49 protein-coding genes (1 of these 49 cut by a window edge) are annotated in these 49,077 nt (G+C 50.2%); 19 read left to right on the top strand and 30 right to left on the bottom strand.

Annotated elements, in window-relative coordinates; all coding sequences use genetic code 11:
- The 13 genes from TK45_RS07270 to rpsJ all read right to left on the bottom strand — a co-directional run.
- The coding region (locus tag TK45_RS07270) for an Ig-like domain-containing protein (protein WP_131257973.1) at window positions 1-2,892 on the bottom strand (2,892 nt) is incomplete at its 3' end.
- 175 nt (window positions 2,893-3,067) lie between these two features.
- The gene (locus tag TK45_RS07265; RefSeq protein WP_131257972.1) at window positions 3,068-5,248 is read right to left on the bottom strand and encodes a S9 family peptidase; all 2,181 of its coding nucleotides are present in this window, start codon (window positions 5,246-5,248) and stop codon (window positions 3,068-3,070) included.
- Between the two features lie 125 nt (window positions 5,249-5,373).
- On the bottom strand, window positions 5,374-5,631 hold the full coding sequence (gene rpsQ / locus TK45_RS07260; protein ID WP_131257971.1) for a 30S ribosomal protein S17: 258 nt from the start codon (window positions 5,629-5,631) through the stop codon (window positions 5,374-5,376).
- Window positions 5,631-5,822 carry a 50S ribosomal protein L29 gene (gene rpmC, locus TK45_RS07255; RefSeq protein ID WP_131257970.1) on the bottom strand — a complete coding sequence of 64 codons (192 nt, stop codon included), beginning with the start codon at window positions 5,820-5,822 and terminating at the stop codon, window positions 5,631-5,633. The genes rpsQ and rpmC overlap by 1 nt, the downstream gene beginning before the upstream one ends.
- Complete coding sequence (gene rplP / locus TK45_RS07250) at window positions 5,822-6,235, bottom strand: 50S ribosomal protein L16 (protein WP_131257969.1); 414 nt, start codon at window positions 6,233-6,235, stop codon at window positions 5,822-5,824. Before rplP ends, rpmC begins: the two co-directional genes overlap by 1 nt.
- Window positions 6,236-6,238: 3 nt before the next feature.
- Window positions 6,239-6,940 (bottom strand): 30S ribosomal protein S3, encoded by a 702-nt coding sequence (rpsC, locus tag TK45_RS07245; RefSeq protein WP_131257968.1) that lies wholly within the window; start codon window positions 6,938-6,940, stop codon window positions 6,239-6,241.
- Window positions 6,941-6,949: 9 nt separating this feature from the next.
- Window positions 6,950-7,282, bottom strand: a complete 333-nt coding sequence (gene rplV, locus TK45_RS07240) for a 50S ribosomal protein L22 (protein WP_131257967.1) — start codon at window positions 7,280-7,282, stop codon at window positions 6,950-6,952.
- Between the two features lie 10 nt (window positions 7,283-7,292).
- On the bottom strand, window positions 7,293-7,571 hold the full coding sequence (gene rpsS / locus TK45_RS07235) for a 30S ribosomal protein S19 (RefSeq protein WP_131257966.1): 279 nt from the start codon (window positions 7,569-7,571) through the stop codon (window positions 7,293-7,295).
- A gap of 15 nt (window positions 7,572-7,586) precedes the next feature.
- Entirely contained in the window at window positions 7,587-8,411 is an 825-nt protein-coding gene (gene rplB / locus TK45_RS07230; protein WP_131257965.1) for a 50S ribosomal protein L2, read from the bottom strand.
- A gap of 14 nt (window positions 8,412-8,425) precedes the next feature.
- Window positions 8,426-8,728, bottom strand: coding sequence for a 50S ribosomal protein L23 (gene rplW / locus TK45_RS07225; RefSeq protein WP_131257964.1), 303 nt, complete (start codon window positions 8,726-8,728; stop codon window positions 8,426-8,428).
- Complete coding sequence (gene rplD / locus TK45_RS07220) at window positions 8,725-9,330, bottom strand: 50S ribosomal protein L4 (protein ID WP_131257963.1); 606 nt, start codon at window positions 9,328-9,330, stop codon at window positions 8,725-8,727. The genes rplW and rplD overlap by 4 nt, the downstream gene beginning before the upstream one ends.
- Before the next feature lie 17 nt (window positions 9,331-9,347).
- Window positions 9,348-9,986: a 50S ribosomal protein L3 gene (gene rplC / locus TK45_RS07215; protein WP_131257962.1), complete on the bottom strand. Its 639-nt coding sequence runs from the start codon at window positions 9,984-9,986 to the stop codon at window positions 9,348-9,350.
- Window positions 9,987-10,003: 17 nt separating this feature from the next.
- Entirely contained in the window at window positions 10,004-10,315 is a 312-nt protein-coding gene (gene rpsJ / locus TK45_RS07210; protein WP_010179497.1) for a 30S ribosomal protein S10, read from the bottom strand.
- Between the two features lie 427 nt (window positions 10,316-10,742).
- Here rpsJ and TK45_RS07205 point away from each other — a divergent pair, with 427 nt between their 5' ends.
- Genes TK45_RS07205 through ppiC form a run of 3 tightly spaced genes read left to right on the top strand, consistent with a single transcriptional unit; the run spans window position 10,743 to window position 13,985 of the window.
- Entirely contained in the window at window positions 10,743-12,896 is a 2,154-nt protein-coding gene (locus TK45_RS07205; protein ID WP_131257986.1) for a GspE/PulE family protein, read from the top strand.
- A 31-nt stretch (window positions 12,897-12,927) separates the two neighbouring features.
- Entirely contained in the window at window positions 12,928-13,686 is a 759-nt protein-coding gene (locus tag TK45_RS07200; protein ID WP_131257961.1) for a DUF3667 domain-containing protein, read from the top strand.
- A gap of 23 nt (window positions 13,687-13,709) precedes the next feature.
- A complete protein-coding gene (ppiC, locus tag TK45_RS07195; RefSeq protein WP_131257960.1) occupies window positions 13,710-13,985 on the top strand; it encodes a peptidylprolyl isomerase PpiC in 276 nt (91 codons plus the stop codon).
- A 41-nt stretch (window positions 13,986-14,026) separates the two neighbouring features.
- Here the strand turns inward: ppiC and katG are convergent, their stop codons facing one another.
- The 8 genes from katG to TK45_RS07155 form a co-directional block, all read right to left on the bottom strand.
- Complete coding sequence (katG, locus tag TK45_RS07190; protein ID WP_371414266.1) at window positions 14,027-16,237, bottom strand: catalase/peroxidase HPI; 2,211 nt, start codon at window positions 16,235-16,237, stop codon at window positions 14,027-14,029.
- Between the two features lie 226 nt (window positions 16,238-16,463).
- Complete coding sequence (locus tag TK45_RS07185) at window positions 16,464-16,997, bottom strand: PH domain-containing protein (RefSeq protein ID WP_131257958.1); 534 nt, start codon at window positions 16,995-16,997, stop codon at window positions 16,464-16,466.
- Entirely contained in the window at window positions 16,994-17,263 is a 270-nt protein-coding gene (locus tag TK45_RS07180) for a hypothetical protein (protein ID WP_131257957.1), read from the bottom strand. The genes TK45_RS07185 and TK45_RS07180 overlap by 4 nt, the downstream gene beginning before the upstream one ends.
- Window positions 17,264-17,334: 71 nt before the next feature.
- A complete protein-coding gene (locus TK45_RS07175; RefSeq protein ID WP_131257956.1) occupies window positions 17,335-18,012 on the bottom strand; it encodes a 3'-5' exonuclease in 678 nt (225 codons plus the stop codon).
- Window positions 18,012-19,877, bottom strand: a complete 1,866-nt coding sequence (locus tag TK45_RS07170; RefSeq protein WP_131257955.1) for a putative nucleotidyltransferase substrate binding domain-containing protein — start codon at window positions 19,875-19,877, stop codon at window positions 18,012-18,014. The genes TK45_RS07175 and TK45_RS07170 overlap by 1 nt, the downstream gene beginning before the upstream one ends.
- Window positions 19,877-20,365: a hypothetical protein gene (locus TK45_RS07165; protein WP_131257954.1), complete on the bottom strand. Its 489-nt coding sequence runs from the start codon at window positions 20,363-20,365 to the stop codon at window positions 19,877-19,879. Before TK45_RS07165 ends, TK45_RS07170 begins: the two co-directional genes overlap by 1 nt.
- A 141-nt stretch (window positions 20,366-20,506) precedes the next feature.
- Window positions 20,507-22,240 carry a sodium:solute symporter family protein gene (locus TK45_RS07160; protein ID WP_131257953.1) on the bottom strand — a complete coding sequence of 578 codons (1,734 nt, stop codon included), beginning with the start codon at window positions 22,238-22,240 and terminating at the stop codon, window positions 20,507-20,509.
- Window positions 22,241-22,251: 11 nt separating this feature from the next.
- Window positions 22,252-22,518: a DUF4212 domain-containing protein gene (locus TK45_RS07155; RefSeq protein WP_131257952.1), complete on the bottom strand. Its 267-nt coding sequence runs from the start codon at window positions 22,516-22,518 to the stop codon at window positions 22,252-22,254.
- Between the two features lie 191 nt (window positions 22,519-22,709).
- Between TK45_RS07155 and TK45_RS07150 the strand changes: the two genes are divergently transcribed.
- The gene (locus TK45_RS07150) at window positions 22,710-26,117 is read left to right on the top strand and encodes a sensor histidine kinase (protein WP_131257951.1); all 3,408 of its coding nucleotides are present in this window, start codon (window positions 22,710-22,712) and stop codon (window positions 26,115-26,117) included.
- 83 nt (window positions 26,118-26,200) lie between these two features.
- On the opposite strand, the gene TK45_RS07145 is transcribed toward TK45_RS07150, so the two are convergent.
- The gene (locus TK45_RS07145) at window positions 26,201-27,223 is read right to left on the bottom strand and encodes a zinc-binding dehydrogenase (RefSeq protein ID WP_131257950.1); all 1,023 of its coding nucleotides are present in this window, start codon (window positions 27,221-27,223) and stop codon (window positions 26,201-26,203) included.
- Window positions 27,223-28,467, bottom strand: a complete 1,245-nt coding sequence (locus TK45_RS07140) for a malic enzyme-like NAD(P)-binding protein (RefSeq protein WP_131257949.1) — start codon at window positions 28,465-28,467, stop codon at window positions 27,223-27,225. The genes TK45_RS07145 and TK45_RS07140 overlap by 1 nt, the downstream gene beginning before the upstream one ends.
- Before the next feature lie 211 nt (window positions 28,468-28,678).
- Between TK45_RS07140 and TK45_RS07135 the strand changes: the two genes are divergently transcribed.
- Window positions 28,679-29,554, top strand: coding sequence for a patatin-like phospholipase family protein (locus TK45_RS07135; RefSeq protein ID WP_131257948.1), 876 nt, complete (start codon window positions 28,679-28,681; stop codon window positions 29,552-29,554).
- A 42-nt stretch (window positions 29,555-29,596) separates the two neighbouring features.
- Here the strand turns inward: TK45_RS07135 and rpmE are convergent, their stop codons facing one another.
- Window positions 29,597-29,809, bottom strand: coding sequence for a 50S ribosomal protein L31 (rpmE, locus tag TK45_RS07130; protein ID WP_131257947.1), 213 nt, complete (start codon window positions 29,807-29,809; stop codon window positions 29,597-29,599).
- Window positions 29,810-30,030: 221 nt separating this feature from the next.
- Between rpmE and priA the strand changes: the two genes are divergently transcribed.
- From priA to TK45_RS07115, 3 genes are all read left to right on the top strand, one after another.
- Window positions 30,031-32,211 (top strand): primosomal protein N', encoded by a 2,181-nt coding sequence (gene priA, locus TK45_RS07125; protein WP_131257946.1) that lies wholly within the window; start codon window positions 30,031-30,033, stop codon window positions 32,209-32,211.
- Window positions 32,212-32,328: 117 nt separating this feature from the next.
- Complete coding sequence (locus TK45_RS07120) at window positions 32,329-34,452, top strand: methyl-accepting chemotaxis protein (protein ID WP_131257945.1); 2,124 nt, start codon at window positions 32,329-32,331, stop codon at window positions 34,450-34,452.
- On the top strand, window positions 34,449-34,868 hold the full coding sequence (locus TK45_RS07115) for a GFA family protein (RefSeq protein ID WP_131257944.1): 420 nt from the start codon (window positions 34,449-34,451) through the stop codon (window positions 34,866-34,868). The genes TK45_RS07120 and TK45_RS07115 overlap by 4 nt, the downstream gene beginning before the upstream one ends.
- Before the next feature lie 28 nt (window positions 34,869-34,896).
- Here TK45_RS07115 and TK45_RS07110 read toward each other — a convergent pair whose 3' ends face one another.
- Window positions 34,897-35,604: a PEP-CTERM sorting domain-containing protein gene (locus tag TK45_RS07110; protein WP_165490727.1), complete on the bottom strand. Its 708-nt coding sequence runs from the start codon at window positions 35,602-35,604 to the stop codon at window positions 34,897-34,899.
- A 426-nt stretch (window positions 35,605-36,030) separates the two neighbouring features.
- Here TK45_RS07110 and TK45_RS07105 point away from each other — a divergent pair, with 426 nt between their 5' ends.
- Window positions 36,031-36,480: an SPOR domain-containing protein gene (locus TK45_RS07105; RefSeq protein WP_254426558.1), complete on the top strand. Its 450-nt coding sequence runs from the start codon at window positions 36,031-36,033 to the stop codon at window positions 36,478-36,480.
- A 30-nt stretch (window positions 36,481-36,510) separates the two neighbouring features.
- Here the strand turns inward: TK45_RS07105 and TK45_RS07100 are convergent, their stop codons facing one another.
- On the bottom strand, window positions 36,511-37,086 hold the full coding sequence (locus TK45_RS07100) for a hypothetical protein (RefSeq protein WP_131257941.1): 576 nt from the start codon (window positions 37,084-37,086) through the stop codon (window positions 36,511-36,513).
- A 33-nt stretch (window positions 37,087-37,119) separates the two neighbouring features.
- Window positions 37,120-37,440, bottom strand: coding sequence for a hypothetical protein (locus TK45_RS07095; protein ID WP_131257940.1), 321 nt, complete (start codon window positions 37,438-37,440; stop codon window positions 37,120-37,122).
- A 208-nt stretch (window positions 37,441-37,648) separates the two neighbouring features.
- Between TK45_RS07095 and hslV the strand changes: the two genes are divergently transcribed.
- From hslV to TK45_RS07070, 5 genes are all read left to right on the top strand, one after another.
- Window positions 37,649-38,173 carry an ATP-dependent protease subunit HslV gene (gene hslV / locus TK45_RS07090; protein WP_131257939.1) on the top strand — a complete coding sequence of 175 codons (525 nt, stop codon included), beginning with the start codon at window positions 37,649-37,651 and terminating at the stop codon, window positions 38,171-38,173.
- Between the two features lie 9 nt (window positions 38,174-38,182).
- On the top strand, window positions 38,183-39,514 hold the full coding sequence (gene hslU, locus TK45_RS07085) for an HslU--HslV peptidase ATPase subunit (protein WP_131257938.1): 1,332 nt from the start codon (window positions 38,183-38,185) through the stop codon (window positions 39,512-39,514).
- 102 nt (window positions 39,515-39,616) lie between these two features.
- The gene (locus tag TK45_RS07080) at window positions 39,617-41,062 is read left to right on the top strand and encodes a diguanylate cyclase (RefSeq protein WP_165490726.1); all 1,446 of its coding nucleotides are present in this window, start codon (window positions 39,617-39,619) and stop codon (window positions 41,060-41,062) included.
- A gap of 60 nt (window positions 41,063-41,122) precedes the next feature.
- Window positions 41,123-41,545, top strand: a complete 423-nt coding sequence (gene zntR / locus TK45_RS07075) for a Zn(2+)-responsive transcriptional regulator (RefSeq protein ID WP_131257936.1) — start codon at window positions 41,123-41,125, stop codon at window positions 41,543-41,545.
- Window positions 41,538-42,773, top strand: a complete 1,236-nt coding sequence (locus TK45_RS07070; protein ID WP_131257935.1) for an SO_0444 family Cu/Zn efflux transporter — start codon at window positions 41,538-41,540, stop codon at window positions 42,771-42,773. The genes zntR and TK45_RS07070 overlap by 8 nt, the downstream gene beginning before the upstream one ends.
- Here TK45_RS07070 and nhaD read toward each other — a convergent pair.
- On the bottom strand, window positions 42,770-44,008 hold the full coding sequence (nhaD, locus tag TK45_RS07065) for a sodium:proton antiporter NhaD (RefSeq protein ID WP_131257934.1): 1,239 nt from the start codon (window positions 44,006-44,008) through the stop codon (window positions 42,770-42,772). The two genes, TK45_RS07070 and nhaD, sit on opposite strands and share 4 nt — an antisense overlap.
- A gap of 261 nt (window positions 44,009-44,269) precedes the next feature.
- On the opposite strand from nhaD, the gene TK45_RS07060 reads away from it, so the two are divergent.
- The 5 genes from TK45_RS07060 to TK45_RS07040 all read left to right on the top strand — a co-directional run bounded on the left by TK45_RS07060 (window position 44,270) and on the right by TK45_RS07040 (window position 48,221).
- Complete coding sequence (locus TK45_RS07060) at window positions 44,270-44,698, top strand: ATP-dependent zinc protease (RefSeq protein WP_131257933.1); 429 nt, start codon at window positions 44,270-44,272, stop codon at window positions 44,696-44,698.
- Window positions 44,695-45,600, top strand: coding sequence for a 30S ribosomal protein S6--L-glutamate ligase (gene rimK, locus TK45_RS07055; protein ID WP_131257932.1), 906 nt, complete (start codon window positions 44,695-44,697; stop codon window positions 45,598-45,600). Before TK45_RS07060 ends, rimK begins: the two co-directional genes overlap by 4 nt.
- Before the next feature lie 3 nt (window positions 45,601-45,603).
- Entirely contained in the window at window positions 45,604-46,629 is a 1,026-nt protein-coding gene (locus tag TK45_RS07050) for a succinylglutamate desuccinylase/aspartoacylase family protein (protein WP_254426557.1), read from the top strand.
- Window positions 46,630-46,720: 91 nt separating this feature from the next.
- A complete protein-coding gene (gene rraA / locus TK45_RS07045; RefSeq protein ID WP_131257931.1) occupies window positions 46,721-47,206 on the top strand; it encodes a ribonuclease E activity regulator RraA in 486 nt (161 codons plus the stop codon).
- A complete protein-coding gene (locus TK45_RS07040; protein WP_254426556.1) occupies window positions 47,199-48,221 on the top strand; it encodes a formimidoylglutamase in 1,023 nt (340 codons plus the stop codon). Before rraA ends, TK45_RS07040 begins: the two co-directional genes overlap by 8 nt.
- On the opposite strand, the gene TK45_RS07035 is transcribed toward TK45_RS07040, so the two are convergent.
- Window positions 48,210-48,764: a GNAT family N-acetyltransferase gene (locus TK45_RS07035; RefSeq protein WP_131257929.1), complete on the bottom strand. Its 555-nt coding sequence runs from the start codon at window positions 48,762-48,764 to the stop codon at window positions 48,210-48,212. The two genes, TK45_RS07040 and TK45_RS07035, sit on opposite strands and share 12 nt — an antisense overlap.
- Window positions 48,761-49,077 carry the end of an imidazolonepropionase gene (gene hutI / locus TK45_RS07030; protein WP_131257928.1) on the bottom strand. It continues 922 nt past the right edge of the window, so only the last 317 of its 1,239 coding nucleotides appear in the window; the start codon falls outside the window, past its right edge; it ends in the stop codon at window positions 48,761-48,763. The genes TK45_RS07035 and hutI overlap by 4 nt, the downstream gene beginning before the upstream one ends.

The following is a 49,077-nucleotide window of genomic DNA, read 5'->3' as shown; positions in this document are numbered from 1 at the left end:
ACCATCTCCGTCGCTCGCCTGGGCGACCAATGAGATATCTTCCCCCTCGCTGTACTGGCTGTTATCCGTCGGTGAACTCAGACTCACATTGGGTGGTTGGTTGCTATCTCCAGCATATGAGTAACGAACAATGAGCTTAGGGCGTGACGTAATAACGTCTGTATATTCACTACTGTAATATTTTTTGAGGTTGTAATTGCCACTTATGCCCTTGATCCGCCATCCATAGTTGGGCATGCCCTGAGCGATGGCATGAACCGCATCGGTGACATTAAAATCGACCCAGCCCCCAAACCAACCCGCTTCACCGTACCCTGTCACTATATGCTCAATGTCAAAATACTCAGCTTCAGCGCCAGGCTCCATCCAAGGCACTCCTTCCCTTGCCTGATTCCAGTTAACTTCATCGTCTTTCCATTGCTTCAGTAGCAAATTGACTTGATATTTCTGGTCATAATAGGTGGCTTTGTACATTGAGAGCGTTGCGCTTTCTACCGTGGCGCCATCAGGGATCCATCCCCCCTCAGAACGGAAAATCGGGAAGCGTAATAACATTCGATTTTTATAAATTGAGCTTTCCTGATCTTTTAACTCAGTACGTTGTGAGGTGTTCGAACCCTGAAAATATGCGTCAATGTATGCATCCTGCATACCTACATAACCCAGCATTCCCTCTTGCATCGTTACAGTGGCTATACCGGATGAAATTATCGCGACATTCGAACCGGTGGAATTACCATCGCTGTCACGAGCAATGGCTCTGATGTGATAAATTCCCTCTGTACCGGGTTGCCAATGATACTGATACGGTGCCTGCGTAACCGTAGCTAGCCGAGTTACACCAGCATAGAAATCGACCATAACTGAGTCGCTATCGACATCTTCTACCTCTGCAGATATCGTCAACACCTCACCTGCACCATAGCCAACTTGATGTTCAGGAGAGGTCAGCGTGATTGCTGGCGCGTAATTGCCTGCTGAACCCACCACATTTACGACGGTGCTGGTTTCAGTCTTATTACCAAAGTAGTCCCAGACTGATGCGGCAACGATATACTCTCCGGCAATGTGTTGACTGGTATCCCATTGACAGGTTCCTCCTTCCAGCATATCCGTACATATAACATCGCCATTGACGGATACACTTTGCCTGTCAATTCCCACATCATCTTTAACCGCAAGGTGGATAATATAAACGCCACTAACGCTCTCAGACATCAGCGGGCTCAATATGCGGATCTGAGGTGGGGATGTATCTTCAGGAATGATATTGGCGATATTAACTCTCAAATAAGGACTTTCTCCCCGATTACCCTGCAGGTCAGTCGCTTCCGCGTGCAGGGAAGTGAAGCCATTGCGTAGAGTCGTACTGTCGAACTCAATCTGATAAGGACTGCTTGAAGCCGTGCCAATTAGCAGGCCGTCAGCATACAGCGCTACATTATCGATAGACTGGTTATCAGCAGCAGAAATCGTGACTGTTTTGCTGCCGGTGACAATTTCATTGTTGGAAACGTTTATTAGCGTTACGACAGGGGCCTGATTGTCTGAATTCAGATTCTTTTGTGGTTGCCACTGGGTTGGCTTATAGACCCAAATATCACCATCCACACCATTTAAAACACCAATAAACACATCATATGACGGAACGTATTTCCACTTTCCAAGTACACCCGTAAAGCCTCCACTACCTCGATTAGGTAATAACTCGCCACTAACAGACAAAGAACTTAACTGCCAGCCAGAGGACAAATTTGAATCCGCTGGAGGCAGTAACTGCCACACGTCGCCATAGCCGCCCCAAAGGATAAAGCGCTGACGAATAGGGTCAAAATCCATTCCATAATTCAGTAAGTCGGCAAAATTAAATCGTCCACTTAAATCGCTAGGAACGAAACCTATACCGGCATTACTCTCGCTCGCTCTCGATACATCCCAGACAACAAAACTGCTACCCCGAATTTTCACAAATAATTGACGTTCCGGATCGTATGCCGCTGGCCCCTGCTCCCCGATGGTGCCTGTTCCGATCTTTTCAAATCGATCTGAAGCATTATTTCCCGACGATTCAACGGTATATTTCCAAAGATCCCCATCGCTGATGTACAAGACATCACGGCCATCTTCCTGGGTATAGGCTGTTCCTCCATTGATAAAGCCGTTAAAGGATCCGCCAGGGAAGTCGCCGCTCGCGGTCATTCCAGTGATCAGGTTATCGCGGTTCTGCCACATGGCGCCGCCCACTACATTGGGAAAAATATCGGGCTTTGCATGGGAGTTGTCAGCGCCGCCAACTTTATTCGGACTGGCAAGCGCAGGATTCCAGAAATAGGGGCCGGCTTTATAATCTCTGGCTGCATTTTCCAAAAAGCGGCCAGTGTTATATGTCGCCCCACCGAAAGTCACAAATCGATCAACGATTGGCAAATATTCGCTGTTATCGTAGGTATGCGAAGATGTAGGCGCGTTATCCAACCCATCCACGGCAAGGTACAAACCGTACGAATTGACTTTTTCTACCTCGCTGGGTAGTGACCCCCGTTGCCATTTCCGGCTTGCGCTATTCCATAAATACACTTCATTGCCGGGATAATTCGCGTGACCACCACCCCAAAAAATTAAATTCTCTCGACGAGAGTCCCACGCCATTGAGCCCCACGCACCAATAATGGCTTTTGGTGAACCAAGAATGTCACCGGCTTCTGGACTAGGTCGCTGATCTTGTGGTGTCCAAACATCACTGAAGGCATTTTTTGAAGCCGGAAGCCAACTATTGTCGGGAACACTATTAAGCTCCTCCAATAGTGATTGCGCATACACTTGCGAACTGAGTAGCAGAAAAAACAAAGTAGATGTTCGACGTAAACATTTCTTAATTAAGGCAGGTAACATTAGCTCGCCATCCCTATGCGAATACAGGCAACGAAAATGCCATGTGAGATTGATTTATTTTTATACAACAAAGAGTAAAGCAAATAATTTGCCCTGTGGCTATTTTTTAACCGCCCGACTTTCTGTGCAAAAAAAACGCCCCGATTGGGGCGTTGTGCATGTTCAGTTTTAGGGCTTATTGATGGATATCGTGGGCAACCAGCATAAAGGCGAACTCCTCCGCATAGTCACGTAAGCGTCCATAGCGACCACTGTTAGCGAAATGGCCTGCGCCCATATTCATGCGCATTATCAGCAAATTATCGTCAGTTTTCAGTGCACGCATTTTGGCGGTCCACTTAGCTGGCTCCCAGTAAGTAACTCGCGGATCATTCAAACCACCTGTGACCATCATTGGTGGATACGCGCGCTTTTCGATATTGTCGTAGGGCGAATAGGCCAGCATAGTGTGGAAATCCCGTTCACTTTCCAGTGGGTTACCCCACTCTTCCCATTCTGGTGGCGTAAGCGGCAAACTGGCATCCAGCATAGTGTTCATCACATCCACAAACGGCACGCCAAGCGTTACCGAGCGCCACAATTCAGGTGCCTGTATGGTTACTGCCCCCATTAATTCACCGCCGGCACTTCGACCAGAAATAGAGATATTACCTTCGCTGGTGTAGCCCTTGGATGCAAGCCACTTTGCCACATCGACAAAATCGTTAAAGGTGTTTTGGCGTTTATCCAGCTTACCGTCCAGATACCACTGGTACCCCATCTCATCACCACCACGAATATGCGCCAACGCATACACAAATCCGCGATCCAGCATGCTTAAACGCGTCGTGGAAAATGATGGCGACATGCCTGCACCATACGCCCCGTAACCATACAGCCACATGGGCGCAGTCCCATCTTTAACTACACCTTTTTTGTATACCAACGACACGGGTACCTGTACACCGTCACGCACCGGTACCATCACCCGTTCAGTAACGTACTGCGCACTGTTGTAGCCGGACGGAATATTCTGTTGCTTACGAATGGTTAATGCCTGACTGCCAAGATCGAAGTCATAAACTGTGTCCGGGGTAATCATCGACTCATAGCTCAGCCGCAGATGGGATTGCTCGAATTGAGGATTAGTACCGAGGTTTGCCGTATAAACAGGCTCCGGAAAATCAATATCATAAGCCGCGCCTGCATTAGGCAGAATCCGAATCTGATCCAGACCATTGTCACGCAGTTGCAACGCCAGGAAATCTTTGAATGTTTGCAAATAGCGCAAGTAGGTATTGTCGCTCCCTGCTATCAGGGTTTCCCAGTTAGCATAATCTGCCTCTGTCTGCTTCACCCTTACCAGGCGACCATTCACATGGGTATCGTTGGCTAATAGATAAAAGTAGCCGTTTCCATGGTCTACGTCCGCTTTGAATCCTTGCTCGCGGGATACCAGTTTAGTCAGGCTGGCATCGGGTTGACTGGCCGGTACCACATGTAACTCTGTGACTTCACCTCGTCCGGACGAAAAGGCGATCCATTCGCCACTGGATAACAGCTCAGCGCTTAAGAAAAACCCTTCGTCTTCTTCACGGATCAACGCCGTATCACTGCCTTGATCGGTACCAAGCGTATGCAAATTAATGCTCTCAACGCGCCACTTTTCATTCTGTAGCTTGGGGTAGAGCAACTGATTATTCGCCGCGAACAACACGTCTCCACCTGTGCCGACTAACTTATCCTGCAATAATTGCCCGCTTTGCAGATCACGAATAAAGATGTCGTACGCTTCATCACCATTGGTATCGACGCTATAGGCCAGATAGCGATTGTCCTCGCTCACCACCCATTCGCCGACAACAAAATATTCATAGCCTTCCGCCAGTGCCGGTACGTCTAACAGCACCACTTCCTCGGTGCCATCGATTGGCCTACGCAAGTACGTTGGATAATTTGCTCCCTGACGATATTCCCAGCGATACACAAAACCATTCTTCTCGTATGGCACCGAGGTTTCGCTTTCATCGACCCGTCCTTTGAACTCTTCAAACAGGGTGTCGACGAGCTTGGTATGTTGATCTAAAAAGGCATGGTAGTAGGCGTTTTCCGCGTTTAAGTAATCTAAAACGGCGGCATCGTTGACGACTGGATATTCCGGGTCACGGATCCAGTTATAGGGATCCTGTATAGTGACGCCATGTTGCTGATAAGAATAGGAGATACGATCAGCAACCGGTGCCGGCTGCTTGAGTGCTTTTAAACGTGGATACATGTTGCTACTTGTTTTGCTGGTTACGTTAGATGAAGACGTCGCTGGCGGTTCGGAACAACCGACCATGGTCAATGCGACAATGGCGAAGCAAATTACACGCATGATAGTTCCCTGTCTGTGCGGAATAGGCCGTTACTATGGCAAGATTAGCATTACTTTTCGAGGGCTTAAGTAACAAAAAAGGCGCTTCTTACGAAGCGCCTTTTTTAGTTTTTGCCTAAAAATGCTTATTCAGCAGATTTAGTTACGATGTCAACCAACATCCAAGTTTTAGTCTTGGACAGAGGGCGGCATTCGCGAACAGTCACGATATCGCCTTCATTACACTGGTTGTTTTCATCATGGGCGTGCAACTTAGTAGTGCGGATGATGTACTTCCCATAGATTGGGTGTTTCACCTTACGCTCTACCGCAACAGTGATGGACTTGTCCATCTTGTTACTGACCACACGACCCTGTACTGTACGGATTTTCTGTTCAGTCATTAGGCACCTGCCTTCTGTGTCAGAATGGTTTTAACACGTGCGATATTGCGGCGCACTTTGCGAATTTGGTCAGTTTTTTCTAACTGGCCAGTGCTTTGTTGCATGCGCAGATTGAACTGTTCGCGCAGCAGATTAATCAGCTCTGCGTTCAGCTCTTCTACGCTTTTGTCTCTCAGTTCGCTCGCTTTCATTACATTACCGTCCGAGTTACAAAGGTTGTCTTAAATGGCAGTTTGGCAGCTGCTAATGCAAATGCTTCACGTGCCAGCGACTCTGGAACACCTTCCATTTCGTACAGAACGCGGCCTGGCTGAATCTGACATACCCAGTATTCTACGTTACCTTTACCTTTACCTTGACGCACTTCAAGAGGCTTCTCAGTAATTGGTTTGTCCGGGAATACACGGATCCAGATTTTACCCTGACGCTTAACGTGACGAGTCAGTGCACGACGCGCAGCTTCGATTTGACGCGCAGTCATACGACCACGGCCAACGGCTTTCAGGCCGAATGTACCGAAGCTAACTTTACCGCCGGCAATTGCCAGACCACGGTTACGACCTTTGTGCTGTTTACGGAATTTCGTACGCTTTGGTTGTAACATTTCTTAGCCCCCTTGCTTAGCGCGGCCTTTCTTCTTAGGTGCCTGAGCTGGCTGTTGCTCTTGTTGAGCGTGCAGACCACCCAGAATCTCACCTTTGAAGATCCAGACCTTAACGCCAATGATACCGTAGGTAGTCAGCGCTTCAGAGGTCGCGTAATCGATGTCTGCACGGAAAGTGTGCAGAGGAACGCGGCCTTCGCGATACCATTCTGTACGAGCAATTTCTGCACCGCCCAGACGACCGCTTACAGTCACTTTGATACCTAAGGCACCAACGCGCATTGCGTTTTGTACCGCACGCTTCATCGCGCGACGGAACATAACACGACGCTCAAGCTGGCTAGAGATGCTATCTGCTACTAATTTCGCATCCAACTCTGGCTTACGTACTTCAGCGATGTTGATCTGTGCTGGAACACCAGCCAGATTAGAAACATGCTTACGCAGCTTTTCTACGTCTTCACCTTTCTTACCGATAACCACGCCTGGACGAGCAGTGTGAATAGTCACACGGATGCTCTTAGCAGGACGCTCGATAACGATTTTAGATACAGAAGCGTTTTTCAGCTCTGTAGTCAGGAACTTACGTACCTGATGGTCGTTAAACAGGTTGTCAGCATAATCTTTAGTATTAGCGTACCAGGTAGAAGTCCATGGTTTGCTGATACCCAGGCGTATACCTGTAGGATGTACCTTCTGTCCCATTATCTACTCCTACTTATCCGCTACAACCACAGTGATGTGACTGCTGCGTTTAAAGATACGGTCTGCACGGCCTTTCGCACGAGGCTTGATACGCTTCATGGTTGGACCTTCGTCGACGTAAACTTTAGCTACTTTCAGCTCGTCGATGTCTGCGCCTTCGTTGTTTTCAGCGTTGGCAATAGCAGACTCAAGAACTTTCTTCATCAGTGCAGCAGTTTTCTTAGGGCTGTACTCAAGAAGTTCTAAAGCTTTCGCTACATGTAAACCGCGAATTTGATCCGCAACCAGACGCGCCTTTTGAGCCGACGTACGGGCGAAACGGTGTTTAGCTAATGCTTCCATTGTTTACCCCTTATCGTTTCTTGGCTTTCTTATCCGCGACGTGGCCGCGGTAAGTACGCGTTGGCGCAAATTCGCCCAACTTGTGGCCGACCATTTCGTCAGTAACTAATACTGGAACGTGCTGACGACCGTTATGGACCGCAATGGTCAACCCAATCATATCTGGGATGATCATAGAACGACGAGACCAAGTTTTAATTGGTTTACGGTCGTTCTTTTCCACTGCAGCCTCTACCTTCTTCAACAAGTGCAGGTCAATAAATGGACCTTTCTTGAGAGAACGTGGCATGGTGAATCCTCGCTTTTACTTATTACGACGACGTACGATGAACTTATCAGTACGCTTGTTAGAACGGGTCTTCTTACCCTTGGTCGGAACGCCCCAAGGAGTAACTGGGTGACGGCCACCAGAGGTACGACCTTCACCACCACCGTGTGGGTGATCAACCGGGTTCATGGCAACACCACGAACAGTCGGACGAACACCGCGCCAGCGAGTGGCACCTGCTTTACCTAATTGACGCAGCATATGCTCTGAGTTGCCGATTTCACCGATGGTGGCGCGGCAGTCAGCCAATACTTTGCGTACTTCACCTGAACGCAGACGCAGCGTTACATACGCGCCGTCACGTGCCAGGATTTGAACATATGCACCCGCAGAACGAGCCATCTGCGCGCCTTTACCAGGCTTCAGTTCCACTGCGTGTACGTTAGTACCTACAGGGATGTTGCGCAGCGGCATTGCGTTACCCGCTTTGATAGATGCATCAGCACCAGATTGAATCTGATCGCCGGCTTTCAGGCCTTTAGGAGCCAGAACGTAACGGCGTTCACCGTCTGCGTACAGTACCAGAGCAATGTTTGCAGAACGGTTAGGATCGTATTCCAGACGCTCAACAGTCGCCGGGATTCCGTCTTTAGTACGTTTGAAGTCAATCAAACGGTAGTGTTGTTTGTGACCACCACCAATGTGACGCGTGGTAATGCGACCATTGTTGTTACGGCCACCAGATTTGCTCTTCTTTTCAAGCAAAGGTGCGTATGGCGCGCCTTTGTGCAAATCAGGATTAACAACCTGAACTACGTGACGACGACCCGCAGAAGTTGGTTTAGCTTTCATTAATGGCATGTCTAATCCCCTTCTTATTCAGCGCCACCGACTAAGTCGATGTCCTGACCGTCTTTCAGCGTTACGTAAGCTTTCTTCCAGTCGCTACGCTTACCGGTGCGCAGGCCGTGACGCTTGGTCTTGCCTTTTACCAGTACAGTGCGCACACCAGAAACCTCAGTTTCAAACAGTTTTTCAACTGCAGCTTTGATTTCTGCTTTGTTCGCGTCGCGCGCTACTTTCAAAACGACGGTGTTGTTGCCTTCAGCAGCCATAGTAGACTTTTCTGAAATGTGTGGTCCTAAAACCACTTTCAGCAGACGTTGTTCAGAGATCATGCTAACGCCTCCTCAAGTTGTTTAACCGCATCAGCAGTCATCAACACGTTTTCGAAAGCAATCAGACTTACTGGATCGATACCAGCCACGTCACGTACGTCAACCTTGTACAGGTTACGTGCAGACAAGAACAGGTTCTCATCAACTTCAGAAGTCACGATTAATACATCATTCAGTTCCAGCTCTTTCAGCTTGGCAACCAAATCTTTAGTTTTTGGTGCTTCGATACCAAACTTCTCAACAACAATCAGGCGCTCCTGACGTACCAGCTCAGAGAGGATGCTTTTGATCGCACCACGGTACATCTTACGGTTAACTTTCTGATCGAAGTCACGAGGTTTAGCTGCGAATGCGCGACCACCGCCAACCCAAATTGGGCTACGGATAGTACCAGCACGTGCACGGCCAGTACCTTTTTGGCGCCATGGCTTCTTGCCACCACCGCTTACTTCAGAACGGGTTTTTTGCGCTTTGCTGCCCTGACGAGCACCGGCGCTATATGCTACGACTACCTGGTGAACCAGGGCTTCGTTAAACTCGCGTCCAAAAGTAGCTTCGGAAACTTCAAGAGCGCCTTTGGCGTCTTTCAATACTAATTCCATCACCTATCTCCCGAACGTTAAGCTTTTACAGCAGGTTTAACGATAACGTCGCCACCTGTTGCGCCTGGAATTGCACCTTTTACTAAGATCAGGTGATTTTCAGCGTCAACACGTACCACTTCCAAAGACTGAACAGTGACGCGCTCATCACCTAAGTGACCAGCCATCTTCTTGCCTTTGAAAACTTTACCTGGAGACTGGTTTTGACCAATCGAACCAGGGGCACGGTGAGACAAAGAGTTACCGTGTGAATTACGTTGGTGACTAAAGTTCCAACGTTTAATTGCACCTTGAAAACCTTTACCTTTAGAAGTACCGATAACGTCTACTTTCTTGGTTTCAGCAAATACTTCAACAGTGATTTCACTGCCAACTTCAATGCCTTCGCCTTCAGTACCGTTTAAACGGAACTCCCACAGACCGCGGCCCGCTTCCACGCCAGCTTTAGCAAAATGACCTGCTTCAGCTTTATTTACGCGGTTAGCTTTTTTAGTACCAGCGGTAACTTGCAACGCACGGTAACCGTCTGTTTCCTCAGTACGTAACTGAGTTACACGGTTAGGCGTCGCTTCAATAACAGTCACTGGAATAGATACACCGTCTTCAGTGAAGATACGGGTCATACCTACTTTACGACCGATTAGACCAATCGCCATTGTCAAAACCCCTCTTCTTAGCCCAGGCTGATCTGAACATCAACACCAGCGGCCAGATCCAGACGCATCAACGCATCTACTGTTTTATCAGTAGGTTCGATGATGTCTACCAGACGCTTATGAGTGCGGATTTCATATTGATCACGCGCATCTTTGTTGACGTGTGGTGAAATCAGCACTGTGTAGCGTTCTTTGCGAGTAGGCAGTGGAATAGGACCACTAACCTGCGCACCGGTACGCTTGGCAGTTTCAACGATCTCAGCTGTAGATTGATCAATTAATTTATGATCAAACGCTTTCAAACGAATGCGAATTCTTTGATTTGGCATCGACCAAGCTCCAATCGAAAGAACAAAAGAACACACCCCCAACAACTACCTTTTTGTAGTGTGAGGATGAATGCAAAACAATGATCCCCTATCGGGATCTTGTGGTTTTCAGCGAACCAAAATAAAAACAGTTCGTTGAATAATTACTGACATTACTGACAGTGGGCGCGAAGTATACAGAAACCCTAACGCTATAGCAATGTAATTAGTGATTTATTTTTAGGCAGTCGGGCAGGCCCCGATTCGCGCGATAAAGTGATGTCAAACGCAGGCGCATATTGACGCAAAAGGATACCAACGCGGACCGCGCTGGGCTATAGTAAACCTAGTTAAGTACATGATTCACCGATAAAACATGCTGGATACGCCATTACAACAACAAGAGCTTGACCACATTGTTAGCCTGCTGGAAGAACATCCTTCATTAATGGATGCGTATCAGCGGTTGGAGGTCGCCATTCTCAAACTGCTGGATGCAGAGCGAATGAGTATCTTTCAGCGTCGTCGTCAGAATCAGGAACTGGTTGCCCGATTCAAAACCGGTAATGAAACCAAAGAAATCAAAGTCCCCATCAGCCCACAGTCCATTGCTGGCTACGTGGCTTTGGCGCAATTGCCATTAATGATAAAAGATCCGTATAACGCGGAAGAGCTATCAAGTATCCACCCACGTCTCAGATTTGAAACCAAATTCGACAAGGCCAGTAATTTCAAAACCCGAAATATATTGTGTGTGCCGATCCTTAATTCCGGCGTGTTGATGGGTGTACTACAGATCATAAACAAGCGTAGCGGCGACTTCAGCGACGCGGATCTGCAGTTGGGTCAGGAACTGTGCAAAATCATCGGCAACAAGTTTCGCTTCGAATTAGGGGGCACCCAGCAACCTCTGCAACTGCTGGTGCATAGTAATCTGATCAGCGAAGGTGACTTAAAAAAGATTACTGAAAGTAGTCGCGACCAACGTCAGATTATTCAGCGCCTGATTTCCGAACACCGCATCGCAGAAGGGCCAATCGGCCACGCGTTGTCAGTTCACTATCAGGTGCCGTTTATCGGCTACAACCCGGATAAGTATCATTCGTTCCAGAGTAACAGTCGTCTTAACTCCTCGTATTTAAAGCGCAACCTGGTCGCAGTGATTGCCGATGCCAATGACAACCCCATCGTGTTGATGGCAGAACCGAACAATGCGGCGCTATTGATGGAAATTGAAAGCGCACTGGGCATTGAAAGCTACGAAATCTGTGTCGGCCTGCCCAACGCCATCTTGCAATACCTGGGTGAAGGCACCGGTGGTGGCACGGCGCCAGGCGAAATGGACGAGATTCTCGATGAGATCTCGACCAATGCGGAGGAAAAAGAAGAATCCGCTGATGAGATGTCTGACGACGCGCCGGCAGTTGTACGCTTGGTTAGTCGCATTTTGCATGACGCTAAACGTTTGAACGCGTCCGATATCCATATCGACCCGGAAAAAAATGGCCCGACCCGTGTGCGTATGCGGGTGGACGGCGTTTGCCGTGACATCACTCAGGTACCCGCCTCGCATCACAGCGCAGTTATCGCGCGGATTAAGATTTTATCTAACCTGAATATCGCCGAGAAACGTGTACCCCAGGACGGTAAGATCGGTGTAAAAATGTCAGGGCAGTTGGTGGAAGTGCGGGTTGCCACCATCCCAACCGTAGCAGGCGAAGGCGTGGTTATGCGTATTTTGGCCTCGGGTGGTGCATTGCCGATGGAAAAATTGAACCTGTCGCCGCGCAATGACGGCATGATGCGTGAAATGATTAAAAAGCCGCACGGCATTATTCTGGTGGTAGGGCCAACCGGTTCCGGTAAAACCACGACCCTGCACGCCGTGTTAGGTGAGCTGAATAAGCCAGACAAGAAAATCTGGACTGCCGAAGACCCGGTGGAGATTACTCAGGCTGGTCTGCAACAGGTGCAGGTGAATCCGAAAATAGGCTTTACCTTTGCCAGCGCGTTACGCGCATTTTTACGTGCCGACCCGGATATTATTCTCATCGGTGAGATGCGGGATAAGGAAACCGCCCATGCGGGTATTGAAGCCTCACTGACTGGTCACCTGGTGTTTTCCACACTGCACACCAACTCAGCACCAGAAACCATTACTCGTTTATTGGATTTGGGTCTCGACCCGGTCAACTTCTCCGATGCCTGTGTGGGCATTCTGGCACAGCGTCTGATGCGTACACTGTGCAAAAATTGTAAGGAAGAGTACGAAGCTACGGATTCGGATATCAGCTTTATTAAGCGCCAGTATGGCGAAGAGCATCTGGCTGAGCTGAATTTATCCAAACCGCTGATGCTGCATCGTGCCAAAGGTTGCGATGAGTGCGGTGGGACAGGTTACAAAGGTCGGACGGGGGTGCATGAATTGTTGTCAATGACACCTGCACTTCGTGCCATGGTATATAAAGAAGCATCCGTATCCGAGATGAAAGTACAGGCCGCCACCGATGGCATGCGCACCCTGACTCAGGATGCTATCTATAAAGTCATCAAAGGTGACTCAGACATCGCTCAGGTACAAATTATCAGTGGTGCGGACTAATATCCGCAAACTGTTGGGCTGGAAATAAAACATGGATGTAAATCAGCAACACTGTCTGAATTGTCAGACGACGTTACAAGGCACGTACTGTCATCAGTGTGGGCAAAAGGACGTTAATCGCCTCAGTTTCCTCGACCTGTGGTACGCCTTTCAGCAGTTTGTTATCTCCTGGGAAGCCCCATTTGCCCGCACATTCTGGTCTCTCAGCGTGGCGCCGGCAGAGACCGCACGACGATATATCCAGGGCCAACGCGTCAGGTTTGCTCACCCGGTCAGTTATGCATTCTGGATGATGACCCTGATGGTGCTGTTAGCATCGTTCAAGGGAGTGAGTATCACCAATTTCTCCGCACAAACCGATACGCCTGCAAGCGTGAATTTTGTGCGGGAAATCTCCCACGTTGTGGATAATGTGCTGGCATATTTAACATTTCTGGTGAGTTGGCTTGCTGCATTAGCGAACAGGTTGCTGTTTTGGCGCTATCATCAGCGGGTCATCGAATACTTTTATGCACAGCTCTATTGGGCCGGGCATATCACCATTTTGACCATCCTGTTGCTGCTGTTTAACCTGTATTCACGCACCACCTTTATGACAGTCTTTGCTGTGTCGATACCCTATTACGTTGTTGCATTGGCGAGATTTCACCAGACAGGCAGCGCACTAGGTCGCTACTTGCGCGCTTTCGCCGCAGTCCTTTTGAATTTTGTTTTCTCTGCTGTCGTCATTGGTTTGGGCTTCGCGGTCTACGCGTATGTGGTAAGATCCTCCGCTATATTTAACTCCTAAGCTATTATCCGTGGGACGTCACCATGCGCGCGTGTGCCTGTCATATTCTGGTTAAAACAGAGAAAGAAGCCCTTGAACTCAAGCAAAAGCTGGCCAAAGGCGCCAATTTTCATGAACTGGCCAAAAAGCACTCTCTTTGCCCCAGTCGCAAGAAGGGCGGCGATTTAGGCGAGTTTCCGCCCGGTAAAATGGTCAAAGCATTCGACAATGTCGTATTCAAAAAGCCCATTCTGGAAGTCCATGGCCCGGTAAAAACACAGTTTGGTTTTCACCTGATTAAAACCTTGTATCGCAATTAAAAAAAGGCGACCGAATGGTCGCCTTTTTACTTCTGATATTGCTAAATATCGAAACGGTCTAGCTGCATCACCTTAGTCCAGGCTTTGACAAAGTCATTCACAAAGCGCTCTTTTGAGGTGTCGAAGGCATAAACCTCTGCAACTGCACGTAGCTCAGAGTTAGAGCCAAAGATCAGATCCACTGGCGTTGCGGTGAACTTCACCTTACCGCTTTTGCGGTCAACCCCCTCATAGATGTCACCGGCCTTACGCCACATCGTCGACATATCCAGTAAGTTTACGAAGTAGTCATTGGTCAGGGTGCCGGGCTTGTCGGTAAATACGCCATGTTTGCTGCCATCGGTGTTAGCCCCCAGTGCACGCATCCCTCCGATTAGCACTGTCATTTCAGGTACCGTCAGCGCTAACTGATCCGCTTTATCCACCAGCGCATCCGTCGGCGATTTATAATACCCAGCCTGATAGTAGTTACGGAATCCGTCAGCTTTGGGTTCCAGCAATGCAAACGAATTAACATCCGTCTGCGCCTGTGTGGCATCACCACGGCCAGCCACAAACGGCACCTTAACGGTGAAGCCTGCATCCTTGGCCGCTTTTTCAATCGCAGTCGCACCACCAAGGACGATTAAATCCGCCAGCGACACCTTATCGGTGCCGAAGTCTTTTTGAATCGCCTTAAGCTTCGTGAGCACTTTGGCAGTTTCAGCCGGGTTATTCACCGCCCAGTCTTTTTGCGGGGCAAGTGCAATACGCGCACCATTTGCACCACCGCGCATATCAGAATCACGGTAAGAGGCGGCTGCACCCCATGCGACTCTGACTAGCTCTGGCACAGACAACCCGCTATTCAGAATGGCTTTTTTCAGCTTGCCAATGTCTTTATCGCTGAGTGAATCATATTTCGGCTTGACCACAGGATCCTGCCAAATTAACGCTTCTTTTGGAAAATCATCGCCCAGATAGCGCTCAACCGGCCCCATGTCACGGTGGGTCAATTTGTACCACGCCTTGGCGAAAGCGAGACGATATTCCTCTGGATCGGCCAGGAAGCGCTCGGCAATCTTGCGATAAGCCGGATCAAATTTAAGTGCTAAATCCGCAGTAGTCATAGTCGGCGGATTGGACTTACCTTTAACATGGGCATCGGGTACCGAGCTGTGCGCGGACTCATCGGTCGGGATCCAGATTATCGCACCTGCCGGGCTGCGGGTTTGTTTCCACTCAAAATTCAGCAAATTTGATAAATACAGTGACGTCCATTGGGTCGGCGCTTGCGTCCAGGCACCTTCTAAACCGCTTGTTACCGTGTCCTCGGAGTGACCCTTACCGCATTTATTCTTCCAGCCAAAACCTTGTTCTTCGGTTGCTGCTGCGCCAGGCTCTGCTCCCAGGCAGTCCGCCGCTTTGTGTGCACCATGCATTTTACCGAACGTGTGCCCACCGGCGATTAACGCCAGGGTTTCTTCGTCATTCATCGCCATGCGCGAGAATGCCTCCCGGATATTTTTCGCTGAACCCATTGGATCAGGCTTGCCCCCCGGCCCTTCCGGGTTGACATAAATTAAGCCCATATGCACTGCAGCCAGAGGTTTTTGTAGCTCACCATTGGACTCGCGGCGGTCACTGGCCAGCATCTCAACTTCCGGGCCCCAGTACACCATATCTGGCTCCCAATCATCGTCGCGGCCGGCGGCAAAGCCATAAGTTTTAAAGCCCATATTCTCCAGCGCTACGTTTCCGGCTAATACAATCAAATCGCCCCAGGAAATATGTTCGCCGTACTTCTGTTTTACCGGCCATAGCAGGCGACGGGCTTTGTCCAGATTTCCGTTGTCAGGCCAGCTATTGAGTGGATCGAAGCGTTGCTGACCACCACCAGCACCACCTCGGCCGTCGAGGGTGCGATATGTTCCGGCTGCGTGCCAGGTCATACGGATAAAAAACGGTCCATAGTTACCCCAGTCGGCTGGCCACCAGTCCTGTGAATCGGTTAACACTGCGTTGATGTCTTTTTTCAACGCCGCCATATCCAGCTTCTGGAACGCATCTTTGTAACTGAAATTTTCACCCAACGGGTTTGAACGGGCATCATGATCGCGCAATAAGCTCAAATCCAGTTGATCAGGCCACCAAAACAGGTTGGATTTCGCCTGCATCGGCGCAACAGTGCCCATGCCGACAGCGCCTTTCGGTTTACTCATTTTCCCTTCTTCGGCCACTACCCCAAATGAAGCCACTGCAAGGGTTACCATTACCGCCACTGCAGATTTCTTAAACATGTCCACCTTCCTCATTTTTTACATTTAATTTACAACGTCGAAAATGAGTGTAGTCAGGACGCCATATTTGCGCAGTCGCATTTATCCGATTGGTTTGATAGGAAAAATTTATCGGTGCGGGGGGTTAACGACAAACGTGGAATGACACACCATATCGGACCGGACAAACGGCCCGACATGGTGTTAGAAAAATTTGGTTTTACTTGCGATTAACGATTTCTGTCAGCAGCGCTTCGATATTGCGCACACTTTGGATTAGCTCTGCCATTTCTGAGGGTGCACCAGTCGCCTCGGTTTTATTGCTCTGGCCATCCTGTAACTGATCCTTCTGGCGCAAAATAGCTTCGCGAAACGCAGCGGCTTCGACAATACCGACTAACGAGACTAACGCGCCATTACCGGATTGTCCGGCGGTTTCAAAGGTCAGGCGATGTAAGCCCAACATACGCATCAGTGGCCCCTGCATCATGGCCACATCGGTGATCTTTTCCAGAGGAATCGACTTTTCCACGGTGAACAAAATACCACGACGCACGACCAGCTTGCGCTCATATAACTCAGCACTCATGGCACGCAGAATGTGGTGGCACACCATCATAGCGATAGGGATCGAGATCAGCAGTAGCGGGATCCCCACCAATGTCAGCACACTGATAATTATCCAGTTGATTAACCAATAGGTTTTTACCGCCGGATTAAATTCCGCTGTTTGCAATAATGTGTCACCTGTCATGAGGTGAGTACCGCAGCAATAAACAGCAAGAAAAAGCCGAGCACATAGGGAAACGGCGACTGCCAGAATGACAGACTGTTACTTTCGGACGATTTTGTGCGGGAACCCAGATACAAGCGAACCCCAATCAATACCGCGACCGCACCCAACAAAGGAAACTGCCATTGCGGCTGACGCCAGAACATAAAGGCTACGACGCAGAGTAAAATAAGCAGAGTGCTGACCCGCTTACTCCAGACCAAAAACTCAGATGAAGATGTTGCCATTTTCGATACCGCTCCCTGAATAACAGATCTCCACGCTAACAAGCGCGAGCGGTGCTGTCAGTAAAAAAATCTCAGAATGGCGACGATTTTCTGAGCACATCACCAACATTAACCTGATTGCCCATGTTGTAGATTTGTGCCATCAGTAGCTCAATCGTGGCCAGTGCATCGGTCAACGCGCTATGCGCTGGATAGATTGGCAGGTTATAGCGACGTCGACAATTATGTAAGCGCAGCGTATCCGGGGGAATGTGCTGGTAGTGGGAGAAAATCTTATTTTTCTCCCAAATCAGTGTGTCGGCGATTTGCGATAGCATAGGCGCACCGTAAATACGTCGACTGAGTTTGTTCAGAAACGCCATATCTAGCTGTGCATTGTGAAACACCAACACACTACCGCGTGCAGCCTGCAGAAACTCCGCCAGCATCTCAGACGCCTTCATGCCATGGCGCAAGTCATCATCGCTGATTTGATGAAATACAGCGCTTTGCCCCACTTCTTTGCGAATGGTAACGAATAACTGGCGCGCTTCACCGAGGAGTATCTTGCCACCGCGCATCGGCACCCAGCCAATACTGACGATCTCACCTTTGGCGGGATCAAGATCGGTCGTTTCAATGTCCACTCCCAGCCAGGTCACGTCTTTCCAATCCTGACGGTGACTTATCAACGGTGCTTGTAAGTACTTTCCTAATAAGGTTTTTTCGATTTTACGCGCGTGCCATCGGCGGCGCAGGCCAAGCCACATTACATACCACCCCGGTATCGCAGACGAATTGCAGATTGCGCATCATGCACTACTGTAAAGGCATCTTTCAGATGGCGTCGCTGGGTATCTGGCAGCGTATCCGGGTCGATATAATTACTGACGGCTTCAACACCTTGCTTTTCGATGGCCGCCGCCTGCGCGCGGGCGCGGGTTTGCATAATAAAATCATAGGCGTCCTGCATATTGCGGCTGTCTTTTACCGTCAACACTTTGGCCTGTACCAGTGCTTCGATGCGTTCCGTCGTATTTACCGCCGCAATCTTATTGGCAAGCGAGTGAATGCGCATCATATCTATAATCGGGATCACGCCACGCTTTTTCAGATCCAGATTATCTTTATGCTCGCCATTTCGCTCGACGATAAACCGACGAAATATCCCCAGCGGGGGCGATTGTTCCAACACATTGGCTGCCAGTGCCGCCAAAAAAATCGAGTTACTGGAGGCTTGCTCGAGCATATGCGCCTGCAAGGCTTTACACAGGGATTCATCCCCGTAAACGGCACGTAAATCAAAGAAAATACTGACCCGCATTACCGCAGCAGGCGTCGGGCTCAGGGTCCATTTATTTACGGTATTGCGCCAGTTCTTGAGGGGCTGACGCCATTCGTCGGTCATCGCCATCACCTGCCCGGGACAATACACGTAGCCACATTCATTCAGACCATCACAGACAAATTTGGCCATGTCTTTAAACCAGGCTAACTGCTCGTCGCTGGCCTCATCGGCAATGACCATACCGTTATCCTGATCGGCATTCACCAGCTGTTCCGCACGGCCTTGCGAACCAAAACCCAGCCAACAGAAGGCTACCGGTGCGCGGCCCTGTTTGTCCTGATACATCTCAATTAAGCGCCGGGTCACTGCGTCGCTGATCGCAGTAAGAAAATGACTAACCTGACTAACCTTAATGCCCGCATTTAGCCATTCCACCATCATGCCCGGCATACCATCGACGACCGTCTTCATCGCCTGAATATCGTTGGCGCGACCAATATGCTGCACCACGTACACCGGGTCATCCTGGCGTGCCAGCATTAAATCCGACGAAGTAATGATGCCAACTAAATGGCCTTTGTCGTGCTTTTCTACCACAGGCAAGTGGTGAATCTTGCGTTTTACCATCAATAAGGTGGCATCAAACAGGGTCTGCTCTTTATTAACGCTGATTGGGTCGCAGGTCATAACCTGACTGACCGGTTCGTTATAATCCAGCCCAGCCGCAATCACCCGACTGCGAAAGTCCCGGTCAGTTATGATGCCAACCAGACGATCATTTTCCAGCACCGGTGCCGAGGAGATGCGTCGCGCTGACATCGCTTGTGCAGCATGGCGGATGGGGGTCTCTGGCCCGAATGACAATATGTCCCGCGCCATAACGCTTTCCACTGTACGCATCATATTATGTGGTTCTGGCGTATAGCGCGCCGCGCGACGTAAGCGCCGGTTTATCTGACGATGATAATAACGATCAAAATCACGGTTATGGCTGGCGATTTCGCGAAACACGTCATCGGGTACGGTATACAGCAGTGAATCTTCATAAAGTTTGACCACTGCATCAGGGTATTCCTCCAGCAGGCTGGCAAGGTTGTAGCTTTCACCTTCGCCCATGCGCTGCACCAGCCGGTCATCCTGCGAGCGGATATCAATCGCGCCACTTCGAATAATGCGCAGACCACCTAAGCCACTTTGTCCGCAAATATGTCCTTTGCGGTAGTATTGAACCTCAATACTGCTTGCCAACTGGTGTAATTGTGCGTCTTCCAGCAAATCAAACGGCGGACAGGTGACAAGAAAGTCCACCACCATCAGCAATTCAGGATTGGATTCAATGTCGGTCATTAGTTACCTCCGCGGCGAAAATCCTGACCAAAAATAGTTTCGTAATCAAAAAATACCGTGCCGGTCTCGGCGAAATACAGCGAGTCATTAATACTCACCACCAGACGCAACTGTGCATCCTTGGCCGGACGCTCTGCCAACAGCAATTGCCATTGTTGTGCATCTTGTTGGGTCGCAGTTAATGGCACTGGATCGCCATTGGCCCAGGCCAGCTTGGCTCCTTGCAACGGCAAATTACTGTTCAGCAATAATCTGAGCTGGCCCTGCGGATCAGTTTGTAACTGAAGATCCAGCTCAACATCGCCATTTTGCATGCCGCATACGCCGCTTTGATAACGACAATTAGGTTTCGCAACCAATTGATAAGTTTGCCCCTGCTGCGCGGCTTGAGGGGTTTCTGACACGATGGCGTCCGTTCCAAAATAGGCCAGTACTGCCAGAATGGGGGCGACAATCATGGCCACGATGACATGTTTATTAGTAAACATTACGACTCACTCTTACTGATGATTTTGTTCAATATAACACCGCTACGATGCATTTGGCTGTGCAGTTTTTTGATGTAATTCAAATAATTAGCCTTACAAAATAAAGGGCGCCGCAGCGCCCTTTCGTCATCACATTTTAGCTTAGTGATCCTGTGCCTGACCTGCACCCACCGGAATACGGATGTATTCAACCATATCCTGTACGTGCTGTGGCGGTTCCGCCGTCATGCTGGATACAATGTAGGCAACTGCAAAGTTCACGATGGCACCAATTGCACCGAAGGCGTTGGGTTCGATCCCCATAAACCAGTTGCTGCCCCAGCTTTCCAGATACGTCCACTCGGGAATAAAGAACAAGCCTTTGTGCTGGAATACATAGAACAGGGTGATAAAGATACCGGCGATCATACCTGCTATAGCGCCTTGCATATTCACACGCTTACTGAAGATACCCATCATCAGTGCCGGGAAGATAGACGACGCAGCCAGACCAAATGCCAGTGCCACCGTCCCAGCCGCAAATCCGGGTGGATTTAACCCCAGATAGCCAGCCACGCCGATTGCACCAACCATTGCCACACGGCTCCACATTAACTCACTCTTCTCATCCATATCCGGCTTGAGAATACCTTTGAGCAGATCATGGGAAATTGCTGAAGCAATCGCCAATAACAAGCCCGCAGCAGTAGACAATGCGGCTGCCAGACCACCGGCGGCGACCAAAGCAATCACCCAGTTAGGCAGTTTGGCAATCTCAGGGTTCGCCAGTACCATAATGTCGTTATCAACTTTAACCATTTCGTTGGTGGCTTTATCAGCAGAATACTGAATGCGGCCATCACCGTTTTTATCTTCAAATGCCAGCAGACCAGTCTTTTCCCAGTTTTTAAACCAGGCTGGACGCTCGTCATAGGCAATGTTCTGACCCGCTACCGGCTCGATAGTCTGGTGCAGATTTAAACGTGCCATCGCTGCTACTGCAGGTGCTGTGGTATACAGAATCGCGATAAAAAGCAGGGCGTAACCGGCTGAAGAACGTGCATCTTTTACCTTTGGTACCGTGAAGAAACGGATAATAACGTGGGGCAGACCCGCCGTACCGATCATCAGTGACATGGTGTATACGAACATATTCAGGGTATCGCCGCGCTTACTCACCGTATACTGTGCGAAACCTAACTCTGTAACCACCTGATCGAGACGATCCAGCATATAGACACCAGAACCATCCGCCATAGTGCTACCCAGACCTAACTGCGGCAGTGGGTTACCGGTCAGTTGCAGTGAGATAAATACCGCAGGAATGGTGTAGGCCAGAATCAATACACAGTATTGAGCAATCTGAGTGTAGGTAATCCCTTTCATGCCACCCAATACAGCGTAGATAAACACGATCGTCATACCGATATACAGACCCATGTCATAGGACACTTCCAGGAAGCGGGCGAACGCAACACCAACCCCTTTCATCTGACCGATAACATAGGTCACCGAACAGATAATCAGACACACCACCGCAACGACGCGCGCAGCGTTAGAGTAGAAGCGATCACCGATAAACTCTGGCACAGTAAATTTGCCGTATTTACGCAGGTACGGCGCCAGTAACATAGCCAAAATTACGTAACCACCGGTCCAGCCCATCAGGAACACCGAACCGCCGTATCCCATAAAGGCAATCAAACCTGCCATGGAAATAAATGATGCGGCTGACATCCAGTCCGCAGCTGTGGCCATACCGTTGGCAACCGGGTTAACCCCGCCGCCCGCGACATAGAATTCTTTAGTGGAGCCGGCACGCGCCCAAATAGCGATACCGATGTACAGCGCAAACGTTGCACCCACCACAATGTACGTTAAGGTTTGTAAATCCATTGCGCTGCTCCTCAGTCTTCGTTCACGCCGTATTTGGCGTCAAGCTTGCCCATGGCTTTGGCGTAGTACCAAATCAGCACAAGGAAGGTGTAAATGGACCCCTGCTGTGCAAACCAGAATCCCAGTTTGTATCCGCCCAGCTGGATGTTGTTTAGTGCATCAACGAACAGGATGCCGCATCCAAAGGATACGACAAACCAGATGATCATAAGCTTGACCATCAGGCTGACGTTCTCGCGCCAATAATTTTTGGCATCTTCTTCACTTCTGAAAGCCATGACTGCTCCCCTTATTTGGTTTTTTATCGTGTAACTTCGCGCGTTGCCCGTCACCCGCCCGGGTACTATTGCGCACGTTTTGTACTGTAGATGGTGTTAATCAAGTGTTAAATCAGACCTTAGTCGTAACACTACAGGGGCAGATTCTGTCTGTGATACAGTGACTTATTGATTAAAAAAGGGAACAACTCATGGCGTTAGGTTGGGTGGCAATTGCCCTGTTGTATCTTGCAGGTCTTTTCTGGCTGGCGCGCTGGGGCGACGCCAATTCACCGACAGCGAGAAAACTGACCGGCCATCCATTAACCTATTCGCTGGCGCTGGCAATTTACTGCACGGCATGGACTTATTTCGGGGCGGTAGGCGAAGCGGCACGACATCAATGGGACTATTTACCCATTCTGCTTGGCCCGGTGTTGCTGTATCTGTTTGGCTATCGCTTTATCTATAAACTGGCGCTGGTCAGTAAAAAGCAACGCATCACCACCATTGCTGACTTTATCGCCTCGCGCTACGGCAAACGTCAAACAGTCGCGTTGCTGGTCACCCTGATTGCACTGTTAGCAACCATTCCCTATATCGCCCTCCAGCTCAAAGCGATTGGTTCGGCATTTTTATTGGTTTCCGGCGAAACAGAAGCCAGCGGCATCGTATTTTTGGCGGCTTTATTTATCGGTATCTTCGCCATCTACTTCGGCACCAAACACGCAGATGTGACCGAATACCGCCGCGGGCTGATGCTGGCCATTGCGTTTGAGTCATTGATTAAGATTCTTGCATTGGCAGCGGTGGCGCTGGTTGCCTGGTGGGTGTGGCATAGTTCAGATAATGCCCTGCCAGTGGACGCAATTATCCAAAGTTACAGCCTGCAGGGGGTAAGCTCCTTGTCGTTCTGGCTACAGACCCTGATCGCCGCTGCGGCAGTGATCTGTCTGCCACGTCAATTCCATGTTTCGATTATTGATAATCTCGACTTAAAACATCTGAAAATTGCGCGCTGGACTTTCCCTCTATACCTGGCGGTATTGGCGCTCATCATCCCGGTGATAGCTACCTTCGGCCATGCTTTACTGTCGCCGGCACAAATCGAACCAGACACCTATGTATTGTCACTGGCCCTGCTATCGGATATTCCACTGATAAAAATGCTGGTATTTTTGGGTGGCTTATCTGCCGCCACAGCGATGATCATTGTCGCGACGTTGACGCTTTCAACCATGATCACCAACGATGTGATTCTGCCTAAATATCTGGCCTCACGTAGTCATATCGGCAGCGGATTTACCCCAACAATTCTGGCCGTAAGGCGTTTAACCATTGGCATGCTGCTGTTGCTGGCATATTTATATAATCAGCAAATGACCGGCAGTAAATCACTGGCGTCAATCGGTTGGATAGCCTTCTCACTGGTGATTCAGTTGCTGCCCGCCATTGTCGGCGGCTTGTACTGGAAGCGCGGCCATGCCCATGGGGTGTATGCCGGGCTGTTAGCCGCCATGTTTACCTGGGTGTTATGGCTGCTGTTACCCTTGCTGACTGACGCGGCCGTTGTGATACAAAACCATGTGATTGTGCAGGGCGCGGTGCTGAGTTTAATTGCCAACTGTCTGGCCTATGCGTTGTTTTCCATCACCTCACAACCCCGTTTAATCGATCGTATCCAGGCCCAGGCCTTTGTGGCGCCTAAAGATCCTTACCTCAATGCCGCTCTCAAACCGACTGCCAACACCACCGTCGCGGATCTGATAACCCTGCTGACTATGTTTCTCGGAGAGCAACGATGTGCGGTATTTCTCGACGACTACAACGCCACCGTGGATGAGCACCTGACCGCCCAGCAAGCACCGACCGATGACTTTCTGCAGTTTTGTGAACGGGCGCTGGGGGGCGTAATAGGCGCTTCCAGTGCCAAAGCCATCATTGACAGCGCCATCGGTGGCCGCAAGCTGGATTTCGAGGAAGTGGTGAATTTCTTCGATGACACCACCGCCGCGCTGAAATTTAATATGAGTGCGCTGCTTACCTCGCTGGAAAACTTAGATCAGGGGATCTCGGTGGTAGATCGCAATCTTAATCTGGTTGCCTGGAATAAACGTTATCTGGATCTGTTCAATTATCCGGATGGCATGATCCGAGCGGGCATGCCCATTGAACATCTGGTGCGCTACAACGCCGAACGCGGTGAGTGCGGCGTGGGTGAAGTGGATATGCTGGTCGCCAAGCGTATGGAGCATTTGCGACAAGGCACACCCCATCGCTTTTTACGTCAGCGCAGCGATGGCAAAGTCATCGAAATGGTCGGCAATCCGCTGCCCGGGGGCGGCTTTGTTACCTCGTTTAACGACATCACCGCGCACATCGAAATTCAGCAGGCACTGGAAGAGGCCAATATTGACTTGGAAAACCGCATTCAGAAACGCAGCGAAGAGGTACACGCGATTAACGCGGAACTTCGCAAAGAAATCGAGCGCCGCGCTGACGCTGAAAAGGAAATCGTCAATGCGCGCAAAGCCGCGGAACACGCCAATGCCAGTAAAACCCGCTTCCTGGCGCTGGCCAGCCACGACATTTTACAGCCGCTCAACGCTGCCAAACTGTATTTGAGTTCATTGCAGGAATCTCAGTTGCGAGCTAACGATCGGGAAGTATTAGACAAGCTCAATGACAGTGTATTGGCCAGTGAAGCGTTAATCGCTACCTTGCTGGATATTGCCCGCCTCGATCAGGGGGATTTACAACCCAAGCCCCACCCCTGCTCACTGCGAAATGTTATGCAGTCGCTGGTGCATGAATTCAGTATGAAAGCAGAACACAAAGGTTTGCGCTTACGCAGCCATATTCCGGATGTGTGGGTCAATACCGACCCCACCTATTTGCATCGTATCGTACGAAACCTGTTATCCAATGCCGTTAAATACACCGAACAGGGCGGCGTAATTATCGCCGCGCGCAAACGCGGAGAGCATATTTTACTGCAAGTGTGGGACAGTGGCTTAGGCATCGATCGTGACGAACAGAGTAAAGTCTTCAATGACTTTTATCGGGTGGAAAACAGAATGCAGCGTGGCCTTGGCCTCGGCTTAAGTGTCGTTGCCCGTCTCGGTCAGCAATTGAACAGTCCGATTTCAGTGCGTTCAGTCAGCGGCAAAGGCAGTTGCTTCTGGTTTGAGCTGCCCATGTGTGCCGCAGAGAAACAAGTCAGCGACGTTAGCCGGGTTAATAAACTTGGCCTTAGCGGCCTAACCGCCCTGGTGGTAGATGATCAGCGCGTTAACCTGGATGCAATGGAAACGCTGTTACACAAGTGGAAGGTGAAATCCCGCGTGGCCAATAATGTCTCGCAGGCCAAAGCATTGGCAGAGGAGATCCCACCCGGTATGTTATTGGTGGATTATCAGCTGGGTGATAACCAAAATGGCCTGCAACTGATTCAGGATCTGCGCCGTGATCGTGACGATTACCTGCCGGCGATACTGATTACTGCCAATCGTGAAGAAGAACTGATCGAAGCGTGCAAACAACAACAGGTCAGTTATCTGAGCAAGCCAGTTAAACCGGCCAAACTCAGGGCACTGATGCAAAGTTTACTAGTGAAATAAGCAATCCCTCTGCATGTCATGCAGAGGGATCTTTTACTGCCAAATTTGGCGGGGGTTCAGTCTGACCGCGCAGCTCTGGCTTGTTACGGACGCAAAATCACTTTACCGTCACTTTTGTGCTCGGCGTAGTGTTCCAGTGCGGGCATAAAGTCATCAAAGCCATATTCACCACGGATATCGGTATGAAATACGCCCTCAGCAAATAATTTCTGCACCTGGCGGCTGACGCTAAGCACCTTGAGCGGCGACGCCTTTTTCATAAAGTCCGCCAACCAAAACCCTTCAATCTTGATCCGGCGAAAGATCACATCGGCTACACTGAAACGGCCCCCTAACGGATCGCGGGTTTCCTGTAGACGTCCATAGACAATCGCCGTACTGCCTGCCGGCATGGCACGCAATACTGATGGCGTATCCATATCCGCTACGGCATCCAGTAACACTCTGGCGCGCCATTCATGGGCCAACGCCTTCAATTGTTCGGGGTAATCATCATCCGTAGTGAGTAACACCGCATCCGCCCCCAGTTCACGCAACACTGCCACATTCGCTTGACTACGCACGGTGCAGATGGTTTTCACCCCCTGCATTTTCGCCAAACGGATCAGGCCTTTACCCACCTGACTAGCCGCCGCATTGATTACCACCGCCTGAGTACCGATTTCCTTGGCTCGGGCTAACAGGCATACAACAGTACAGGGATTCACAATCAAGGTAGAGGCCTGCACATCGTCAATATCTTTGCGCACCGGCAAGCAATAACTGGCCAATGTCGTCACATATTCAGCCCAAACTCCATCAGCGCCGGGCGTGGCGGCAATCGCAACCCGTTTGCCTAACAGCCATTTACCGTACAGGCCTGCGTTGGCAGCCACTACCACGCCGCATCCCTCGAAGCCGGCAAACGCCGCATCCGCGGGCGGAACGCCATATTGGCCACGCAGATAGACCAGATCGGACGGGTTGACCGGCGAAGCAAGAACCTTGACCCTCACCTCACCTTTGTTTAGTTGTGCTAACGGCTTGCTGACCAATGCCAGACGCTGACTAAATGGCGCGTCGACATCGTCAATAAAGCGCAGCGCCAATCCTCGATTTTCCGCCATTACTGCATATATCCTTTGGGTAACTTAACCATGCCTGCCACACCACTGTCGATGGCAGCCTGCGCCACCGCGCGTGACACTTCAGTGCGTAAGCGCGCATCCATAGGTTTAGGAATAATGTACTCTTTACCGAACGTCAGGCTGGTGCAATCACAGGCCTTCAACACCGCGTCAGGCACCGGTTGTTTGGCGATATTACGAATCGCATCCACCGCCGCTACTTTCATCTCGTCATTAATCTTGGTCGCACGCACATCCAGCGCGCCGCGGAAGATAAATGGAAAACACAGCACGTTGTTAACCTGGTTTGGATAATCTGAGCGGCCGGTCGCCATAATCAGGTCATCACGCACCCCGTGGGCTAACTCAGGTTTGATTTCCGGATCCGGATTTGAGCAGGCAAATACCACCGGATTGGCAGCCATCAGTTTGAGCGTTTCAGGTGGTAACACATCCGGCCCCGACACCCCGACAAACACGTCGGCGCCGTCCATCACATCTTCCAGCGTGCGCTTGTCGGTATTATTTGCGAACAGTTTTTTATGTTCAGTCAGATCATCACGGCGGGTATGGATCACACCGCGGCGATCCAGCATATAAATCCGTTCGCGCTGTGCGCCACATTTAATCAGCAGTTCCATACAGGCCACTGCCGCCGCGCCAGCCCCCATGCAAACTATGGTGACGTCGTGTAACGCCTTACCCTGAATTTCCAGCGCGTTGAGCATGCCGGCCGCCGTTACTATCGCGGTACCATGCTGATCATCATGAAATACCGGCACATTACAGCGCTTAATCAATTCCTGTTCGATTTCAAAACATTCCGGCGCTTTAATATCTTCCAGATTGATCCCGCCGAACGTATCAGCAATATTCGCCACCGTATTGATAAACTCTTCCGGGGTACGATGACTCACCTCGATATCGATCGCGTCTAATCCGGCAAAGCGTTTAAATAACAGCGCCTTACCCTCCATAACTGGCTTGGACGCCAAAGGGCCCAGATTGCCAAGGCCCAATATCGCCGTACCATTGGAAATCACCGCAACCAGATTACCTTTGGCGGTATATTTGTAGGCATTATCCGGATTCGCGGCGATCTCGCGCACCGGCTCCGCCACACCTGGCGAATACGCTAGTGCTAAATCTTTCACAGTTTCGGCCGGTTTAGTCAGTTCGACACTGATTTTCCCTGGCGTCGGTTTGGCATGATAATCCAATGCCTTTTGTTTGAAATCAGACATGATTGCCTCGGTCGGTTTGTAGGGTTTTATGATTATTTTTGTGTGGCGCGCGAGTCTAGCACAGCCTTTTTAACCAACTTATCAGAGCAGTCTGTGTTTGCCTATCAGTAAACCGAATAGTGACTATTAACAGGCAAAGTCTGCCAACTAAATTCGCGAAATTGGTGAGCCTCTGCATACTTAAGCTGTGGTCTTATAAAGGAAAGTAGCGGTGACGGACACAGCAGCGCAGCAACAAAAAATCGTGCCTATCTTCTCTGGCGGCGGTACCCGTCTGTCAGCGCACATAGGTATTTTGCAGGCCTTACTGGAGCTGAATTATCGCTTCGACTCGTTGGTTGGCGTGTCCGGCGGCTCCATTGTGTCGTCATTGTATTCTGCCGGAATGTCGTTGGAGGACATCAAGCGATTGGCACTAAACACCGACTTTCGCCAGTTCCGCGAGTTTTCAATTTTGCGTTTGTTGTTTGAGGGCGGGCTGGCCTCTGGTGATTTCTTCGAAGAATGGATGGATGAGCAACTGCAAGGCCGAACTTTCGCCGATATTCCCATGCGCCTGAATATTCTTGCTACCGATCTGAACAGCGGGGCTCCGGTTATTTTTAACCGCGAGCGTTGCCCCGACCTCAAGATTTCTAAAGCAGTGCGTTATTCCATGTCGATTCCGCTGATATTCAGTTTTAAAAAATATCAGGACAGTCCCCTGACCGATGGGGCGATTCTGGCCGAAGATGCGTTATTCGATGATTGGAATGGCGATGGCACGCCTGGTGTTTGTTTTCGACTTAAAAGCAATCAGGATGGCCGCAAACCAAATAAGATTCATTCATTGGTTCCGCTTAAACATTACGTTGAACTGTTAATCCGCACGTTTATGACCGCGATATCCCGCGAATATGTCAACGCTCAGTACTGGCACAATACGGTAGTAATCAACACCGGCGAAGTATCCGCGGTCGATTTTAATCTGACAAAAGACGCCAAAAATCAGCTATTTGAAGTGGGCTATCAAACCGCTAAACAATATGTACCGCTCAAACTGCACAATATTTATCCCTATCGGCAGGGCAGTAGCCTGCAGGCATAAAAAAAGGCGCCAAGGGCGCCTTTTTCGATATCAGTTCCGGGCTTATTTCTTGCCCAGTACACCGAAACGCTTGTTGAAGCGATCAACACGGCCACCGGTGTCAACGTTACGCTGCTTACCAGTGTAGAAAGGGTGACATGCTGAACATACGTCCAGGTTCAGGTCTTTGCTCAGAGTAGAGCGGATTTTCATGGTGTTACCACAAGAACAAGCAGCAGTGATTTCGTTATATGCTGGGTGGATATCTTTTTTCATGGGGAAGCCTCATCATTTGGCCCGTATCGCCACTTATCCCGAAGACAAGCACCATACGTTATTAATACACAACCGGCCGAAGCCGACGTCAAAAATTCAGGGCGCGAATCATAAGGAAATACTGTGTGTAAATCAAGCAATCTTTGCCAGCTCGAAACGCCCCATGACGTGTCCGGCACATTGCTTTATAGTGCGCCTATTCGCGTCGCTAGTTAAGAATTATGTCCCACCTGATTGCCGAAATTGCCGTTCCCGTCCCTATGCGTCGTAGTTTTGATTACATAGTGGAGCAATCCGTTGTGGAGGGCGCACGGGTATGGGTGACATTCGGGCGGCGCAAAGTTGTCGGCATCGTACTTGCAACCAAGTCACACAGCGATGTGGATGAAGCCAGGCTAAAACCCATCGATGCTGTAATAGATACACACAGTGTATTCGATACCGATTTATTCACTTTGCTGCGTTGGGCCAGTCAGTATTATCAACATCCCATTGGTGAAGTGTTGCACAGCGCTTTACCGGTACGTTTACGCGATGGTGAGTCCGCCGAAGCCCCGCCGTTAGAGTACCTGCGCCATTGCGTGGACCTGACCGACTTCGACTGGCAAAAATTGAAACGCGCGCCACGCCAAAAGGTGCTGCTGGAATGGCTGGCCACAGGTCAACGCCCGGCCAGCGAGGTGCGTCAATCGTTCAGTCAAAGTTGCATAGATGGCTTACTCAAGCATCAATTTATTGAGCAATTTGAAGCCTATCCCGAGTCACAACAGCATTGGTGGCAGGGCCTGTCAGTCGCAGACAAACCGACGCCGAATCTGGAGCAATCATTAGCAATCACCGCGCTTGTCGCCATGCATAACCAGTTTGGCATAGCCCTGCTGGAAGGCATTACCGGCAGCGGTAAAACCGAAGTGTATTTACAAAGCATTGAACCCCTGCTGACAGCGGGGCAACAAGTGCTAATTCTGGTACCCGAGATTGGCCTCACCCCACAAACCGTGGCGCGTTTTGCCAATCGCTTTAACGTACCGGTAGAAATGCTGCATTCGGGTATGACAGATAAAGAACGGTTGTCGGTTTGGCGACGCAGCAACGAGGGCGAAGTCGGCATCGTCATTGGCACCCGTTCGGCTATTTTTACCCCGTTTAAACGGCTTGGCATGATCGTCGTGGACGAAGAACATGACAACTCATTCAAGCAGCAGGAAGGCTTTCGTTATCATGCACGGGATTTGGCCGCCATTCGCGCGCGTCAGCTGAACATTCCGGTTTTATTAGGCAGTGCCACCCCATCACTGGAGACCCTGCACAACGCTATTTCTGGCAAATACCGGCATCTGGTATTACAGGCACGTGCCGGCAACGCCAATGTAGCGAGCCAGCATTTGCTCGATATTCGCGACCAGCCAATCTTGTTTGGTATCGCCAGTGGCATGGTGGAGCGAATGCGTGCTCACCTTACGCAGGGCAATCAGGTCATGGTATTTCTAAACCGTCGTGGCTATGCGCCCTCGCTGCAATGTCATCATTGCGGGGCAGTTGAATCGTGCCAACGTTGCGACCGACCCTATACCCTGCACCGCTTTTCTAATCGATTGCATTGCCATCATTGCGGTGACCAGCAATTTGTTCCGCACAGTTGTGGCAGTTGCCACGCCCATAACATGATCACCCAAGGCGTCGGTACTGAGCAATTGGAGCAGGGCTTGAGCGAACTGTTCCCGGAATATACGGTGATGCGCATCGACTCAGACAATATGCGCAGCAAAGTGCGCCTGCATCAGACGCTGGAGGACATCAACAGCGGCAAATGCCAGATCCTGGTGGGCACACAAATCCTCGCCAAAGGCCATCATTTCCCCAGGGTGACACTTGTGGTGATCGTCGACGTGGATGGCGCACTATTTAGCGCAGATTTCCGCGCGGCGGAAAATCTCTCACAATTGATCACTCAGGTGGCGGGCAGAGCTGGACGCGCAGAGCACCCGGGCGAAATGTGGTTACAAACCCACCAGCCAGGCCATCCGCTGCTGCAAGATTTACTGTTGAATGGATATGGGCATTTTGCCCGTCTCACGCTGGATGAGCGTAAGGCTGCCGGATTACCGCCATTTAGTTGTCAGGCGTTATTACGCTGTGAAGCCCACGATCAGGAACAAGCCTATGAATTTTTGCGTCAGGCACGGGATTGCTTTGCCAGTTCGCAGGTTGAACTGCTCGGTCCGATTCCAGCTCCGCTGGAAAAACGCCAGGGTCGCTTCCGTATGCAACTGCTGGTGCAATCTCCCCAACGTGCCGTATTACAAAAGCAACTATTTACTGCTCTGCCTTCCATCGAATCCCTGTCGCTGGCTAACCGCGTACGCTGGTCCGTGGACGTAGATCCACAGGATTTTAGCTAACGCCAAACTGCTGATTTTTTTACAAAAAAAAGTGACTTTTGAATTTTGTGTCTACTATTGAATATGTGCCTCTGGCAGGCATAGAAAACGATAACCAATAAAGTTCAGAGGCCTCATATGGATAGCCTGCAGTTTTATCGTCAGCTCAAAATCAAAACCAAATTGCTGGTGCTGGTTTTAGGTGTAGTACTGATCAGTGTATTAACCCTGTCAGCCCTGAGTATTCGCGATCTGAATCGCTCGTCTGACGCATTGCTAAATGCGGCAGAGAGTCAGTTACGTGACGCCGTGGTGCGTCGTATGCAACTCACCGGGCAAGCTGCCGCCGATCAGGTCCTCAACCTGATCAATACTTCTTTTGCTGTGCCACTGTCATGGGCGCAGACTCTGGGTGATTCAGCACAACCAGCCACACCATTGGAGCGCATGCAGGTGCGGGATCTTACCCGCTCGATGTTAGCCGCCAATCCGCAACTCAGCTCTTTATATGCGCAGTTCGAACCCAACACCTATGACAAACAGGATGCCAACAATCAGGGCAATCTCGAGCACAGTTCTAACAGCGGTACCCTTGAGGTGTATTGGGTTCGTGAAGGTGGTGAGCTTGTGTTTTACCCAAGTGAAGACCCAGAAGAAAAATACGCCAGTGAGCGGGATGAAAATGGTCTGCGAGAGGCAGAGTGGTATCTGTGCAGTATGGAGTCGGCCAAACCTTGTGTGATGGATCCATATTTGTACGAGATTGAGCCCGGCAAGGAAGAGTTGATGACCACCTTGGCGGCGCCCATTCTGCAAAAAGGTAAATTTATTGGTCTGGTGGGTGCAGACATTAACCTGCCAATTATTCAGCGTTGGTTGACAGAGCAATCGCAAAGTTTTTTCAACGGTAAATCGCAGTTGACCCTGATTAGTCAGCACAAGTTACTGGTGGCCTCTACTGAGTTTCCGGACGGTCTGGGCAAGCGTGTTGATCAGGTCGCAACAAAATTAACACCGCTACTCAGCCAAACCAACAGTACATCGACCGAGGGCGACACCTGGCATGCGGTGATGCCGTTGGACATCGCGCCTACTGGCGTGACTTGGAAACTCGTTGTCAGTGTGCCCCGAGAACTGGCGTTAGCCGCTATTGCACAAATGCGTGAAGAGAATCAAAAGATTAATACCAGCAGTCAGCGCTTTATTATGCTGGTCACACTGGTGCTGCTGGCGATTGCCGTGGTATTAGCAATATTACTGGCGAATAGCTTGAGCACCCCAATCCGTCAGGTTTCCGACTCGGTCAACAATCTGGCCTCTAATGAAGGGGATTTAACCCAGACCATCGTGGTTAACAGCCACCGGGAACTGATTTACCTGGCCGAGGGCTTAAATCAGTTTATCGCCAAACTACGAGACATGATAACGGCACTGAAAGACGTTTCCCGTGAACTGGGAGAGGACGTGCGTAGTCTGGACCAGCGCGCCCGACACATGCGCGCTGAAACCGACAAACAGGAGAGCAATCTGACCAATGTAGTCGCCGCCATCACCCAAATGTCAGCCACTGCCAGCGAGGTAGCGCAACTGGCTACTGGCACAGCGACACACTCGCAAGACAGTGCCCGATTGCTTAACGTGGCTAGCGACACATTCCGCCAGAATATGCAGGAAGTAGACAGCTTGTCGGCGCAGATGGAAAAAACCTCCGATCAGATTTCTCAGGTGGCCTCGCGCAGTAATGATATCACCGGGATTATCGTCACCATCCAGGGGATTGCCGAACAAACCAATTTACTGGCGTTAAACGCCGCGATTGAGGCTGCACGTGCAGGCGAACAAGGCCGGGGATTTGCCGTGGTGGCCGATGAAGTAAGGAATCTGGCCGCCCGCACCCAATCATCCACTGGCGAAATTGGCAGTCTAATCGAGTCATTGCATAAAGACGTGGATACTGCGGTTAAAACCCTCAGTACGATTCAGCAATCTGTATCCGGTACCGTGGACAAAACCCGCAGCAGCTTTACTCATCTTACCGAGGTGCAAAGCAGTATTGCGCAAATCAGTGATTACGCTTTACAGGTGGCCACGGCGGCTGAACAACAAAGTACCGTCAGTGAAGAAATCAACCGGCGGGTGGTTGCCATCGGTGATGGTAGTAAGCATTTGTCTGAATTAGGTGATGATTTGGAAAATCTGTCGCAGCGAATAAGCCGGGTGGTAGAGTTAATGAACGGACAACTAGGCAGATTAAAATCATGAGTGAATATCAGGTATCAGGTAGCTGTTTATGTGGTGAAGTGCAATATCAAATCAGCGGGCATATGGGTATGTTTCAATACTGCCATTGCTCCCGCTGTCGCAAAGTCACCGGCAGCGCCCACGCCAGTAATCTGTTCGTCAAACCCGAACAGTTTCGCTGGACACAGGGAGAAGAATTCGTTGGCCGTTATGAACCGGCCACGACCAAATATTTTGCCACCTGCTTTTGTAAAAAGTGTGGTTGCAACCTGCCATGGCTGAGCAAAAGCCATAAAGTGGTCATTATTCCTGCCGGTGGATTGGACGGCGATCCGCAAATTACCCCCAGCCAGAATATATTCTGGGGTTCGAAAGCCTGCTGGTATAGTGGTACCGAGCAGCTACCGCATAACGAAGAAATGCCTCCACGAGGATAAAAAAACCGGCCAGTGGCCGGTTTTTTTATTATCTTTTTTTGCGCAATCCAAGCCAAGCCAAGCCCGTAAGCATTAACGCCCATGCCGCAGGCTCAGGTACTTTTCCGTAAGTTAAATTATCGTAACGAACCTCAAATGAATTTCCGTCATTTTTAGCGTTGAGAATAATGTCGGAAAACCCAACTGTCATCGAAGACGTTTCGCTGTATATTTTAGTGCCGTTCAGGAAATAATCGACACCCATACCATTAGCTCGCAACGCAAATCTATTAAAGGCATCAAGAGTAAATAAATCTGAAATTTCGGCCCACATATTGTCCCAAATCGCGATACCCGCTGATGGGAAATTCACTCCAGCTCCTTGAAATTCAAGAATAGGATATGAAGAAATGCTGTCCGAAATATCGCGTCCAACTCCCCAAAAACCCGCATATCGCTCAGAATTAGTCCAGTCAGCACTGACAAACATGTCGATTGCTACATAGTTAGCCCCATCTACTGACAATTTCATACCGTGCGTGTCGTTAAAACCGCCATCCGTCGCTTGAGAGCCGTCAATAGACATCACCAATTCATTATCAACGATGGTAAATCCAGCAGGTGCCGTTCGATCCTGACTCCAGTCACCCAGTGAATCACCATTATCAAATGTGAGTGTGACCAAGCTTGCCTGAACATTCATACTTACCAGTATTGCAGCCAGCATCGAACATTTTGTTATTGATTTTCCTAACATATCTTTCTCCATTTGGTTTTTCTCTGTTTCTTGCCATATGCGAGTGAGCAAGATACAAGCCAAATATTTTTTTCCTTTATAAAACAAAGCACTGAATAATTTATTTTTACATATTATTTTATTTGATTCGTGCCACTGTAAAAGAGATTGACAGCTATAAGCAATTAAACCATTGTTTTATCAGTATTTTTTAACGTAATTTGAATTTTATTGATGAATTTAGTCCTCAGAAACAAGAGGATAATTGCCGAAAAATATTCGTTGTCTCCTCCCGACAGCTAGGTACAATCACCGGTCTTATTGCCGTGCGCTATTTAATAACAAAAGAATTTTTCCTTCATGGCTCCAAAAGATTATGTAAAGCGTGGGCGCGTGCCTGCCAAAGAAACACCGCCACCGAGAAAACCGCTGCCCTGGGTGGTGATAATGTTAACCCTCATTGTGGGTGCGGTACTGGCATATGGCCTTTTTATGATTAACGGTGCCAGTGACAAACCCACCCCGGCGCTCAGTCAAAAAGATGCGCCTGTCGAAAAGCAACAAGAGCCGTTGCCAGAAGTGCCGCAGGAAAAATGGGAATTTATCGACACACTGGAAAATCAGGAAGTGGAGGTTGAGGTACCTGATGATCCGGCTGAGCAAAAAGATTATCAGATGCAATGTGGCTCCTTCCGCATTCAGGATCAGGCGGAAACTATGCGCGCCCAGTTAGCCATGATAGGTAAAGAAGCCTTTATCAAAACCACCGATGGTAAGAATGGCATCTGGCACCGGGTGGTACTGGGGCCGTATCACGGTAAGCGCGCGGCTGAGCGGGATCGTCATCAAATCCGCAAACTAGGCATCACCACCTGTCAGATTTGGGGATGGAATTAAAAAAGGCCGGCATATCGCCGGCCTTTTACATTAATGGGGATGAGGGACTGCCTGCATTATCTCGCCGAAACTACTGGCCTTGCGGCTGATCTCAAGTGGTTTGTCCAACACGTTGCTAATATGTGTTGCGCTGATTAAACCACGAATAGCCTGCGTCACAGGTTCCACTACCAATAAGTAATGGCTGCCACATTCGGCCAGCAGCGCCACCAGATTTTCAACCCGGAAACGCCCCAATTCATTGGCATCGACACAGGGAACATCGGGCAATGCCTGCATCACCTGCTCTATATCCAGTTCATCGGCGGATTGATTCAACTGATGGGCGCGAATCAACAATTGTTCACTTTGCAGGATTTGCTGACTGACCACCCCAATCACCCGTTGTCTCGCATCGACAACCAAACAGGCGGTAATGCCGAGACTGGTGAGTATTTGCCGAGCACTGAGCGCCGATAAACTGTGGGGTAAGACCATAGATTGGGTCGTAGAATAGGGCATGACAGCCTGCCAGGCCGGACTATGTTTGCTAAAGCCTTCTGACACAGCCAGCGCCATTCTTGGTTCTTGAACGATAAACGGTTTCAATGATTTTGTGATGTACATAACTCACCTTCAATATTTAACAAAAATTTTCAACTAGTTGATTTTGTTAAACATTGAGGGTGGCGCACGAATAAGTGCATAGCGGGCAACAAACGCCAGTAACGCTGGCGCAGCATACTCACAGGGGTTGTCAAAACCTGGGTTCAGGGACAATAAATGCTGACGCTCAGAGGTGACAGAATCGCCATCATCGTCGGCATTGACTTTATCGCTCAGGAATACCAGTTCAGCAGACTGCTCATCAGCCTGCCAACCCGCGGTCTGGTCTGTCGCACCGCCCAACAACACCAGCATCAGCAGCAGCGATGCGCTGAGCACTGACATGTTGCGAATTGAAAGCAGCTTACCTGACATACCAAACAAACCTTGTTGCCTTGTATAGCTAGTTATATGCGCGACACGATAAAAAACCGATGTCAACCAACGGACATTCCCCACCACTAAGCGTAATTGGTGGTTTTTACCGCGCTTACCCGGGTTGTGACTTGAATTTTTATCCTCTGCCCCCTACATACACCTCACGTCCGCTTGCTGCCCGCCAGCAAACAACAAGGAAAAATGAATGACTACAATCGTATCTGTACGCCGGGGTAACAAAGTCGTGGTTGCCGGCGATGGACAGGTTTCTTTAGGCAATACAGTGATGAAGGGCAACGCCCGCAAAGTGCGCCGCCTGTATCACAACAAAGTATTGGCCGGTTTTGCTGGCGGAACCGCCGATGCGTTTACCCTGTTTGAACGCTTTGAAGCCAAGCTGGAAGCCCATCAGGGCCATTTAACCCGCGCCGCCGTTGAACTAGCTAAAGACTGGCGTACCGACCGGGCCCTACGCAAATTGGAGGCCCTGTTAGCAGTAGCAGACCACACTGCCTCTTTCATCATCACGGGTAATGGCGATGTGGTGCAACCGGAGAACGATTTGATTGCTATCGGTTCGGGTGGTCCCTATGCCCAGGCGGCGGCGACGGCGCTGTTAGAAAATACCGATTTAGATGCCGAAACTATCGCGACCAAAGCGCTAACTATCGCCGGTGACATCTGTGTTTATACCAACCAGTTCCAGACTATCGAAACGCTGGACTACTAAGAGATTACTATGTCTGAAATGACTCCAAGAGAAATTGTGCACGAGTTAGATCGGCACATCATTGGTCAGCACAATGCCAAGCGCGCGGTTGCCATCGCGCTGCGTAATCGCTGGCGTCGTATGCAACTGGATGCAGAACTGCGCCAGGAAGTGACACCGAAAAATATTCTGATGATTGGCCCAACGGGTGTTGGCAAAACCGAAATTGCCCGCCGACTGGCTAAACTGGCCAATGCGCCTTTCATAAAGGTAGAGGCCACCAAATTCACCGAAGTCGGTTATGTGGGTAAAGAGGTCGAATCAATTATTCGCGATTTAGCCGATATCGCGGTGAAAATGTGCAAAGAACAGGAAATGGCCAAGGTTCGCTATCGCGCGGAAGAAGCGGCCGAAGAACGAATTCTGGATGCCCTGTTACCGCCACCGAAAGACAATTGGGGGAATAGTGAACCCGTTGAAGATCGCGGCACACGTCAAACCTTCCGTAAAAAGTTACGTGAAGGCCAATTAGATGACCGTGAGATAGAAATCGACATCGCTGCGCCACAAATTGGGGTTGAAATCATGGCACCGCCAGGCATGGAAGAAATGACCAATCAATTGCAGGGCATGTTCCAAAATCTGTCTGGCAACGCCACTCGCAAGCAGAAAAAACTCAAGATTAAAGATGCGTATAAGTTACTCATCGAGGAAGAAGCGGCGCGACTGGTAAATCAGGAAGACCTGAAACAAAAAGCCCTGCATATGGCCGAGCAAAACGGCATCGTTTTTATCGATGAAATCGACAAAATCTGTAAACGTGAAAACACCGGCGGTGCAGACGTCAGTCGTGAGGGCGTTCAGCGTGACCTGTTGCCTCTGGTTGAAGGCTCTACCGTTAGTACCAAACATGGCATGATCAAAACCGACCACATTTTGTTTATCGCCTCAGGGGCGTTCCAAATGACCAAGCCGTCAGACTTGATCCCGGAGTTACAAGGCCGTCTGCCAATTCGGGTCGAGCTGAATGCCCTGACCGTTGAAGATTTTGTGCGCATTCTGACCGAACCTAATGCTTCTTTGACCGCACAATACAAAGCACTACTCAAAACCGAAGGGGTGGATATCGACTTCACGGAAGACGGTATTCAGCGTATTGCTCATGCCGCCTGGCAAGTCAATAAGCGCACGGAGAATATCGGTGCGCGCCGCTTACACACGGTACTGGAACGTCTGATGGAAGAGATTTCATTTGACGCCAGCGAACGTAACGGCGAACAACTCACCATTGATGCGTCCTATGTAAACAGTAAGCTGGATGTACTGGTCGATGATGAAGACCTAAGCCGCTTTATTCTGTAAAACTCCACAACCCCGCCCCGAGCGGGGTTGTTTTTTATTTACACAATTCCATGCATAATGGCGACAACATCATTATCACCACGATGTAAGGGTTGTGTTGTTATGCCTCGACTGGCGCGTTATCTGACCGGAATAGTTCCCACCCAGCTCAGCCTGCTTGTGCTGTGGATTGCTGTCTGGGAATTGGCCGGCTTAATGGAATATGCCAACCACGCCAGTGTCTGGTATCCACCCAGTGCACTTTCTATCGCCGCATTTTTGTTGCTCGGTCAGCGTGCGATATTACCCATTACCCTCGCCATCGTGGCGGTCACGTTTCAAACTGCGACGCAATACGCTCTGCCCCACACTACATTGCAACTGATTGAAGCAGGTCTGCTCAATGCCGCCGCACATATTTTGCCCTATTGGCTAACCGGCTTTGTTATTCGATATCAGCGCATTCGCTATGAGCACCATTTTACTTTGGTCATTCTCACTGTGTTGGTGATCACCCCGCTGATGACCTTAGCGGCAACCGGGCTGACAATGCTGTCATTGTGGTTTACTGATATGCTGCCATTCAGCGATATTGCCGATACCTGGCTGCCATTCTGGATTGGCGATCTCACCGGTGCGTTAGCATTAGGGCCGATGTTTTTAGGCGTTATAAGTGCGGTCACATCCAGCAGCCTGCACCTGTTGGACGACCCTGTGTTGCGCCCTCAGCAACTCATGAGCCGGCATTTTAGTTTTCGGATTCTAATTAGCGTCAGCTGCATTCTGGCCGCCATGTTGCTGGCCAGCTTTTTCAATAATTCCCATGCAGTATTTGCCATTTTCTTCCTGGTTATCCCGCATATGTGGATCGCCATTACCGAGCCGCCATTTAGCAATGCCACCAGCGTCGCCATAGCCAGCCTGCTGATTGCCATATTAATTCCCGCACTGGGACTGATGGAACATGCACTGGTCTATCAGTTTGCGATTTGCGTGGTAGCCGCTAACAGTCTGTTTGGTCTGGCCATCCCTACCTTGCTGCAGCACAACCGCGACCTACGCCAGATTGTCGCGACCGATAGCCTGACTGGCGTGGCGTCCAGAGAACGTTTGGTGCGCAAGGCTATGGCCCAGTTAAACCGCACTAAAGTACAAGGCATACCGTTAAGTGCCGTGGTGTTCGACATTGATCACTTCAAGCAGATAAACGACCAATTGGGACATAGCGAGGGGGACAAAGCCTTACAGCAAGTCACCATTGCTGCGCAGCTATGTTTGCGCCCCTGCGATCTCCTCGGCCGATTTGGTGGCGATGAGTTTGTCGCGATATTACCCGGTGCAAACCAGTCTCAGGCAGAGGAAATTTCAGAACGTATTCGTAGTCGGGTTACGCAACTCATGACAAGCGGCGGCGGGCATTTATCAGCCAGCTTTGGTGTAGCGCAAAGCGTTACGGACGACACATTCAATAGTTTGTTTGAACGGGCAGACAGTGCACTTTATCGCGCCAAACAGGCCGGCCGTAATCAGGTCATGCTCGCCCCTGTGCCTGAACAAATCATATCCTGATCAAGTATTTATTGAGTAAGCTTGACTCTATAGTCGACTACAAGGTTTATACTTACCGCCATGAAAACAGCATCGTTAAAAATCGGTCAACTGGCCAAGGCTACCGGCGTCTCCAATGAAACTATCCGTTTCTATGAGAGTAAAGGGTTATTGACCGCAAGTGAGCGTTCCAGCAACGGCTATCGCCACTACGGCAGTGACGCGCTGCAACGTTTGCGCTTTATTCTGCGCGCTAAGCGTGTTGGCTTTAGCCTGGATGAAATCGCCGAATTACTGGCGCTGCGCACTCACGCAGATGCTCATACCTGTGAAGAAGTAAAACACTACACACAGAATAAAATGCAGCAGATTGACAGTAAAATCGCAGAATTACAGGCTATCCGCCAGTCTCTCGCCACCCTGCATCAAGCTTGCTGTGGCGGCAGTGAAAGTGCCGAGCACTGCAGTATTCTTAACGCTTTGGATGATCCCAACCATGAATGAAGTCGCCCTGCTTATCAGTAATTTTTTCTCGTTATTCGTGGAATCCGCACCGTGGCTGCTGCTGGGTTTAGTCATTGCCGGCATCATGCACGAACTGCTACCGGTAAAACTGCTGGAGCGACACATGGGTAGCCGCAGCACCAGCGCAATTATCAAGGCCTCATTAATTGGCGCCCCCCTGCCCCTTTGCTCATGTGGGGTGATCCCTGCCGCATTGGGCTTACGCCGCAGCGGTGCATCCAGACCCGCAACCAGTGCTTTTTTAGTTGCCACGCCTGAAACCGGCGTAGACTCCATCTCCGTTTCCTATGCCTTGCTCGGCCCGGTGTTTGCGTTTGTGCGCCCTTTCGCCGCGATAGTCAGTGCGATCTACACCGGATTATTAGTCAAGCTTATTACCCGCAACGAACACCATCAGGCTGAAGCGGAACAGTCTTCTTCGGCCACAAGTTGTTGTGCGACGACAACGTCCGAAGCGGTGCAAACCTCATGCTGTAGCAAACAATCAGTTGACGTCGTCACTCAGCCTGCTGCACCCGCTGCGTGCTGTGCGAGCACCAAGCCCAAAGCAGAACCTGACTGTTGTGCTGCCGCACCTGCAAAAACTTCCAGCTGTTGTAGTAGTGACTCTCAACCTCAATCCTCTCAGGCTTGGCTGAGCAAAATCATCGCGATGCTGACTTTTTCCTTCACGACGCTGCTCAAGGATATCGTACTGTGGCTCATGATCGGGTTGGGATTAGCAGCCATGATTCAAACCTTTGTGCCGATGGATTTTCTTACCCGCTGGGGAGACGGCTTGCTGGCAATGCTGGTTATGGCGCTGATTGGTGTCCCCATGTACATCTGTGCCACCGCCTCGACCCCGGTCGCACTGGGTTTTCTTGCGGCCGGATTATCCCCCGGAGCGGTATTGGTGTTTTTGCTGGCAGGCCCCGCCACTAACATCAGTACTATGGGCATGATCGGCAAAGAAATGGGGGCTCGTACGCTTGTGGCTTATCTGTTTGGTGTGGTTAGTGCAGCCATTATGCTCGGATACGGTTTAAATCTGGCGTTGGAGTATCTGGGGATAGCGCTGGATTACTCAGAAGTGAGTCAGCACCATCATGGCACCGAGAGCCCGATTCACTTACTGGCAGCGCTGATATTATTTGGTTTGATTGTCAGAACCCTGACCAATGGCTGGCGCGCGGCGCGTCCCCAGCCATCGTCCAGTTGTCATTAGGCGTGGGTAATTAACCAACCCATGCCGGTTACTGCGGCAAAGCCAATCGCATAAGCAACCAGCAAATGGCCGCTGAATTTCAGATAGCGGCCAAAGGTAAGAATCTCAATCTTACTCATCGCGACGACGCCGGCGGCAGAGCCAATCACTAACAAAGAGCCTCCCACACCGACGCTGTAGGTTAGCGTAAGCCAGTCTGCCAGACCCATTTCAATACCAGATTTTAATAAGGCGGCAGTCAGCGGCACGTTGTCCAGCAAAGATGAGACCATGCCCATCAGGAAGTTGGCCAGCCACACAGGGACAATCTGGTACAGCATTGGGAAGTAATCCAGTACCTGCAACTCTTTCAGCATGCCAACTAACAGCAACACGCCAAGGAAGAACAGCAAGGTATCAAACTCAATATGGCGCACATATTCCAGTACTTCTTCATCACGGTTTAAGAACTGCACCACCAAAAACATCATCGACAGACCAAACAGGAAACACAACACGGGTGGTATGCCGAAACTGACGTTGAGCAATAAGGTGCCCAAAATGGTCAGCATAAATAGCCCGGTGACCAGCTTGTCACCGCGGGACAGACGCGTCACTGTTTTGCTAAAGGATAACTGTTCCTTGAGCGGGCGGGACAATACAAAAGCCAACACCATTACCGCAGCAAAAGCCGGCACACTGATCAACATCAGATTGGGAATGCTGACCTTGCCGGCCAGGAAAATCATCAGGGTGGTTACATCACCGGTAATCAGTGCAGCACCACCAGCGTTGACAGAAAAGATAATCAACACCAGATAACGCATGAGACGGTCGGCATCGAGGCGCAGACTCATCAAAAACGAGATACACACCAGGGTGGCGGTAATATTGTCGGCAAACGAAGAGAACACAAAACCGAACAGACCGGTCAGATACATCAATTTGCGTTCGCTGACCTGAGTTGGCATCAATCGACCCACCAGTGCTTCGATAATCCCTTTAGCTGACAGGTACGCGACGAAGGTCATGGCTGCCATCAGGAATAACCATAGCGTGGCCACATCCAGCAGGTTTTCATTCAACAAGCTAATACGTTCTGCGGCGGAATGATGACTGATTGGCAAAATGAAATACAACATCCAAACCAATGAACCAAAAAACAACGTGGTTTTGGCTTTATTGATATGCACCACATCCTCAATCACGATAGAAACAAAGCCCATCGCCACCAAACACAGCAAGATTATCGTCATTTTTTCGTCCCCGTCCGTTGATGGGCGCGAATTATACGCAGTCTTAATTCATTGGGGGCATTTATTTTGTCTATAGTGAGGGTTTGTGTGCGGTTAATTTATCCAAAAGCTGTTCAAAGGCTGTACACTGAGCTAACTATCAGTAAAACGTAGATATTTTGCCGATGATTTTTGCTGCGTAACAACATTTGTTGTTAGCTGTAAGACAAAATTCATGGTATATCGCAGGCGAATTTCTATCGCATATTTTGAGATTTAAATATGACCGCAACCCTAGGTTGGAGAGAGTGGGCCAGCTTACCTGAGCTGGGCATCTCCTCGATAAAAATGAAAGTTGATACCGGCGCCCGAACGTCCTGTTTGCATGCGTTTAATCTGGAACCGTTTGAGAAGGACGGCGAAGAATGGATCCGTATTTTTATGCATCCGCGCCAAAATGATAACGAAACCGTGGTCATTACCGAAGCCAAAATACATGACCAACGCGTAGTTCGCGACTCCGGTGGTCACGAAGAGCTACGTTATGTGATTCGTACGGAGTTGGTGGCGGGTAACCAGAGTTATCCCATCGAGCTGACCCTGACCAATCGTGACAGTATGAAGTTTAGAATGTTACTGGGGCGTCAGGCTATGCTGAAACGCTTTATCGTCGACCCAGCCGCCTCTTATTTATTAGGAAAGCATTCATGAAAATTGCGGTCTTATCGCGCAACGCCAATCTTTACTCCACCCGCCGCCTGAAAGAGGCTGCCGAGCAACGCGGCCACGAAGTGGTCGTGGTGGATGCACTTAAGTGCTATATGAACATCAATATGAAGGAAAACTCCATCCACGTGCGTGGTAAAGAGTTACCTCAATTCGACGCGATCATTCCGCGCATTGGTGCCTCCATCACTTTTTATGGCACGGCAGTTCTGCGCCAGTTTGAGATGATGGGCGTGTATCCCCTGAATGAATCTGTCGCCATTACCCGCAGCCGCGATAAATTGCGCTCGTTACAGTTGCTGTCGCGCAAGGGTATCGGCCTGCCGGTCACAGGTTTCGCTAACCAGGCCAGTAATATTCCCGATCTAATCGAGATGGTCGGCGGCGCTCCGCTGGTGATCAAGCTGTTGGAAGGTACTCAGGGTATCGGTGTGGTATTGGCAGAAACCCGCAAAGCGGCAGAGTCGGTGATTGAAGCCTTTATGGGTTTAAATGCCAACATCATGGTACAGGAATACATAAAGGAGGCGGGCGGCGCTGATATTCGTTGCTTCGTCATTGGCGACAAGGTCATTGCCGCGATGAAACGCCAGGCCAAGCCGGGGGAATTCCGCTCTAACCTGCACCGTGGCGGTACCGCTTCGATTATCCGCCTGACGCCGGAAGAACGTCTGACGGCGGTGCGAGCGGCGAAAACCATGGGATTGAATGTCGCAGGTGTCGATATCTTACGCTCCAACCATGGTCCGGTAGTCATGGAAGTGAATTCATCTCCGGGTCTGGAAGGCATCGAAGGCGCAACCGGCAAAGACATTGCTGGGAAAATCATTGAATTCATTGAGAAAAATGCCCAATCTAAGCGCACCAGAACCAGAGGCAAAGGTTAACGAGTGGCAAGACGTGCCCCCTTTGTGCTGGCCGACGTATCCGTACCGGCCGGCACGCAAAAATCTGTCAAAATCCCTGCGGTACGCTTATATACCGATACCCCCATGGATTTACATGTGGAGGTTTTCCACGGCACCAAGGACGGACCGGTTTTACTGATTTGTGCAGCGGTGCACGGCGATGAATTGAACGGCATCGATATATGCCGACGGCTAATCAAAAAGCTCAATCCCAAACGCCTGGAAGGTACGGTGATGATCGTGCCTATCGTCAATGTATTTGGTTTTATTCACCAGACCCGCTACCTGCCGGATCGGCGCGACCTGAACCGCTGCTTCCCGGGCAGCGAACGGGGCGCACTGGGTTCCCGTTTAGCCTGGCTGGTGTACACCGAACTGATGACCAAGGCCACCCATATTATCGATCTGCATACCGGCGCGATTCACCGCACTAACCTGCCCCAGATCCGCTGCAATATTACCGACCCTGTCGCCTTGAAAATGGCGGAGGCGTTTAACGTGCCGGTTATCCTGCACGCCAAAGAACGTGAAGGCACCCTGCGCGCCGAAGCCAACGCACTGGGTATATCGGTAATCGTGTATGAGGCCGGGGAAGCGTTGCGTCTCGAGTCGCGCCCGATTAAAGCTGGCCTGCTCGGCGTACTCAACGTGATGAAAGAACTGGGCATGGTGCAACGGCGTGGTATTCGCACCAGCTTCAAACCCCTGATGGCCAACAACAGCCAGTGGGTGCGTAATGAAAACGACGGCCTGATCACCAATAAAGTGAAATTGGGCAGTCAGGTACATAAAGGCGATATTCTCGGTTACAGCTGCAGCCCCCATGGTGATATGGAGCAACCAATTCGCTCGCCAATCGAGGGACTGGTGATTGGCATGAGTAAAATTCCCATCGCCAATGAAGGGGAAGCCTTATTCCATATCGCTAAATTCAGCGATGAGGACATTCTTGAAGCCGGTGACATTATCGATGCGTTTATCGAAGACTACAGTAAGCGCCAGATCTGATACCGATCAATTGTCACTGAAAATTCAAGGTTTTAACTAAAGCAGATGTGGCATTATACTCTCTTGGCTAGCGAACAACTGCGGAACAATTATGGATTACAACACTTCTGAACTTTGCGATTTATTTGCCGACTCGGTCGACGTGGTCGAACCGATTTTCGTCAGCTACGGCGGACGGGCTTCCTATGGCGGCGAAATTTCCACGGTAAAGTGCTTTGAGTCCCGCGGTCTGATCGAACAGGTGCTGAGTCAGAATGGCCGCGGTAAAGTGTTGTTAGTCGATGGCGGCGGCTCTAATCGTCGCGCCCTGATCGATTATGGCATCGCGCAATTAGCGGTAGAAAATGAATGGGAAGGTATCATCTGCTACGGCAGCGTACGTGATGTGGACGCGCTGGAAGACTTAGATATTGGCATTCATGCGGTGGCGGCGATTCCGGTCGGTGCCGACTTCGAGCCTATCGGTGATATCGATATTCCGGTGAACTTTGGTGGCGTAACTTTCCTGCCAGAAGACCATGTGTACGCCGACAATACCGGTATTATCCTGTCACCAGAGCCTCTGGATATTGAGTAACCCTTCTTACGCCTTTACCGTATTTACTGCGGACGAACGCGATACCCTCTTACAGCTCAGAGCCGGAGAAGTCCGGCTCGGTGAGCGTATGGGCTTGCTCACGCCAGCCTTTGACCTCGATGAGGCTTATCAGCAGGGCTATCGCTACGCGCTATTAGGCGTGCCGGAAGATATTGGCCCGCGCGCGAATCTGGGTTTAGGTGGCGCCACGTTGGCCTGGCCGGCACTGCTTAGCGTGCTACTCAATATGCAATCCAATGCATTTATGAGCGGCGAACAACTCCTGATCGCTGGTACGGTGCAGCCACCCGCCTGCTCCAATCCCAGCACCGAAAACCTGCGCGAAGCCTGTCATCAACTGGACTTACGGGTGAAAGCGGCAGTCAGCGATATTATCGAGGCCGGATTAATCCCCATCGTGATTGGCGGCGGGCACAATAATGCCCTGCCAATAATTCAGGCTTGCTTTGAGCACTTCAATCAACCGCTGGCCGTTGCCAATCTGGATCCACACAGTGATTTCCGTGCGCGCGAAGGCCGTCATAGTGGTAATCCGTTTCGTTATGCTCATCAGCAGGGGGCGTTAAGTCACTACACAGTGGTCGGTTTACACGAGCAAAAGAACAATCACGACAGTCTGACTGCACTAACCCAAGCCGGATTTCCGTTTCATACGCTGCAAAGCTGGGCATGGCGACGCACCCACACTCTGACCAACATTCTTTCGGAAGTTAGTCAGTATTTACTTAAATCAGACTCGCCGATTGGCCTAGAGTTAGATGTGGATGCCATCAGTAATATGCCCAGCTCCGCCATGACAGCCTGTGGCGTTGGAGTCGACGATGCGCTGTATTATGTGCATCGTCTGGCAGCGTTAGAAAAAGTCAGCTACCTGCATCTGGCCGAGGCAGCACCCGAGCGTCATCCGGCGGGTCTCAGCGCCGGTCAAAAAGTCTGTGGCCAGGTGTTGGCCGAACTTATCTGCGCGTTTGTAAAGGCGCGCTTAGTCCTTTAAAGACAGCCAGTCCTGCGATGACATTCGATACATCACATGTTCATGCAGCGGATGCCCGGCACTGACCAGCGGATGCAAAAAATTCGCACCACTGTCAGACATGCCTATTTTCTCCATCACCCCACGTGAAGGTTGATTGATTACCGGAGTAATCGATTTAAGCTCACTCAATTGCAGCGTCTGAAAGGCAAAATCTCTGACCGCCTTTGCACCTTCCGAGGCATAACCCTTTCGCCAGCAGTGGGAAGCCAGTCGCCAGCCGATCTCAACGCCCGGTGCACAAGGTAAATCCGGCTTTAACGGCTGAATACCAATAAAGCCAATAAAATCGCCCTGTTCTTTGCGCTCTACCGCCCAAAATCCATAGCCGCGAGCGGCCAGACCCTGTTGATAGCGCTGCGCCGCCGCATCACTTTGTTCACGGGTCAGCATTGCAGGGAAAAAGCGCATAACGTCGGGATCGGCATTAAGCGCAGCAAAACCGGCAAGGTCAATATCTTTCCAGTGGCGTAAACGTAAACGGGCCGTGTCGATTGTTGTCATAGGTCTTGTAATTGTCCTTTAAACCAGCGCGCCGATGGACGCAAATCCCCGAACTGATAAGCCAGTTGATTAGGCTGGGCAATATCCCATAAACATAAATCGGCCTGATAACCGACCGCGATACTGCCCACCCGCTGCTGCCATCCCAGTGCTCGCGCGGCATGGCAGGTAACGCCTTGCAGAGCTTCTGTTGGGGTCAAACGGAACAGGGTACAAGACATATTCAGCATCAGCAACAGGTTGCATAACGGTGACGTACCAGGGTTGTAATCTGTTGCCAGCGCCATTGGCACGCCATTAGCGCGCAACAGGT

It is taken from the genome of Bowmanella sp. JS7-9, assembly GCF_004329715.1.
GTDB lineage: Bacteria > Pseudomonadota > Gammaproteobacteria > Enterobacterales > Alteromonadaceae > Pseudobowmanella > Pseudobowmanella zhangzhouensis.
Note: the sequence above shows the minus strand (reverse complement) of the source record. Positions and strands in the feature narration are given on the sequence as shown.

What these genes read in the sequence shown, in the direction of transcription:
- TK45_RS07265 (WP_131257972.1), bottom strand. Translation starts at nt 5,248, where the DNA reads ATGCGTGTAATTTGCTTCGCCATTGTCGCATTGACCATGGTCGGTTGT.
- rpsQ (WP_131257971.1), bottom strand. Translation starts at nt 5,631, where the DNA reads ATGACTGAACAGAAAATCCGTACAGTACAGGGTCGTGTGGTCAGTAAC.
- rpmC (WP_131257970.1), bottom strand. Translation starts at nt 5,822, where the DNA reads ATGAAAGCGAGCGAACTGAGAGACAAAAGCGTAGAAGAGCTGAACGCA.
- rplP (WP_131257969.1), bottom strand. Translation starts at nt 6,235, where the DNA reads ATGTTACAACCAAAGCGTACGAAATTCCGTAAACAGCACAAAGGTCGT.
- rpsC (WP_131257968.1), bottom strand. Translation starts at nt 6,940, where the DNA reads ATGGGACAGAAGGTACATCCTACAGGTATACGCCTGGGTATCAGCAAA.
- rplV (WP_131257967.1), bottom strand. Translation starts at nt 7,282, where the DNA reads ATGGAAGCATTAGCTAAACACCGTTTCGCCCGTACGTCGGCTCAAAAG.
- rpsS (WP_131257966.1), bottom strand. Translation starts at nt 7,571, where the DNA reads ATGCCACGTTCTCTCAAGAAAGGTCCATTTATTGACCTGCACTTGTTG.
- rplB (WP_131257965.1), bottom strand. Translation starts at nt 8,411, where the DNA reads ATGCCATTAATGAAAGCTAAACCAACTTCTGCGGGTCGTCGTCACGTA.
- rplW (WP_131257964.1), bottom strand. Translation starts at nt 8,728, where the DNA reads ATGATCTCTGAACAACGTCTGCTGAAAGTGGTTTTAGGACCACACATT.
- rplD (WP_131257963.1), bottom strand. Translation starts at nt 9,330, where the DNA reads ATGGAATTAGTATTGAAAGACGCCAAAGGCGCTCTTGAAGTTTCCGAA.
- rplC (WP_131257962.1), bottom strand. Translation starts at nt 9,986, where the DNA reads ATGGCGATTGGTCTAATCGGTCGTAAAGTAGGTATGACCCGTATCTTC.
- rpsJ (WP_010179497.1), bottom strand. Translation starts at nt 10,315, where the DNA reads ATGCCAAATCAAAGAATTCGCATTCGTTTGAAAGCGTTTGATCATAAA.
- TK45_RS07205 (WP_131257986.1), top strand. Translation starts at nt 10,743, where the DNA reads ATGGATGCGTATCAGCGGTTGGAGGTCGCCATTCTCAAACTGCTGGAT.
- TK45_RS07200 (WP_131257961.1), top strand. Translation starts at nt 12,928, where the DNA reads ATGGATGTAAATCAGCAACACTGTCTGAATTGTCAGACGACGTTACAA.
- ppiC (WP_131257960.1), top strand. Translation starts at nt 13,710, where the DNA reads ATGCGCGCGTGTGCCTGTCATATTCTGGTTAAAACAGAGAAAGAAGCC.
- katG (WP_371414266.1), bottom strand. Translation starts at nt 16,237, where the DNA reads ATGGTAACCCTTGCAGTGGCTTCATTTGGGGTAGTGGCCGAAGAAGGG.
- TK45_RS07185 (WP_131257958.1), bottom strand. Translation starts at nt 16,997, where the DNA reads ATGACAGGTGACACATTATTGCAAACAGCGGAATTTAATCCGGCGGTA.
- TK45_RS07180 (WP_131257957.1), bottom strand. Translation starts at nt 17,263, where the DNA reads ATGGCAACATCTTCATCTGAGTTTTTGGTCTGGAGTAAGCGGGTCAGC.
- TK45_RS07175 (WP_131257956.1), bottom strand. Translation starts at nt 18,012, where the DNA reads ATGTGGCTTGGCCTGCGCCGCCGATGGCACGCGCGTAAAATCGAAAAA.
- TK45_RS07170 (WP_131257955.1), bottom strand. Translation starts at nt 19,877, where the DNA reads ATGACCGACATTGAATCCAATCCTGAATTGCTGATGGTGGTGGACTTT.
- TK45_RS07165 (WP_131257954.1), bottom strand. Translation starts at nt 20,365, where the DNA reads ATGTTTACTAATAAACATGTCATCGTGGCCATGATTGTCGCCCCCATT.
- TK45_RS07160 (WP_131257953.1), bottom strand. Translation starts at nt 22,240, where the DNA reads ATGGATTTACAAACCTTAACGTACATTGTGGTGGGTGCAACGTTTGCG.
- TK45_RS07155 (WP_131257952.1), bottom strand. Translation starts at nt 22,518, where the DNA reads ATGGCTTTCAGAAGTGAAGAAGATGCCAAAAATTATTGGCGCGAGAAC.
- TK45_RS07150 (WP_131257951.1), top strand. Translation starts at nt 22,710, where the DNA reads ATGGCGTTAGGTTGGGTGGCAATTGCCCTGTTGTATCTTGCAGGTCTT.
- TK45_RS07145 (WP_131257950.1), bottom strand. Translation starts at nt 27,223, where the DNA reads ATGGCGGAAAATCGAGGATTGGCGCTGCGCTTTATTGACGATGTCGAC.
- TK45_RS07140 (WP_131257949.1), bottom strand. Translation starts at nt 28,467, where the DNA reads ATGTCTGATTTCAAACAAAAGGCATTGGATTATCATGCCAAACCGACG.
- rpmE (WP_131257947.1), bottom strand. Translation starts at nt 29,809, where the DNA reads ATGAAAAAAGATATCCACCCAGCATATAACGAAATCACTGCTGCTTGT.
- priA (WP_131257946.1), top strand. Translation starts at nt 30,031, where the DNA reads ATGTCCCACCTGATTGCCGAAATTGCCGTTCCCGTCCCTATGCGTCGT.
- TK45_RS07120 (WP_131257945.1), top strand. Translation starts at nt 32,329, where the DNA reads ATGGATAGCCTGCAGTTTTATCGTCAGCTCAAAATCAAAACCAAATTG.
- TK45_RS07115 (WP_131257944.1), top strand. Translation starts at nt 34,449, where the DNA reads ATGAGTGAATATCAGGTATCAGGTAGCTGTTTATGTGGTGAAGTGCAA.
- TK45_RS07110 (WP_165490727.1), bottom strand. Translation starts at nt 35,604, where the DNA reads ATGTTAGGAAAATCAATAACAAAATGTTCGATGCTGGCTGCAATACTG.
- TK45_RS07105 (WP_254426558.1), top strand. Translation starts at nt 36,031, where the DNA reads ATGTTAACCCTCATTGTGGGTGCGGTACTGGCATATGGCCTTTTTATG.
- TK45_RS07100 (WP_131257941.1), bottom strand. Translation starts at nt 37,086, where the DNA reads ATGTACATCACAAAATCATTGAAACCGTTTATCGTTCAAGAACCAAGA.
- TK45_RS07095 (WP_131257940.1), bottom strand. Translation starts at nt 37,440, where the DNA reads ATGTCAGGTAAGCTGCTTTCAATTCGCAACATGTCAGTGCTCAGCGCA.
- hslV (WP_131257939.1), top strand. Translation starts at nt 37,649, where the DNA reads ATGACTACAATCGTATCTGTACGCCGGGGTAACAAAGTCGTGGTTGCC.
- hslU (WP_131257938.1), top strand. Translation starts at nt 38,183, where the DNA reads ATGTCTGAAATGACTCCAAGAGAAATTGTGCACGAGTTAGATCGGCAC.
- TK45_RS07080 (WP_165490726.1), top strand. Translation starts at nt 39,617, where the DNA reads ATGCCTCGACTGGCGCGTTATCTGACCGGAATAGTTCCCACCCAGCTC.
- zntR (WP_131257936.1), top strand. Translation starts at nt 41,123, where the DNA reads ATGAAAACAGCATCGTTAAAAATCGGTCAACTGGCCAAGGCTACCGGC.
- TK45_RS07070 (WP_131257935.1), top strand. Translation starts at nt 41,538, where the DNA reads ATGAATGAAGTCGCCCTGCTTATCAGTAATTTTTTCTCGTTATTCGTG.
- nhaD (WP_131257934.1), bottom strand. Translation starts at nt 44,008, where the DNA reads ATGACGATAATCTTGCTGTGTTTGGTGGCGATGGGCTTTGTTTCTATC.
- TK45_RS07060 (WP_131257933.1), top strand. Translation starts at nt 44,270, where the DNA reads ATGACCGCAACCCTAGGTTGGAGAGAGTGGGCCAGCTTACCTGAGCTG.
- rimK (WP_131257932.1), top strand. Translation starts at nt 44,695, where the DNA reads ATGAAAATTGCGGTCTTATCGCGCAACGCCAATCTTTACTCCACCCGC.
- rraA (WP_131257931.1), top strand. Translation starts at nt 46,721, where the DNA reads ATGGATTACAACACTTCTGAACTTTGCGATTTATTTGCCGACTCGGTC.
- TK45_RS07035 (WP_131257929.1), bottom strand. Translation starts at nt 48,764, where the DNA reads ATGACAACAATCGACACGGCCCGTTTACGTTTACGCCACTGGAAAGAT.